The following is a 57,671-nucleotide window of genomic DNA, read 5'->3' on the forward strand; positions in this document are numbered from 1 at the left end:
TTGGGATTCCGTAACCGGAGCAACTACCTCATCCGATCACTGCTCCACGCTGGCGGAATGAGTAGGCTCCTACAGCCCTATTTATGAAGAGCCCGTAATGCGCATCCACGCGTGGATCAGTTCGCGCATCGCCCGCAGACCCACCTCGGTGATGGCGGCGGGAATGATCGCTGACGCACCTGCACAGTACTGGCGCCGGGTCGCTGGGCTCGCCATGATCACCTTCATTGCAGTCGTCGGCGGCGCTGGCACGGCGATGATGCAGGGAGATCAGGGCGAGATGAGTGCTGAGGAGAAGGCCGTCATGGGCCCGTTCCAGTACACGGCCGATGACATCTTCACGGGACTGATCCTGACGCTGGCGATCGCGTTCGTCTTCATCATCATCTCCGCGACGATCAACCAGGCTGCGGACATCCTCGACCGCACCTCGACCTACCGGGAGCTGCATTCGGCGGGCATGACGCAGTCGATGATGCACCGGGTCACCGTCAACGCTGTCATGTCACCCATCATCCTTGTCACACTCGTCTCCCTGGTGCTGGGCGGAATGCTCGCCGCGCTGATGGCCTCGGCCGGCGACCTCGGTGATCCGATGACCATCGCCGTCGTCGCATCGGTGCTGGTGGGCGGCATCGCCATGGTGTGGGTGGGGCTCCAGTTCACCCGCCCGCTGGTGCGTCGCGTCACCGTGGTGACCGCCTCGGTGTGAAATCGGGTTCTCGGGCCCAGCGCGTGGGACGCCCACGTGCTGGGCCCGATGGCATTCCTCACCATTCTCACGTCAGTGGTCCTGGGTATCGTCGTCATCAGATCGGGACCGCCGCTGGCGGGACTGCAACGGGCGCCCTTCGTGCGGGGTCCGACGTGAGCGTCTGCTCACAGTCGGATTCCCTCGCCGAGGCGGGTCCGGGTTCGACGGCATCTGCGTCGTTTCGATCCGGGTACAGTTGGAGGGCGTTCAAGGCTGGTCCTGACGCTTGACGGAGCGGGCCCGACCGGGCTCGGCGAGTCAGTCAGGGTGCGAGGAAGAGGAAGACAAGTGAGCAACAATCAGGGGTTTGACGGGCTGAGGACCCCGCCGCAGGACGTCGAGGCGGAGCAGAGCGTCCTTGGTGCGATGCTTCTGTCCAAGGATGCGATCGCCGACTGCGTCGAGTCCATGGCCGGTGACGACTTCTACAAACCTGCTCACGAGACCATCTACGAGGCTGTCCTCGATCTGTACTCGCGGGGTGAACCAGCGGACTCCGTGACCGTAGCCAACTACCTCACGAAGACCGGTGACCTGTCGCGGGTCGGCGGCGCGGCCTATCTGCACACACTGATCTCCTCTGTTCCGACGGCCGCGAATGCCGGCTACTATGCTGCGATCGTGCGCGAGCAGGCGGTCCTGCGTCGCCTCGTCGAGGCCGGCACCCGCATCGTGCAGATGGGCTATGACGCGGAGGGTGACACCGACGAGGTCGTCAACTCGGCGCAGGCGGAGATCTATCAGGTCACCGAGCGCCACACCACTGAGGATTATGTGATCCTCTCCGACATCCTCGGCGAGGTCGCCCAGGAGATCGAGCGCAACGGCGACACCGATGGCATGACTGCCGGTGTGCCGACCGGATTCACCGAATTCGACCAGCTCACCAACGGTCTCCATCCGGGCACGATGATCGTCATCGCGGCTCGTCCCGGTGTCGGCAAGTCCACCTTGGCGTTGGACTTCATGCGCTCAGCGGCGATCCACCACGGTCAGGCCGCTGTGTTCTTCTCCTTGGAGATGGGAAAGAACGAACTCGTCATGCGTCTGCTGTCGGCGGAATCCGAGATTCCTCTGCAGAACCTTCGCCGCGGCGAGCTGAGTCCCCACGACTGGACGACTCTGGCCGCCACGGAGGCCCGCATCAACGATGCGCCGCTCTACGTCGACGATTCGCCGAACATGGCTCTGACCGAGATCCGTGCGAAGTGCCGCCGTCTCAAGCAGCAGCACGATCTGAAGATGGTGTGCGTCGACTACCTGCAGCTGATGAGCTCAGGCAAACGCGTCGAATCACGCCAGCAGGAGGTCTCGGAGTTCTCCCGTTCGCTCAAGCTGTTGGCCAAAGAGCTCGAAGTCCCGGTCATCGCGCTCTCGCAGCTCAACCGTGGCAGTGAGCAGAGAACGGACAAGCGGCCGATGATCTCCGACCTGCGTGAGTCCGGTTCGATTGAGCAGGATGCCGACATGGTTCTGCTCATCCACCGTGACGATATGTACGACAAAGAGCACGAGCGCGCCGGAGAGGCCGACATCATCGTCGCCAAGCACCGTGCCGGTCCGACCGCTGACATCTCCGTGGCATTCCAGGGCGCGAAGTCCCGGTTCGTCAACATGCCGCAATAGGGGTGCACCTGTTGTAGAGATGTGATTTGCTCGTCCACAGCGCCGAATGTGGTGCTGACGTCGCCGCCTGCCTAGACCGATAGTCCATTTTGGAGGAGGCAGTACCTCGCCTTCAGTTCTCAGCCGCGCCGAGTCTGTGGAGTCGACCAGCCCCGAGCCATTGCTTCGCGTTGAACTCGGTGAACGTGGACACGTACTCGAAGCCGAGTCGCCGTGCGAGAGCGATGGACGCCGCATTCGCGGTCTGCGTGACGACGAGAACTGTCTGATCCCGAAGCTGCGTGGCCGCGGTTCGCAGGAGCAGAGATGCTGCTTCACTCGCCAGTCCCTGTCCCCATGACTGGCGTCGCAGCAGGTAGGACAGCTCCAACTCCTCGGCGTTCGGTTCGACATGACCGGGGCGATGGGCAGGACGCCGTTCGAGCATGAGTGTGCCGAGCAGTGCCCCTGTCGACTGCTCAACGATGACGAAAGCTCCAGGGTCCTCGGTGACAGATGTGATTCCGCGGGTCTCGATGTGCGCGCGCAGCTGTTCAGCCGATACCGGGCCACCGAGGTAGCGGCGAACTTCGGCGTCTGCAGACATCTCGACATAGGCGTCGAGATCCTCGGGCATCGCTTTTCGCAGGAGTATCCGCTCGGATTGGGCACGGGTGAAGGGCAGCGCGAGTGTGGCCATGTGCCTACTGTGCCCTTATCGCGTCGATGCAGTCCACATGAGCGCCTGTGCACACGATCTGTGAATAAGTGGCACAAAACGCAGTAGTGGTGCGTAATATCGCAGATATGGACACGACGCCCAACGACCTTCTGGTGCTGCTCACCGTCTCCCGGTCGGCCAAGTTCACGACGGCAGCGGCGACCCTCGGACTCAACCACACGACTATCTCGCGCCGAATCGCGGCCTTGGAGAAGGCTCTCGGCGGACGCGTTCTGTCGCGGGCGGCCGGCGGCTGGGAGCTCACCGAATTGGGTGCGGAGGCCGTGCGGGTGGCCGAACAGGTCGAAGATGCGGTGCACCGCCTCGGCGACTCTGGCCGTGCCCCGGACCCGATCACCGGAGTGGTCCGGATGACGGCCACCGACGGTTTCAGTGCCTATGTGGCCGCGCCCGCCGTGACCAAACTGCGGCGTCAGCACCCCGGGTTGAGCGTGGAGATCGTGACCGTCACGCGTCAGGCTCTGCAGCAGCGTTCGGGCTTGGATATCGAAGTCGTTGTGGGTGAACCTCAAGTCCATCGCGCGGAGGCATTCAAGCTCGGTGACTACGAACTGGGAATGTACGCCTCAGAGGACTATCTGGCCGAGCACGGAACTCCGACCACGGTCGAGGAGATCGTCGAACATCGTCTGGTGTACTTCGTGGATTCCATGCTTCAAGTCGACGACCTCGACGCTCCGCGCCGATTGGTCCCGACGATGAAGGACGGACTGTCGTCGACCAATGTGTTCATTCACGTGGAAGCCACCCGTGCTGGTGCGGGAATCGGCTTCCTGCCCTGTTTCATGGGTGACCTGCATTCCGACCTGGTTCGGCTGCTCCCGGAGTCCCTGTCCGAGAGGCTGCCCTACTGGATGGTGCTGCGGCCCGATTCGATGCGCCGCCCCGCCGTCGCTGCTGTCGTCCAGGCCCTGCGTGACCAGACGGTCGCTCATAAAAAGGCTCTGTTGGGTCAGCGTGGTACTCAACCAGTGTCGTCGCGTTCATAGACAGGACGAACGTATCGCTCACTGACGATCCGACCTCGGAGCGCACGTACGATCAGCGTGATCTCTCGGGTCAACCCCAGATGCTGTGGAGCTCGTATCTTCACAGGTCCATGGCAAAGACGACGTGGACCGGCGATGCGTGGCGCAGTGTTCGATCGAGTTTCATGCCGACCTTCTCAGCCACGCGCTGGGAGGCTCTGTTGTCCCGGTGGATGATCGAGACCAAATGGGATGCCAGTGAATGCGAACTGGCGTATTCGCGACAGGCAACGGCCGCCTCGGTGGCATAGCCGAACTTCTGAGCCGAGGACTTCACGTGGTATCCGAGCTCCAGGGTAGGCGTGTCATCGACCGTCTGCCAGGTCAGGCCGCAGTCGCCGAGGAAGTCACCATCGTGAGTCGTGATGATCCAGAGTCCATGACCGTGGTCGGCGTAGCTGCGCAGATTCCAGTCGATCCAACCAGCGGCCTCAGGCCGGTCCTTGGGACGCGGGTAGTACTCCATGACTTGGGGATCGCCGAGGAGGTTCGCCATATCGTCGAGATCATCCGGTGACATCTCACGAAATCTCAGGCGGGGTGTCGCGTTGGGAAGCATGGGAGTCAGACTACGCTTCAACTGCACCACTAGGCTGGACTCAACCGACGAAGGGAACTCGATGAAACGCACTGCGCAGGTCAGCGACAGCATGATCATCAATGTCGATGCGGACACTCTGTGGGCGCAGGTGGCCGATCCGACACAGATGCCTCGTTGGAGTCCTGAGAACATTGGCGCTCACACTCCTGCGGAGTCCCGCCCTCTGCAGGTGGGCGAAGTCTTCGAGGGCAGCAACCATCGTAGCCGGGCACAGTGGGTCACCGAGTGTGTCGTCACCGCCTCCGAGCCGGGCCGGCGATTTGCCTTCCAGGTGCGCAGGATCGGAGCGGGATCGCCTGTGATCAGCGCAGACATCGCCACCTGGGTCTACGATTTCGAGGACGTTGGCGGGCGCACTCGCATCACCGAAACCTGGAACGACGACCGCTCAGCTTGGCCCGACTGGGTCGCGGCAATCATCGACCGTGTGCTCACCGGCGGCAGCAGCTTCGCAGATTTCCAGCGACGCAACATCCACTGGACTCTGACCACGATGAAGGACGAGTTCGAACTGACGAGCTGAATAGGACTCTGGGAAGCCGCAATGGAGAGGCGTGAGGCAATCAAAGTCGTGCTCAATCGGTGAGCACGATTCCACCCGAGAGTACAGAATTGCGAGAAACACGAAAGGATGGACACTATGGAACTCAACGACCTGCTCGAAGCGCTCAACGCCGGCGAGACGATCGACGGCGGTTCGCCGCTGCACGAGGTGATGCACCGCAGCAGCCAGGAAGCGCTGCGCATCACCGCAGAACTCAACGGTCGCTACCACGAGCCCGCCGAGGTCAGGGAGCTCCTGACTCAGCTGACGGGCCGACAAGTGGCCGAGACGGTGACGATGTTCCCACCCTTCCACACTGACTTCGGGAAGAACACCAGACTGGGTGAGAGGGTCTTCATCAATTCCGGATGCAGCTTCCAAGACCAGGGCGGGATCACGATCGGCGACGACAGCCTCATCGGTCACAACACCGTCATGGCGACGCTCAATCACGACATCGCACCTGATCGTCGGGCCGATATGCACCCTGCGCCCATCACCATCGGCCGCAACGTCTGGATCGGTTCGAACGTGACCGTCCTCGCCGGGGTAACGATCGGTGATGACTCCGTGGTCGCGGCCGCTTCAGTCGTGACCAAAGACGTCCCGGCAGGATCGATCGTCGTCGGCTCGCCAGCGCGCGTGGTGCGGTCGGTCACTGACCACTGACCACTGACCACTGACCACTGACCACTGACCACTGACCGCTGACCGCTGACCGCTGATCACTGACTCTGCAGGCTCGCGGCGTATGGTGCCGGCTCCAAGAGGGGCTGAGCCCGGTGGTGTTTCTGTCGCGATGCTGGTGGATTACCTGGCCGCGACTCCTGGACCCAGCGGAAGCCCGATCAGGTACCACGCGATGAACAGAACGAGCCAGACGATCAGATTCACCAGTGCAATCGGCAGCACAAGCGACATGAGCGTGCCGACGCCGGCGTTCGGTCGATGCTGTCGGATGAAGCCCAGGGCGAGCACGAAGTAGGGGCTCATCGGTGTGAGGCTGTTGGTGGGCGCGTCCGCGATGCGGAACATGGCCTGAGTCGTCTCGGGCTGGATGTCGAGCAGCATGAGCATGGGAACCAGGACCGGTGCCACGAACGCATACATGGCCGATCCTGAGGTCAGAACCAGATTGAGACAGCTGATGAAGAGAACCGCGGCGACGAAGACGACGATCGGTGACGCACCCAAGCGATCGAGGGCTCCGGCTCCTTCGATGGCGATGACCTGACCGATGTTCGTCCACTTGAAATAGGCGAGGAACTGGGACGCGGCGAAGAACAGGACGATCACCGGTACCAATGCTGCGACTCCTGGTGCCATCAGATCTGGGATGTCGCTGAACTTCTTGATCGACCCGTGGATGACGCCGTAGACGATTCCGACGATGGCGAAGAACAGCATCATGATGACGGCGATGTTATTCATTAGCGGCGAATCGAGGACGCTGCCGTTCTCTCCACGCAGGGGCGAACCGGCAGGAAGGACAGCCAGCACGAGCAGGGCGAAGAAGACGAGGGTTGCGATGCCGGCGCCGACCATTCCGCGTCGCTCCGACTGCTGAAGCTTCATGTCCGGCAGCGGTTCGGCGTCGATCGACGGTTCGGCTGCTTCGAGCGCCGCCACTCGCTTTGCGACGACCAGTTCGACGACCATGGTGATCGACAGTGCCAGCACAATGGACGAGGAGGCGGAGAAGTAGTAGTTCGACAACGGATTGACTGAGTAGCTGGGGTCGATCGTGTGCGCAGCGGCAGTCGACAGTCCGGCGAAGACCGCATCGGACCCGGTGGGGATCAGACCGATACTGCTCGCTCCGCCCACAGACACGTAGGCGACGACTGCGCCGATGATCGGGCTGCGTCCCACAGCACGGTAGGCGATCATGGCCAGCGGGATCATCACGGCGAACGCCGCATCACCGGCGACTTGAGCGGCCATGGCTGTGATCGCGATCGTGAACGTGACATAGCGTGGATTGACCTGGGACAGCATTCCACGCATCAGCGAGGGCAGCAGGCCGGTGGCGTCGGCGATGGACACGCCCAAAGCCACGACGACGATGAGACCCAGCGGCGGGAAGTTCACGAAGTTCTCGATCGCGTCGTTGAGCATCATCTGCACGCCGTCGACGGAGAGGAGGCTCTTGACCGCAACAGTCTTACCGTCGGTGGGATTGACCGATGAGAGCCCAATACGGGAGAACACCGCACTGAGCAGTGCGACGACGACCGCGAGACCAACGAAGATCCAGAAGGGATGCGGAAGTTTGTTCCCTGCCCGGTCGACGGCCTCAAGGACCTTCAGCACTCCGGCTGAAAAACGGCCTTGCTTCTGCGGTTTCGTCGGCGTGACAGTCGACATGATGCTCTCCTGTATGAGTCTTGGTGTTGAGAAATCAAAGACGGTAGCTGCTCAGATGCGGGTGTCAGACGTGAGTGCTCAGGCCCGTGCTGCTGGCTGAGCCGTAGTACATGTCGCCGCTGTTGTATGCCGCTATGCCGGCACCCACAGCCGGGACGACGATGATTCCGCCCATTCCACCTCGTTCGGCAATCCGGTCCAATACCTGCCCGGTGGCAGTCGCGGGATCCTCACCGGCGAGATCAACGCGTGCGTGGACACTGTGCGCTGCCACCTCGGTGATAAACACCTCTCCAGTGCCGGTGCACGAGACGGCGACGGTCTGATCGTTGGCGAAGGTGCCGCCGCCCACCAGCGGTGTGTCTCCGATGCGCCCTGGCTCCTGATTGACGATTCCGCCGGTGGACGTAGCCGCAGCCACATGGCCTGAAGCATCACGGGCAACAGCGCCCACGGTGCCGTGCTGGAATACGGGATTCGGCGCCTTCTGGAAGTTCTCGAGCTCTACGCGGCGTTTGTCGGTGATGAAGTAGTCCTGCTCAGCAGTTTCGACTCCCCACGTGGCCAACTGACTATCTGTGGGTGCCCCGAACAGCACATGCTCGGACTGGTCCATGACTGCGCGGGCGCCGGTGACCGGATTTCTTACTGTGGTCACGCCGGTGACTGCGCCGGAGTTTCCTGCCCCGTCCATGATCGAAGCATCGAGTTCCGCGGTGCCCGCCGAAGTCAGCGCCGCCCCGTGGCCAGCGTTGAAATTCGGCGCGTCCTCAAGCTCACGCACGGCAGCGACCACGGCGTCGACGGCGGTGCCACCGTTCTTCAACACCGAATGTCCGGCTGTGATCACCGTGTGCAGAGCAGCGTGCGCGCTGTCGATATCTTCCTGAGTCAACGGAGTGGACCGATGGCCAGCTCCTCCGTGGACGATGAGAAGCGGCTCGGCTCCCTCGCCGAACGACTCTACGATGGTTTCAGGCATTCAGGGTCTCCCTCGGTAGTTCTGAGCGAAGTCAGCTTGTCATAACTGTCCCATTTCTGCAATATACGTCACACTTGGAATGAATATTTCATTAAATCGAGGAGTCGGAATTGTCTACGGTTGCCGAGAGCATCACGTCCAGGCTCGAAATGCTCAGCCCCGCAGAGAGGCGGATCGCGCGTGCCCTGTTGGCCGACTATCCGAGCGCGGGTTTGGAGACGACGGCTTCCCTGGCGGCTGTGGCCAATTCGAGTTCGGCGACGGTGATGCGCTTCTGCGCCCATCTGGGCTTCGACAGCTTCATCGACATGCAGAGTCAGCTGCGTTCCGAACTCACTAAACGCAACGCGAGCCCGTTGGCGCGAGCGGTAGAGGAGACGGCCCGGGACGAGGAGCCGAGTGGATTCAGGGCAGGAGGGGCAGATCGCGCTCGGCTGATCACCCAGACATTCCAACGAGCCCCGCAATCAGAGGTCGACCACCTCGTCGATCTGCTTGCCACAACCTCGAACAGGGTCGTCGTTGCCGGTGGCCACTACAGCGGCCTGGTCGGCCGGCTGACTCAGCTTCAACTGGCCAAGGTGAGATCGGGCGTCGTCTTCCTGGAAGATCCCCAGGGGCGGGATCTGCCGTATGTGGCTGACCTGCGCAGACGGGATCTCCTGTTGGTGTTCGACGTGCGTCGCTATCAGCAGCCGCTGTTCGAAGCTGCGAGCGTGGCTAAGAAGCGTTCCGCCTCGGTCGCGCTCATCACCGATCAATGGCTCTCACCGATTGCCGGCATTGCCGACATCGTTCTTCAGGCCGACGTCGATGTCACGTTCTTCGACAGTCAGGTCGGCTGTCTGGCTCTCGCCGAGGCGGTCGTTCATCAGGCAGCAACCCGGATCGATGGCGCGGTGGATCGTCTGCGCGACCTGGAAGCACTTCGGCAGGCGGGCGACAGCAGGTCCTGACGCGGCGGTCTGACGAGGCGGTCTGACGAGGCGGAGCCAGGCCTACTTTTTGCCCAGCCGCGACAGTGCCGCGACGACCTGCGCCTTGGTGGCCAGTTCGAGGGTGGGGTCGATGACCGGAGCGAAGTTCGGTGCGTGGTTGGCAGGGATGTCCGAGTTGATGGTTCCCGCCTTCTCTGCCTCCCGGTATCTGTCCGCATCAGCGCATCCCACCATCCAGTACACGTAGGGGACGCCGAAGGCATCGGGAATCTCACTGAAGTCCTCCGATGCAGTGGCCGGGCTGGCCGGCTGGACGACTCCGTCGTCGAAATAGTCAGCGAACGCTGTCGTGACCGCCTCATTCGCTTCCGCGTCGTTGTCTGTCAGCGGGAACTGATCGTAGTACTCGAACGTCGGCTCCTTCGGGGATCCCGCGGCCTCGCACTCGCCTCTGACGATCCGTTCGATCGAGGCGATGATCCGGTCACGGACACCCATGTTGTAGGTGCGCAGGTTAAGTAGGAGCTCGGCCCGATCCGGGATGATGTTCGACTTCGACCCCGAGTTCGAGGCACCGACCGTGACGACGGCGAACTCGCCGGGGTCGGTCTCACGGGAGACGATCGTCTGCAGACGCAGGACGATCGACGCGGCGAGCACCACGGGGTCGACGGACAGGTGCGGCATCGAACCGTGGGCTCCGCGCCCATGCACCGTGATCTTCACAGAGTCGCCCGCCGAGAGCACCGGTCCGGCTTTCGTGTTGACCGTTCCCGTCGGCAGCGGCATGACGTGCTGAGCGAACGCGATCTCGGGCTTGGGCACCTTCGACGTCAGACCATCGTCGATCTCGCCTTGGCACCGGCGGCGTTCTCCTCTGAGGGTTGGAACAGCGCGATGTAGGTCCCCGACCAGGAGTCCCGGTTGTCATTCATGAGCCGGACTGCGCCCAACAGGGCGACGATGTGCATGTCGTGGCCGCAAGCGTGCATGACCCCGTCGACGGTCGAGGAGTAGTCGAGACCGGTGTCCTCAGTGACAGGGAGGGCGTCGATATCCGCCCGGGCGAGAACGGTCGGACCGTCCCCGTTCTCAAGGACCGCCACGAGACCGGTCTCCGAGACGCGCGTGGCCTTGAGGCCCATCTCCTTCAGTTCCGATTCGATGCGGTCCGCGGTCTTATGCTCCGCGAGACCGAGCTCGGGCTCGCGATGGAAGTCCTTGTAGAGATCGCGCTGCCAGTCCAGCTGGGAATCGATCTCGTTCAGGAACTTGATGTCAGTCATCACATCTCCTCATCGTCGACGGCGGATCGGAACAGTCCGGTCCCTTTTGCCACGGTAGCAGGGCCCGGCCAATGCGTCCTGCGTACTCAGACGAACCTCAGTCCTCTGCGATTGAGGCTATCGTGACCGCTCTATCGTGAGGGGGGAGTGTGTCTGAGACAGTCAGGATGCGAGGAGCCCGAGCGACACCAGGTCATTGCGCAGTGCCGTGGCATCAGTGAAGACCACGCCGATGAAGCCGAGTCTCTTCGCCGCGTCGATGTTCGTCGGCAGGTCGTCGACGAAGACCGTCTGCCGGGGATCGAGGTCGAAGCGCTCGCTGAGGACACGGAATATCGCAGGGTTGGGTTTGACGAGGCCTTCCCGCCCGGACACCACGACGTCCTCGAGCTCATCGATCGCCGGTGCAACCTTTGGTGCGTGGTGGAAGGTCTCCGCCGACCAGTTCGAAAGCCCCAGAAGTCTGATGTCCGCAGCCTTGAGCTCACCGACGAGCTGGGCCATCCCCTCGATCGGACCGGTCAGCGACAGGTCGAAGCGGTCGTAGTAGGCAGCGATGATCTCGCCGTGACGGGGATCGTTCTGCGAGGCCCGAGCGATGATGTCTTTGACCGGCACCCCACGGTCGGATTCGGTGTTCAGGGAAGCGAAATCCGCCTCGGCGGCGAACTGAATCCATTCCTCCCGGCTCATCCGATCGGCGAGTGGACCTGTCTGATCCCAGCCGATGAGGACGTTTCCCAGGTCGAAGACGACCGTGGTGGGAGGCATATCGTCGTGGGTCTGGGTCATTGCGGCACCGCCTGGAGAGAAGAATCGATCCTGGCTTCCCACACTACAGACTGTTCGACTGCACCAGACCCGACGAGTGGTGTGACTCCGTCAGAGGCCGAGAAGTCCGGGAAGACAGGGAAGACCGAGAAGTCCGAGAAGCTGGCCGAGTCCCGAGAAACCGTCTGTGAATGCCGAAAAGCGTGTGGTCTCGCTCGGAGCAGGTGAGAACACAAGCTCCAAGCGTGAACACACGCTTTTGGTGTAACTAAATGCAACTTCGTTCCCGACAGGTGCTCGCTATTGACGAATCAATCGCGATCCGGCCGAGTCCGGAGAGTTACGGAAGTCTCAGAGGGGGCGAACGCTGGTGGCCTGGAGGCCCTTGGAACCCATTTCCGAGTCGAACTCTACGTTCTGACCTTCGGTGAGTTCGCGGTAGCCGGTCGATTCGATGGCAGAGAAGTGGGTGAAGACATCTGCTGAACCATCGTCAGGCTGGATGAATCCGAAACCTTTTTCTGCGTTGAACCATTTCACGGTACCTGTAGCCATAATCTTTGTATCCTTATTTTAAACTGGTGATCGGCGAAGCGATCTGGATGGTCGAACCCCATTGTGGAGTCCGGCTGTTCACACCTTCGGAGACTCGAGGCGATCGACGATGTCGACTGCTCGGTCACTTGCCAGTGTGACTTCTCGGCGGATGATCCATGCAGAGTGCACGGGTCCGACGAAAAATTTTGGTGAGACCGGTGTCCCGGAAATCGATCTGAAGTGAGGAATCCTGATCTCAGGCGAAAGCTGGGAAGTACGGTCTCGATAACGCACCCGATGGTGCTGGACGGAAGCCGAAGAACGGCTGAACTGAAAATTTATGAGAGGCACGGACGGTAGACACGCGCCAACTTGTCAACAACACGGTGATCAGCGAATCTACCTACGCTTACATCTCCATGCGTTCCGCACAGTTTCGTACGGGAACAACTCAACTCTAACAGAGGTTTCGACGCTTCGGTGCCAGGAGTTTCGCATATTTTCCCTGACCGGACCGGATGCCGGTTGGATTCCACTCACAGAACGGCAGGATCTGTTGTCCCGTGGGCGTTGTCGAATCCGCGTGACGAACCGGGATTCCGCAGCATGCCACCCCGATTTCGACCCTTGAGCGGCCCGACTGCGGCCTACACTGACATCGTGTCGATTCCCGAGCTCCTGCCGTTCCTCCTCGGCATCGCCGTCATCGTTGGTATCGCCGTGCTCGTGCTCCGGTTCGCCGAGGTGGGGCTCGGGTGGCTGCCGGTCGTCGCGATCGTGCGTGCGCTCATCCAACTCGCGCTCGTCGCCCTTCTGCTGCAGGGTGCGCTGAGTGCCTGGTGGAGCGTCGCCGTATTCGTGGCCCTCATGCTCACCACCGCTTCGGTGACCTCGTTGCGCAGGGCCCGCGAACTCTCGCGCGGCCCGATCGCAGCCGTGGCGGCCGTCATCATCGGGGCGATCGTGACGATCACCATCGTCCTGGTCTTCGGCCTCGTCGATCGGGAGTTCGAACGCGTCATCGCTGTGGCGGGCATCGTCATCGGCAACTGCATGACGATCGCCACTCTGTCGATGCGGAAGTTCGCCGCCAATCTGCGCAGCGGCACGGGCGAGGTCGAAGGATGGCTGTCATTGGGCGCCCGACCTCGACAGGCCGTGGCGCGCCTGCGGCAGGATTCGATCCGCGAAGCTCTCCTGCCCAATCTCGACCAGACGAAGAACACGGGCCTCGTGACTCTGCCCGGTGCGTTCGTCGGCGCCCTGTTCGGAGGTGCGTCCCCACTCGAGGCTGCGCAGTTCCAGATCGTCGTCCTCGCTGCACTCCTTCTGGCGGGCGCCATCACCGCCGTGGTGGGAACGCAGATCGCCGCGGGTGCCACCAGACTGCCGGTCCCCGAATAGCCGCGGCGCTCCTCCTCTGCGTCGGCGATGTATCGACACAGGCTTCCCCCGAGCTGGCGCGAGAGCCGACACGGGAGATGAATTGTGTGCCCCTGTCCAGAGAGTGTTCATGGTCAGGGCCTAGACTGCCCGGATGTCTACGATCGAAATCACCAAAGACAACTTCGAAACGACCATCAACGACAGCTCCATCCTGCTGCTCGACTTCTGGGCCGACTGGTGCGGGCCGTGCAAGCAGTTCGCCCCTGTGTATGAAGAGGCCTCCGAGCAGTACTCGGACGTGGTCTTCGGCAAGGTCGATACCGAAGCTCAGCAGGAGCTCGCGGGTCTCTTCGCGATCTCCTCGATCCCGACTCTTGTGGCCTTCCGCGAGGGGATCGTCGTCTTCGCCCAGCCCGGTGCCCTCGCCGCACCTCAGCTCGAGCAGGTCATCACCGCAGTCAAGGGCCTCGACATGGACGAAGTCCGTGCTGAACTGGCGAAGCAGGAAGCCGGCGTCGACGCAGAGGCACCTGCCGACGCAGAAGCGTCCGTTCAGTCCGAGGCGTCCGCCGAGTCTGAGATCGACTCCGCGCGGTGACCACCTCGGGTGAGGTTCCGTCTCACGACCAGGTTGCCTCCCCGGACCACGCTTCGTTTCACGACCAAGCTGCCTCTCGCGACCAGTCCGCGTCTCACGCCCAGGCCGCGGCGACAGGAGTCCCTGACTCCGTCGCGGCCTGGGAGGAGCGCTACGCCGGCAGCGACGCGATCTGGTCGGGGAACCCGAACGCAGCGCTCGTCGCCACGGTCGAAGGACTCATCCCGGGTCGCGTCCTTGACGTCGGCTGCGGTGAGGGCGCCGATGTCGTCTGTCTGGCCCAGCACGGCTGGGATGCGACGGGAATCGACCTGTCGCAGACCGCCATCGACCGTGCCCGCGCAGTCGCAGCAGAGCGGGGCGTCACCGCGATCTTCGAGACAGCAGATGTCTCGTCGTGGAATCCGTCAGCCGACGATCCTCGCCGAGGCGGCTATGACCTCGTCGTCGGATGCTTCCTCCACACCCGGTTGCCCGATACTCGCGCGGAACTCGTCAGCAGGGTCGCGACCCAGGTCGGACCCGGCGGACGACTCCTCCTCATCTCCCACGCGGCCATGCCGCCGTGGGCTGCCGGCCACGATGACGAGCTGGGCCACGGCCTGTCCCATCATCACGAACCGGTCAGCCCGGAAAGCGACTTCGCCCTGCTGCAGAAGGCAGATCTGGGGGACTGGGCGATCGAAGTCGGGGAGAACCGCACCCGTCAGGTCGAAGACTCCGACGGTCTGCCCGCCGAACTCGACGACAGCGTACTCTTGGCCGTCCGCCCGGACGGCTGAAATTTCGGCGCAGAAGCTGTCCACTGACCTGGGAATTCGCTATGATTGAGCCATGGCGCGGTTCAGTCCTCTAGAGTGGCCGGTTCTCCGGCAGTTCCGCTCGTCCGATACTTCCGGACGCGGCGAGTCAGTGGTGTCTCAGAAAACTCGAGAGACCACCGCGCGCACCACCACAGCAGACAAGGTCGTGCAGTCGGTCTGCCCATATTGTGCCGTGGGCTGCGGCCAGAAGATCTTCGTCAAGGACGACAAGGTCATTCAGATCGAAGGCGACCCGGATTCGCCGATCTCACGCGGACGCCTGTGCCCCAAGGGCGCGGCCAGCGAACAGCTCGTCAACGCCAACGGACGCATCACGGATGTCCTCTACCGTGCGCCGAAGGCCAAGGACTGGCAGAAGATCGAACTGAATACGGCGATCGACATGGTCGCCGATCGCTTCATCGAAGCCCGCCGCAACCACTGGGAGGACTTCGACGACAAGGGGCACCCCCTGCGTCGCACGATGGGGATCGCCAGCCTCGGCGGGGCGACCATCGACAACGAGGAGAACTACCTCGCGAAGAAGCTCTACACCGCGGCCGGGGCGATACAGATCGAGAACCAGGCGCGTATTTGACACTCCGCCACGGTTCCCAGTTTGGGAACCTCGTTCGGGCGAGGCGGCGCCACACAACCCGTCCAGGATATGGCGAATGCCGACTGCATCATCATCCAGGGCTCCAACATGGCCGAGTGCCATCCAGTGGGCTTCCAGTGGGTGACCGAGGCCAAGGCCCGGGGTGCACGCGTCATCCACGTCGATCCTCGCTTCACGCGCACTACCGCGATTGCCGATAAGCACGTCCCGATCAGGGCGGGCTCGGACATCGTGCTTCTGGGCGCGCTCATCAACCGTGTCCTCTCCGAAGGCCTGCACTTCGACGAGTACGTCCGTGCCTACACGAACGCGACGAACCTCATCAGTGAGAACTATGAGGACACGGAGGACCTGGACGGACTGTTCTCCGGATTCGATCCCGAGACGAACTCGTACGACAACTCGACCTGGTCCTACCAGACCGACGAATCGGGGGTTGCGTTCACCGACCCGACGCTGAGCGACCCGCGGTCGGTGTTCCAGATCCTCAAGCGCCACTACTCCCGCTACACCCCGGAGATGGTGGCCGAGAACTGCGGCATCAAGCCCGCCGACTTCGAATATCTGGTCGAATCGGTGACGCAGAACTCCGGACGCGAACGCACAACCTGCTTCGCCTACGCAGTCGGCTGGACCCAGCACTCCCTGGGCGCCCAGTTCATCCGTACCGCCTCGATCCTCCAACTGCTGCTGGGCAACATGGGTCGCCCCGGCGGCGGCATCATGGCACTGCGCGGGCACGCCACGATCCAGGGCTCGACCGACATTCCGACCCTGTTCAACCTGCTGCCCGGCTACCTGCCGATGCCCAGCGCCGGGGTTCACGAGACCTTCGAAGACTACGTTGCCGCCGTCGGCACGCCGGAGACCCACAAGGGCTTCTGGGCCAACGGCCGCAGTTATGCCACCAACCTGCTCAAGGCCTGGTGGGGCGACGCTGCGACGAAGGAGAACAACTTCGCCTACGACTATCTGCCGAAGATCAACGGTGCCCACGGCACCTATCAGACGCAGGTGCGCATGCTCAACGACGGCGTCGACGGCTACTTCCTGCTGGGCCAGAACCCGGCCGTGGGTTCGGCGAACGGCCGGATGCAGCGGATGGCGATGAGCCACCTCAAGTGGATGGTCGTCCGCGACTTCCGCCTCATCGAATCCGCCACCTGGTGGAAGGATGGCCCGGAGATCGCCACCGGAGAGCTTAAGACCGAGGACATCGAGACCGAGATGTTTTTCATGCCCGCCGCCAACCACACGGAGAAGGCAGGCACATTCACTCAGACGCAGCGCCTCGTACAGTGGCGACACAAGGCCGTCAACGCTCCAGGCGACGCGCAGAGCGAACTCGACTTCTTCTTCGAACTCGGCCGGCGTGTGCGCGAGAAGCTGAAGGACTCCGATGACCCTCGTGATCGTCCGCTGCTCGACATGACCTGGGACTACCCGGTCGATGATGAGGGCGAAGTCGACGCTGAGGCTGTGCTCGCCGAGATCAACGGCTACTACGTCGGCGGCGAGAAGGACGGCCAGCCTCTCGACAACTTCAACCAGATGACAGACGACGGCACCACCGCCGGCGGCTGCTGGATCTACGCAGGCATCTACGCCGGCGGCGAGAACATGGCCGCGAGGCGCAAGCCGCGCAGCGAGCAGGACGAGACCGCTGCCGAATGGGCGTGGGCCTGGCCGGCGAACCGTCGCATCCTATACAACCGAGCCTCGGCGGCACCGGACGGCACACCTTGGTCGGAGCGCAAGAAATTCGTCTGGTGGGACGAGGAAGCCGGCAAGTGGACGGGCAAAGACGTGCCCGACTTCCCGATCGACCGAGCACCCTCGGCTCGCTCGAATCAGGCGCACGGTGGTCCCGCGAACCTCGACGGCGATGATCCTTTCATCATGCAGGCCGACGGCAAGGGCTGGTTGTTCGCCCCCAGCGGCATGGTCGACGGACCGATGCCCACGCACTACGAGCCGCAGGAATCGACGGTGAAGAACCCGCTCTACGACCAGCAGAGCTCACCGACCCGCCTGGTCATGCGACGCGAGGACAACCTGTCCGCGCCCGGTGCCGGCAACCCCGGTTCCGAGGTCTACCCGTACGTGTTCACGACCTACCGCCTGACCGAACACCACACCGCGGGCGGCATGTCGCGCTGGCTGCCGTACCTCTCGGAGCTGCAGCCGGAGATGTTCTGCGAGATCTCGCCGGAGCTCGCCGCCGAGGTGGGCCTTGAGCCCTACGGTTGGGCGACCTTGGTCTCCCCGCGCGCTGCCATCGAGGCCCGCGTGCTCGTGACGAAGAGGATGACGCCGCTGACGATCGGCGGGAAGACCATCCACCAGATCGGTCTGCCCTATCACTGGGGCGTCGGCGGCGACGCCACGGTCGAGGGTGACTCCGCGAACGACCTGCTGGGTGTGACGATGGATCCCAACGTATTCATCCAGAACAGCAAGTACGTGGCTGGAACGATCATGCCGGGCAGGCGTCCGCGCGGGCCTGAGCTTGTCGACTTCGTCGAGAAGTACCAGCGTGAAGCCGGACTGAGTCCAGAGTCGGGCAACCAGCTCGTGACGGTCTCCGATGAGGTGGTCGCCGAGTCCCACGCCGCGGAGTCGCAGGCCAGCAAGGGTGGACATCCGCATAGGGGCGGAGATTCGGCCGTCGGTGTCACCCCCGGGCGCACCTTCGGTGACGAAGCGACCGACAGTGCCGACGATCGCTCGGGTCGTGTCGATCTTCGACCCACCGATTCCATCGATGAGAACAGTACCGAGACCGTGGGCGCGAATCGTGCGGACGACGGGGACCCGACCAATGGGGACCCGGACCGCGGCTACATCGGCAAGGATGCTGACAGTGCTCAGAAGGGCAACCTCGGCGAGGGCGCACGTGACTTCAGTGGCCGGAATGACGAGGCTGCTGACACGAATACGGTGGACAATAGAGGAAACGAGGAGGAGGACTGATGTCAGCATCGACCCTCGACAGTGACGCCGTTGCGGACGGGCACTGGCACGATTCAGGCCACAATCGCAAGGGATTCTTCACCGATACGTCCATCTGCATCGGCTGCAAAGCCTGTGAGGTCGCGTGCAAGGAGTGGAACAACAACCCGCAGGACGGGACCTTCGAACTCCTCGGCTCTTCCTACGACAACACGGGCAGCCTCGGCGCGAACACCTGGCGCCACGTTGCCTTCATCGAGCAGGACACCGAGCGGATTGAAGCCGCCCGCGAATCCGGACGGAAGCTCGTCAACCTCGGAATGCCTGCGATCCGACCGCGCCCGGACGAGAGCGCCGGAGCACAGCCGCTCGGCGGAGCTCTGGGTGCGGCGGCATCCGGTTCCACGGGGATTGCCGCCGATGGGAACGGTCTGCCCTCGACTCCTCCGATGGGAATCGACCTCCTGGCTCCGGGCACCTTGGACCCGAGCAGCCCCGAGGACATCGCCAAACTCGACACGACTCCGCCCGATACTGCGGACTTCCGCTGGCTCATGTCCTCGGACGTGTGCAAGCACTGCACCCATGCGGGCTGCCTCGACGTCTGTCCCACCGGCGCCCTGTTCCGCACCGAATTCGATACGGTCGTCGTCCAGAACGATGTCTGCAACGGCTGCGGCACCTGCGTGGCCGGCTGCCCGTTCGGGGTCATCGAACGCCGCGACGACGGCACCATCAACACCCCGACCGATCGTGACCGCAAGGCCGCGGACATGGATGTGCCGAACAAGAACACGGCCAACAAGTGCACGCTCTGCTACGACCGCCTCGTCGAAGGTCAGGAACCGGCGTGCGCGCAGACCTGCCCGACCGAATCGATCAAATTCGGCGACCGCGACGACATGGTCGACAAGGCCCACGCCCGCATCGCCCAGCTCCATTCGCAGGGACTGACCGAGGCTCGCCTCTACGGTGCCAACCCGAACGACGGAGTCGGCGGCACAGGATCGGTTTTCCTTATCCTCGATGAACCCGAGGTCTACGGCCTGCCGCCAGATCCGCGCGTTGCGACGAAGGACCTGCCGCAGATGTATGCCAAAGCCGGCATGGCCGCACTCGGAATGGTCGCTGCTGCCGGTCTCGCGTTCCTCGGGAGCAGACGTTGAGCACATCCGAATACGATTCCTACCGTCCACCGGAGCTGGAAAGCGGACGCCGCAAACGTCGCCGAGGCGGTCGTGGCGGTACCGGCGGACGTGGCGCCGGCCGCGGTGGTCCGGGTGGTCAGGGGTGGAAGAACCGTGGATCCGACGGCAACCGCGAGATGCCGATGGTCGAAGACGTTGAGTTCACCTCCTACTATGGTCGGCCCATCGTCAAGGCCCCGCCATGGGGTGATGAGATCTCGCTCTACCTGTTTCTCGGCGGGCTGGCCGGAGGCTCGAGTCTGTTGGGACTCGGCGCTCAGTTCAGTGATCGTCCCGGTCTGCGCATCGCCACTCGATTCACGGCGATCACCGCGACCGGCATTGGGGGAGCGGCACTCGTGGCCGACCTCGGCCGACCCGAGCGCTTCCTCAACATGATGCGTGTCTTCAAAGTCAGTTCGCCGATGAGCATGGGCACCTGGATTCTGTCCGGCTTCGGGGTCGGCTCGGGAATCCTGGCCGCGATCGAGGTTGACCGCCTGACCGGCGAGAAGCTGCTGCCTCTGGGCCCGCTGCGGGCAGTGCTGCACGCTTTCGAGACCCCTGCCGCGCTCGAATCAGCTCTCTTCGCGACACCGTTGGCCGCCTATACGGGAGCACTCCTGGGCGATACGGCGGTTCCCACCTGGAATGCCGCGGGTCGCAACGGCCTCTCCTACGTATTCGTGTCCTCGGCTGCAGTGGCTGCTGGGGGAGCTGCGATGGCTCTGGTCTCGGTGCGTGAGGCCGGACCGGCGCGACTGTTCGCGCTCGGCGGTGCTGCCGGTGAGATGATCGCGATGGATCAGATGAAGAAGCGCATGCATCCGGCCGAGGTGGATCCGATGGAAGAGGGCGAACCCGGCCACAAGCTCCACCGCGCGGAGAAGCTGCTCATCGCTGGTGCGATCGGCACGGCTGTCGCCGAGGTGGGGGCGCGAGTCTTCGCGAAGAAGCTTGGCGGCGGCTGGAAGACTCGAACAGCTCTGCGTGCACTTTCCGTCGTGTCAGGTGCGGCACTTGCGGCCGCTTCGGCGTATACCCGCTTCGGAGTCCTCGAAGCCGGTATCGAATCGACGAAGGACCCACGTCACGTGGTCGAACCGCAGCACGCGCGCCTCGCGGAGCGCCGCGCCCGCGGCATCGTTGACGACTCGATCACGACCGGGGTGTAAGAGGCAGCTCGGCGGGTATGGGGCAACGAGATGTTCTCGTGGTGGCAGACATTGCTCGCGGCGCCCGTCGTGGGATTCTTCTACTGGAATTTCTTGAGCGGATTCAGACGCTTCGCCAACGAGGACGTCACGCCGTCCAAGTTCCGCGAGTGACCTGACTCAGTGCGTGGTCAGGCGCGGTGACGCTCTTACCGCACGTGCACGCCCGAACCCACGACGATCTCGCCGATGATCGGCTGTCCCGGGATCTCACCGACGATGAGCAGGCCGCCGGACGTCTGAGCGTCCGCGAGGAGGAACAGATCGTCTTCGGTCACAGAATCGTCGGCGGTCAAGCTAGGGCGCACCCAGTCGAGATTGCGACGAGTTCCGCCTGAGACGTAACCGGCAGCGATCGACTCATCGACGCCGCCGAGGCGAGGCACCGCAGCCGCGTCGACGACCGCTCCGACGCCTGAAGCACGGCACATCTTGAACAGGTGCCCGAGCAGCCCGAAGCCGGTGACATCCGTGGCCGCCCGTACGCCTGCGGCCAGCGCGGCACGTGCAGCATCACGGTTGAGTTCGGTCATCGTCGCGACCGCCTCGGCGAAGTATTCACCGGTCTGCTTGTGTCGGTTGTTGAGGATTCCCACACCGATCGGCTTCGTCAACGTCAACGGCAGGCCCACCTCGGCGGCGTCATTGCGCATGAGCTCATCGGGATGGGCGATGCCGGTCACCGCCATGCCGTACTTAGGCTCGGGATCGTCGATCGAATGCCCACCAGCGACGGGACAGTTGGCCTGGGCCGCGACGTCAAGGCCACCGCGCAGCACCTCGGTCAGCAGCTCCATCGGCAGTTTCTCCCGCGGCCAACCGACGAGGTTGATCGCCGTGATCGGGGTCCCGCCCATCGCATAGATGTCGGAGAGCGCGTTCGCAGCCGCGATCCGCCCCCAGTCATAAGCGTCGTCCACGACCGGAGTGAAGAAGTCAGCGGTCGAGAGCACCGCGAGATCATCGCGGACCCGCACGGCAGAGGCATCATCCCCGTCGTCGAGACCGACGAGGACATCGGGGCCGGACTGACCGGTCAGCCCCTTGACGGCCTCCTCGAGTTCGCCCGGCGGGATCTTGCAGGCACAGCCTCCGCCGTGGGCGAATGATGTCAGACGTTCCTCAGTGGCAGTCATACCGTGAGACTAACACCGAGGTGAGACCTGAGCCATAACTGGTCATTCGACCTCAACCGCGCGCCTTCAACTCGCCGATCTGGAGCTTCGACGACGTCACGGTTGGTTCCCCGATCGGCCGGCACTGCGGGCACGGGCGAACCTCGCGATGATGAGTCCGCCGATGACCAGCAGCGCGCCGAGGCCGGCCGTCAGCAGCACCGGTCCGCCGGTCCGCGGCAGATCTCCGTCACCGTCGGACGAACCGCTCGAATCTGCCCCTGAACTGGCGCCGCCGCTCGTGGACGATCCACCATTCGGCGAGCGGTCCTTGTTGCCGGGCTCGTCGGAGCCTGCGTCGGATGACTTGGTGTCGGCCGAACCGCTGGTAGAAGCTCCAGTGTCCGCACCGTTCGCATCGTCACTGCCGTCGTCCGATGCAGCCGAGGTGCCATCATCTGAGCTTGCCGAAGCCCCGTCGTCGTTCGAACCGTCAGACGATGCATTGGTTCCGTCGTCATCGGCGCTGGCGTCCTCATCGCCCTCGTCATCGCCCGGGGCCGGAGGTGGTTCGTCTCCGGCGACCTCGACCGTGGTCTTCGCGGTCTTACCGTTGACGGTCACCTCGACGACCGCGGTGCCGGGGTTCTCGGCCGTGATCTCGCCGGTGGCCGGGTTGATGCGGACGACATCGGACGCCGCCTCGGGGGCGGACGTTCCTTCGGTCTGGGCGTGCACCTTCACGCCGGTGGCCTTCTGCATATCCACCTCGGCGCCGGTATCGACGACGACCCCGTCACCGCCCCACTGTGCCGTGGCCGGCCAGCCCACGGGAACGGTGCGCTCGCCCTGGGTGAACTCGGCAGCGATATCGGCCGACTGTCCTGCCACCATCGATGAGGGTGCGTCAACGGAGATGGAGTCCACGTGCGGCTTCGTCTCCGCGGCCATCCAACCGACACGGTCGGAGGTGCTCGGGTTCTTCCCGACCTCGCCCACGCCGGGATCGATGCCGAGCATCGTCCAGCCGGTGAATCCGCCGGTGGCTGGCGTACCTGCCGGGTTCTTCCCGGAGTTGCCGTTGATGAGGTACGAGACTCCTTCGACCGCGGACCCGTGGAAGGCACCCACATGCCCATTGATCACAGCGGCAGATTTTCCGCTGCTCTCACGGAACTCGCCGAGCTTCTTCTCCAGCTCTTTGGCCTCGCGCCGGTCAGCGAGCTGGCTCGACTTCGACGGCAGCGGATCCTGCGGGGGATGGTGGAAGAACACGGTGATGCCGGTGAGATGATCACTCTCATCCACCTCGGCGAGGGCATCCTCAAGTGCACGAAGCTGCTCGCTGTCGCTGCCGTGCAGGGACCCGGCCGAGGAATTCAACGTGAGCACCTTCGTGCGTCCGACGGTTCTCGCCGTCGTCGGTGACCCGAACAAGGATTCGAAGTTCTCGATCTCGCCGCCCATGATCTCGTGGTTTCCGGGGACGTAGACGTAGGGAATGTCCTCGGTCCACTCCTCCTTGATGATCGACTCTGCGAGTTCGAAGTCGGCAGGCGAGGCCTCGTCGACGAAATCGCCGTTGATGACGAGTAGATCCGGATCGGCCTTGCGGATCTCACGCAGGGTCCGCCGCGCGCCCTCGACCGATTCTGAGTCGGGATTCGTGGCGACGAACTGGGCATCGCTCATCACGGCCACCTGCTGGGGTCGGCCCGCGACGGAGCCGGTGCTCAGCAGGGCCGGATCGTGGATGGCCTGAGTCTTCGGGTCATCGGTCTGCGGCGTGGAGACCGCACGCAGGTCGGCGATCGAGATGTCGCCCGTGTACTTCTCCGCCGATCGGGTCTCCATCATGCGGATCCGCTCGAGGGTCAGTGGCTGTGAGAGACCGGCGGGCACGGTGAAGCGCACCTTCTGCCAGCCGTCGAAGGTGAGATGGTCCCCGTCGATGTTCGTTGTCGTCCCGTCAGCCGACTTGACCTGGAGTCGGGGCCAGGCCCCTGTTCCGTCGCCACGGATCATCATCTCGAAGGCAAGGGTGTTGCCCTCGATCGGCACCGGTTCCTTCGGGACGAGGTAGTAGCCTCTGGTCGCCGAGGAGGTGGTGAAGTCATAGGAGAGGTCGATGCTCGGCTTGCCGTCGTCGGTGGGCTCTCCCTGTGTGAACGAGCCCGTCGCGCGATCCGAGACATCGGTGAACGCGGAGAGGTCGGAGAAGTCGAGCACTTCAGTCGATTCCGTGCCGACGGTCACCGGGATCGTTGTCTTCGCCTTGCCCACGGTGAGTGTGACCGATCCTGTGGGGGATTCGCCCGCCGCATTGACGACGAGACCGCCCGTTCCGTCGTCTTCGACCTGGAGTCCATCGCTGGCCTCGACGTCGATGTCCGATGGTTCGATGAGCGCGCGCCGGCCCTCGGAGTCGAAGCCCTCGACACGTACCTTTTCGCTCGCGCCCGTCTTCTCGAGGTTGATCGCGCGGGTGCTCGGCTGCAGGCCGATCGCCTCGCCCAGCACGCGCAGATCCTGTCGCGCCGTGTGTCCGTCGACTTGGTAGGAGACTCTGCCGGTCCCGGTCGAGTCGCCGGTGACGCGGGCGGTCTCCTCATCCGAGTCCGCGACCGAGACGCCTCCGTCGGCGGAGAAGGTGCCCGAGGCGGCGATCGGTTCGAGGTTCGCTCCCAGAGCCGTGCCCTCGACGCTGCGGTGGAGTCCCTTGAACACGGACTCTTCACCCTCGATGACGGGTTCGATCTGAGCGTCGGTGATGGTCTGTGCCGGCGCATCGGAGTAGAAGACAAGGGCATTGCCGACCGAACGCTCGTCACCGTCGGAGGGCTCGTTCTGCAGTGCAGGCCCATCTGACCCGGCCTCACGTGCCAGCATCGCAGTCGATCCGCCGCCGTCGAGGTTGACGGCGTTGTAGGCGCCGATATCGGAGAAGAACTCGCCCATGTCTTCCAGGCTCATTCCGCCCGATGATTCGCTGCGACCGTCGATGGTGGTCACGAACAGTTCGGAACCGTCCTTGCTGATGCCCACGGCTGTGCGCGGATGAGCGGTGGTCGCCAGGCTGTCCTTACCCATGTCGGGGACTTCGCCGTCCTTGAGGAACTGGTGGCTTCCCGCGATGCCCAGGTCGATGTCCTCGTTGGGGCCGATTTCGATCTCCGCCTCGTCGCCGACCTCGAGTTCGGCCAGTGCCTTCGCACCGGCGTCGCGTCCGAGGAGGACCTGCCCGTTCTCGGGCACATCCGGATCCCCAGCCTCGTCGATCATTCCGGAGGATTCGGTGACGGTGCCGTCGACGACGGTGACCCGGGCGATCTCCTTCGCCATGGCATCGGGTCCACCGACGGGCCGGTTGAGCGAGTAGTCGCCCCATGCTTCGTTGTAGACGCCGATAGCATCCTTCGACAGGTTCGGGTTGTTCAGTCCGACGAGCTTCGTCTCTTCGCCGTCACTGGTCAGAGTGCCCGCGGCCGAGAGCATCTTCACGGCCGCCTTCTGATCGGTGAGAGTGAGCGCGGGCTTGGCTTCCTGTGCGCCGATGCGCATTCCGTCCCGGCTCACCGAGGTGTAGATGGGAGCGTAGGAGTGGTTGATGTCGAAGAATGTTCCGTTGACCGCGGCAACGGCCTTCGACCCATTCGGGCCGCCCTTCATGATCTCGCTCGTCGTGGCGTGTCCGGCGACTGTGCCGGTGTCGCGGACGTCGAGGGAGAGCGAGTCGGTGGTGAGGTCGGCGGTGAGCACATTCCCGTTGTTCCAGCCGCCGTCTTCGAGACGCGAGAAGTTGGTCAACTCCAGCCCGGGTGCGACCCGTTTCGTCTGTGAGGACCGGAGGGCCGATCCGTCCTTCCCCAGGTCCTCATCGCTGGGCGGTGCGGCATTCGCCGGCGCCGAGGTGGCGAAAGGTCCGCCCGCACCCATCGTTCCCGGACCCATCGTTCCCGGGGCGACGAGAGCGGCGACCACGGCGAGAACGAAAATGAAGGACCTGGTGAACGCGGTACGACTTGATGGACGCAGAGTGCTTGAAGGCATGGAGACTTTCCGGAAAGACGGGTGGGAGACCCGGCTAGCTTAGGGCGACCGTGACAACGCCTGAGTAGATCCTGAGCGAACCCTGAGTGAACTCGGCGATAAGAGTGAAGGCGGAAACAGTGCCGAGTTCTCTGTCAACCGACCTTGTCGTCTGTCACCACTGCGAGATGCCGATGCTGCCACGTCATATGAGGTGTGAACCCCGCAGCACCCTCGACATCGGCGAGCAGGAACGGATCGTCGGTCTCTTCGCCGATGCGTGTCAGCTCGGGTGGAGTCGATCGCTGCAGCAGATGAACGGAAGGTAGGATCGGACACGATTGGAGTCTCCACTGGGTGGTCGTTCAATCACTTCCGAAGATGGGGGTGACCGTGAACTCCCTCATTGACACGCTTCTTGTCTGCTGCTCGGTCATCACGGTGCATTCCGAAGATCCCGACGAACCGTCAACTCCGTAGAAATCGCTGAATCGCCATTCGCGAATTTTCGTACTTCAGTAGGGAAGAGAAATGAAAGAATTCCGACGACAACTCAAATTATCGACAACTGCCGTATCCCAGGGGCGACGCTTTGTTGGCTCCGGTCCAAGGCCGATCGTGGATGCGATCTATACGTCGGTGAATTTCGATCTTGACGACGATGACTATCGTGACATCCAAGAAACCGGCGGAGAGAGGTCTTGGTACTACAGCCGAAACCGAAACCCGACTGTCGACTCGGTCGAAGAGAAGATCGCTGCCCTCGAAGGGGCTGAGAGTGCGGTCTTGTTCTCCTCCGGCATGGCTGCAATCACCACGACATTGTTGTCATTGGTCCCGCCAGGGGGAACCCTGGTTGCTGCCAAAGAACTCTATGGAGAGACATCGGAATTCCTGCGTCAGCAGTTTTCCGACTTCGGGCGCACAGTCCGCTTTGTGGCCGTGGATGACTTGGCCGAATGGAAACGCGAGCTCGCTGACTCTCCTTCCCTCATCTTTGTCGAATCCCTGTCGAATCCGATGCTGCGCCTGGCCAACTTCACCGCGCTGGCCTCACTCGCCCACGATGTGGGAGTGAAGGCTGTCGTAGACGCCACCTTCACTCCACCGCCGATGCTCAAGCCCTTGGAGCATGGCTTCGACGTTGTCCTGCATTCGGCGACCAAATACCTCAACGGGCACTCGGATCTTACTGCGGGTGTGGCCTCCGGGGAAAAGGAAACGATCGACGTTGTTCGTCAGACTTCGGTGGTTTTGGGAAGCACTCTTCTTCCACAGGGCGCCGCTTTGCTTGACCGTGGTTTGAAGACCCTGGTCATCAGAACCGAGCGAGCATGCTTGAATGCCAGAATCATCGCCGATCATCTCGAATCCAAATCCGGAGTGGAGGCTGTTACACACCCCACGATCAGCACTTATGCCGATAGGGGCCTCGCTGATGAGCTGGGACTGAAGGGCGCAGCCATCGTCACCTTCCGTGTCAGGGGCGGCGACGAGCGTGCGGCACAGCTGGTTGCCAACCTCAGCGTCATTCACGAAGCTTCGAGCTTGGGGAGTGTCGAATCGCTTGCATGCCTGCCAAGTCGGACCTCACATTCCGCTGTGTCGGAAGGACAACGTGAGCAACTCGGAATTCTTCCCGGCACCATCCGACTGTCCGTGGGAATCGAAGACTCGTCCGACCTCCTAGAAGATCTGGACGCGGCACTTCAGATCACGTCGTGAAGCACTGACCGTGTTTCGCAGCATCGGCCATGAGTGGGCGTGGTGCGACTCCTGATCTGAAGGGTAGGATCCTCAGCTGGCGCGGTAGGATTCTTCGTGGAGGCGTCCGAGTCCTGGTGGGCTCCCCGGTCTTCAAAACCGGTGAGACCGAGTATCTCGGTCTGGCGGGTTCGATTCCCGTCCGCCTCCGCCACCAGCATCGTCGACGTCGCGGCGCCTGAGCATTCGGAGATCGCGTCCGCAGCAGGGTCCGGCGGCAGTGAAGGAGAGGGCAGCCATGGCCGATGTCGACCCACGTCGGAACATCCCCCGCACCGATCGTCTCCTCGCTCTTCCCGAGGTCATCGCCGCAGGTGAACGGCTGAGTTCATCGACGATCACCGCGATCATCTCGGAGGCTCAGACGGCTGCGCGCTCGGGTGCGATCCCCGCCGCCGAGGTGGCCCCCACCGTCATCCGCAACGTGACCAACCATTCGGCCTCCTCCCTGACCCCAGTCATCAACGCGACGGGAATCATCGTCCACACGAACCTCGGTCGCGCACCGCTGTCGGGCGCGGCTCGGCAGGCGATCGTCGACGCGGCAGGCTATGTCGACGTCGAGATGGATCTGGATACCGGCAAGCGCAGCAGGCGGGGGACCGGCGCCAAAGAGGCACTGCTGCGTGCCTGCCCCGCCGCCGAGGATGTCCTCGTCGTCAACAACGGCGCCGCCGCTCTTCTTCTTGCGGTGACCGCGCTGCGAGGCAGTCCGGCTGACAGCGGTGAAACGAGTGTAACCACCGGCAGCGGCGGCGGCAGTTCAACGGCCCCCGGCGAGATCATCGTCAGTCGCGGCGAACTCATCGAGATCGGTGCAGGATTCCGCCTGCCCGACCTCATGGCCACGACCGGGTCTCGGATACGTGAAGTCGGGATGACGAATCGCACTCACCTCGCTGACTACGCCCAGGCGATCAGCGACCAGACTGCGAGCCTGCTCAAGGTGCATACGAGCAACTTCCGTGTTGAGGGCTTCACTGCCGCCGTCGAGATCTCGCAGCTGCGTGAACTCGCCGATCAGCACGATCTTCCCCTCGTCGCCGACCTCGGCAGCGGACTCTTCGAGCCGGATCCCTACCTGCCCGACGAACCGGATATCGATGGTGCGCTCGCCGCCGGAGCCGATGTGGTCATCGTCAGCGGCGACAAACTGCTCGGCGGACCACAGGCAGGTCTCATCTTCGGCCGCCGCGAGGCCGTCGAGGCGATCGCCAAGCATCCGCTGGCACGAGCGATGCGCACCGACAAGCTCACGCTCGCCGCAATCGAAGCTACCGTGACGCACACCGGAAACCCGGTCCACGACGCCCTGCACATTGACCTCGATCGACTGAGGGAACGCACCGAACGTCTGGCCGATCTCGTCTCCGGAACCGTTGTCGCCCACGACGGAAGAGTCGGCGGGGGAGGAGCCCCGGGAGTTCCGCTTCCCGGCTGGGCCGTCGAACTGCCCGAGGGGCTCGCCCGTCCCCTGCGCCTCGGTGAGACGGCCATCGTCGGCCGCGTTCACCAGGGGCAATGCCTCATCGACCTGCGCTGCGTTCCCGAAGCCGATGACGATCGAATCGTCGAGGCGGTGAACCGGGCCCGCGAGAATTCGCAAAACCACCTCGGCGACAATCGAGTGGGCGACAATCGAGTTGGTGGCAATCGAGTGGGTGGCAATCGAGTGGGCGTCGACGATGATCCGGACATCACGAACCATGCCTGAGATGTACGTCGTCGCCACCGCCGGCCATGTCGATCACGGGAAGTCCACCCTGGTCAACGCGCTGACAGGGATGGAGCCGGACCGCTGGGCGGAGGAGAAGAAGCGGGGTCTGACGATCGACCTGGGCTTCGCCTGGACGACCCTGCCCTCCGGGCGCGAACTCGCCTTCGTCGACGTCCCCGGGCATGAGAGATTCCTGGCGAACATGCTCGCTGGCGTCGGACCGGCCCCTATCGTGTGCCTCGTCGTCGCTGCAGACAAGGGCTGGCAGGCCCAGTCGAGTGACCACCGTGACGCGATCACCGCCTTCGGCATCACCCGCGGTCTCGTGGTCATCACTCGCGCGGACATCGCCCCAGATCAGGTTTCCGCGACAGAAGCCCAGGTCAGAGCCGAACTGCAAGGCACACCCCTGGCCGATGCTCCGGTGCTCACAGTCTCGGCAGCCAGCGGGGACGGCATCGACGCGCTCATCGCAACGTTGGACCAGGTCACCGCCGAAGCTCCCACTCCCGATGGCGAGGCCCGACTGCGACTCTGGGTCGACCGCGCCTTCACGATCAAAGGTGCCGGCACCGTCGTCACCGGCACGCTCACGGCCGGAACTCTGCGCACCGGTGATCGTCTGCGCCTCATCGGGGAGACCACGGACGAGGCGACTGCCGTCCGCGGCCTGCAGAGCCGGAACTCCGCCGCCGAGGTGGTCGTCCCCAGCGCCCGTGTCGCCGTGAATCTGCGCGATGTCGCAGCCGATGACATCCACCGCGGCGACGCCCTGATCACGCCCGATGCCTGGCCCATTGTCGGATCCGTCGATGTGCGCCGGACGATGGGCGAGAGCCTCGACGAGGGTATTCACGGACTGATGCTTCACATCGGCACTGCGGCGGTCCCCGTCCACATGCGTCCCTTCGATGCTGATCACGCACGCCTCACGCTCGAGCGCCCGCTGCCATTGCAGGTCACCGACCGGATCGTCCTGCGCAGTCCCGGCAGCCGCAACGTCTTCGCCGGAGTCGTCGTCCTCGACGTCGATCCGCCAGAACTGAGCCGCCGAGGTGCCGGCACCCGTCGCGGTCGTGAGTTAGCTGGCCGTCCGGAGACGGGCGACATCCTCGCCGAGGTGGCCCGCCGTGGAGCCGTCGAACGCGCACAGCTGCTCCGGTTCGGGCTCACCGTCCCCGAAGCCCTGCCCGCTTCGCTGGCGCTCGAAGTCGAGGAGTTGGCCGGCGGCGCTGCGGATGTGACCCGCGGATGGCTCGTCCACCGGCCGACCCTCGAAACGTGGGTCGAACGGGCGCGGAAGACCGTCGAGAGGAAACTGTCAGCGGAGCCGATGGCCGCGGGAGTGTCGGAAAAGGCGCTGGCTGAAGACCTGCAGCGTTCCCAACCGCCGTTGCCGGCGGCCGCGCAGGCGAAGGCTGGCGGAAGTCGCGGAGGCGAAACACGCCTAGCGGAGTCGGCAGATGTGCGGATGCTCGTCTCTGAGATCATCACTCGCGCCGGCCTCGAAACGGTCAAGGGCATGGTCCGACCGCCTGGGCATTCCGCGGATCTGGGTCCTGCTGAGGCGGGTGTCGCCGAGGTGGAGCGACGCTTGGCGGCCAACCCCTTCGCCGCACCCGAGGCTGATGACCTGCGAGAACTCCGCTTGGGGGTGCGGGAGCTTGCTGTCGCCGAGTCTGCTGGACGGCTCCTGCGCCTCGGCGATGGTGTGGTCGTGTCACCACGTACTCCCGCACAGGCGATGCGACTGCTTGCGGGACTGGAGCAGCCGTTCACGACGAGTGCGGCCAGGCAGGCTCTGGGCACCACGCGTCGCGTCGTCATTCCGCTTCTCGAATACCTCGACGGTCGCGGGTGGACCCGCCGAATCGACAACACCTCCCGCGAAGTGGTGAGGTAGGGCAGAACATACTGCCCGACCACAGAACAGACAGCCCGACCGCAGAATCGAACGGAACCCGCGAGATCGGCGGCCTGAAAGGCGACTGGCCCGCTCCTGGGAGTGACGTGATGGGCGGACCGAGACCCGGGTCACGGGCGGGCGCGGGCGGCGCATGGTGCCGCAGAGCATTCATCGAATACTCAGCAGAAACTCACGAAATCCTTCCGGTTCGTTACGGCGAGACAGAGCTACCTATGCGGTTCTCGGCATTGAACCGTCTGCCTGTCTCCGACAGAGTTGAATGAGGCGATTGCCGGAACACCCCTGTGCCGAAAGGCGAAAGCAGGAGACAAGTGTGTGCCGAATCTGGCCAGGACAACGTCCGGGCTGCTCGCCAGATCCAACAGGAAAGTGAGAACACATGAAAAGCGTGCGCAATTTTGCGGTGACCTCACTGTCCGCTGCCGTCATCGCAGGGGGTCTCTCCCTGGCCGCGGCGACCTCGGCCCAGGCTGATCCGATCTCAGGGTCCGCCGGCCATCCGAGCGAGCACAGCTCGAACGCCGCTCAGGCGACGGGCATCAACGGTCCGGGCGACCTCAGCTCCGAGCAGATCCACAATGCTCGCACCATCATCGGCGTCGGCAAGGGCGCGGACCTGTCGAAGAAGGCCCAGAAGATCGCCGTGATGACCGCACTGCAGGAGTCGAGCCTGAAGAATCTCGACGGTGGGGACCGGGACTCAGCCGGCGCATTCCAGCAGCGTCCCTCGATGAGCTGGGGATCGCTCAAGCAGGTGGAGGATCCCGTCTTCTCCGCGAAGTCATTCTATGGAGTCAATCCCGACAGCCCCAACCCGGGACTCACTCAGATCGACAACTGGGAGAGCATTGACCCTGGTCAGGCCGCACAGAAAGTGCAGGCTTCGGCCTACCCCGACGCATACGCGAAGTGGGAATCTCTGGCAGGGGAGCTCGTCGACGACAACCAGGACGTCCACAACATCGATTGAGATCCGGATTCGGGCCACTTCCTGACTGCTTTTCCCGTCCGCTTTCCGACCACCCATCTTCGAGATAGTGGGATGTGAGTGAGAGCACAGGCTGACCTGTGGAATTGAAGACGCAGAAGCCCTCACCATGCCCATGGTCTACGACAACAGGAGAGTCCGAATTGATGAACCTCAAACGAGCACTTACAGCGACTGCGCTGTCCGCTGCGGTCATGGTCGGAAGCGTCTCGATGGCAACTGCGGCCTCAGCCGAATCGAACTCCCCAGCGGCAGAAGCCACACCATTTACCAGTAAGGCGCTCAAGGGCGGCAAGGTCCCCAGCACCCAGGACACCACGCAGCTGAACCAGACGCAGATCGGCAATGCTCGCACCATCATTGCCGTCGGCAAGGGTGCTGATCTGTCGAAGAAAGCGCAGAAGATCGCCGTCATGACCGCACTGCAGGAGTCGAGCCTGCTCAACCTCGACGGCGGCGACAGCGATTCCGCCGGCCTGTTCCAGCAGCGTCCCTCCATGGGATGGGGTTCGCTGGCGCAGGTGACAGATCCGGTCTACGCATCAAAGGCCTTCTACGGGGTCAACTCCCTGTGCCCAAATCCAGGCCTCCTCCAGATCACGGGTTGGGACACGATGGACCCGGGCGCAGCCGCTCAGGCCGTTCAGCGTTCGGCCTATCCGGACGCGTACAACAAATGGGAGACCCTGGCGGCTCAGCTCGTCGCCGATAACCAGGACGTCGACGCGATCGACTGAGCCAATCTCAGACTCTGAATCGGCTGATGCGCGCCCTGACGCAGCAGCTTCTGCGGCACTGCAGAAGCTATCCCAACGCACCGGCGGCGAGTCGGCGGACCACCTCGGTGAGGTGATGCAGACCGGAGACGAGGTCCTCGTCCTTCGTGAATTCCTGCAGGCTGTGGGAGACCCCGCCGACGCTGGGAACGAAGAGCATCACGGTGGGCACCGTGTCCTTCATGTTCGTCGAATCGTGGCCGGCCACGGTCATCACCCGCGCCGAGGTGAGCCCCAAGTCGTCCGCGACAGTGCGGGCCAGCTCGACCCCGTCCTCGGAGTACGGGTTCTGGTCCCAGCTGTGTTCGGCGACGATCTCGATGTCGACCCCGACCTCCTCGCTGACCCGGGCGACCGTGGACATGAGGGACTGATGGGCGGCGGCGATCACCTCGGCGCTGGGGGAGCGCAGGTCGAGGAGGAGCCCGACTTCGCTGGCGACGACGACGGGAGAGTTCGGGTAGACGTTGAGCTCACCGCATGCGGTGTGCAGGGCTCCGGCGTCGAATTCGTCGACGAGCTCACGCGCGGCCACAACGAGGCGGGCGGCACCCAGGAGGGCGTCGCGCCGATCGCTCATCAGCGTCGAACCGCTGTGCGCCTGCTCGCCGGTGACCCGGAACTCGAACTTATGAGCAGCCCACGTGGCGTTGACCAGGCCGATCGTGACCCCGTCCTCCTCCATGCTGCGGCCCTGCTGGACATGGATTTCGGCATAGGCGGCGATATCTGGTGCGGTGAAGTCACCGCGCTCGCCGATCGCATCGAGCGCCTCGGCGACGGTGATGCCGTGCGGATCGGTCGTATCCAGTGCCGCCTCGAGCTCGGCCTTGCCGGTGAAGACATTGCTGCCCATCATGGAGGGCTTGAAACGCGATCCCTCTTCGTTGAACCAATTGATGACGGCAAGGTTGTACTTCGCCTTCGACGGGTCTGCGCGCAGCTCATCGGCGACGGCGAAGCAGGCATGAGCCGAGGACATGACACCGTAGGCACCGTCGAAGCGTCCGGCCGTCGGCTGCGAATCCATGTGCGAACCGGTCAGCACATATGGTGCGCCGGGGACGAGTTCGAGCAGACCGAACTGATTGCCGATCGCATCGCGGTGAACGCTGAACCCGTGCTTCTCGAGGAGCTCTGCGAACCATTTGCGCTGCTCGCCGTCGGCCGCGCTCGCCGCCTGCCGATCCACGCCGTTGGTGCCGTCGACGGCACCGAAGCGGGAGTGAACCGACCAATCGGCGAGGAACTCATCGTCCCGGTCTGCCTGCGTTGTCGCTGGTGAGGATGCTGGAGTCTGCGTCATTAGTCGTCCTTCGTCAAAGTTCGGGGAATCGTCAGGCCGAGATCTCATCGGCGGCCGGGGGCATGACCTCGGAGTCGATGAGGATGTGGATGAGCGTCGGGCCGTCTGCGGCCAGGGCACGGTCGAGGGCGGGCTCGAAATCCTCGGTCTTCTCGACCCGTTCCCCGTGCCCACCGAACGAGGACATCCATACTGCGAAGTCGGGATTGACCATTCGCGTGCCCGAGGGTCTGCCCGGGTAGTGACTGACCTGGTGCTGGACGATCGTGCCGTACACGCCGTTGTCGACGACGATGACCAGCGGGCTGGCTCCGTGTGCGAAGGCCGTCGCCAGTTCCTGTCCGTTCATGAGGAAATCGCCGTCCCCGCACACCGCGACCGCGCGACGCTCGGGGAACGCCAGCGATGCAGCAACTGCCCCGGGAACCGCGAGTCCCATCGCGCCGTTGCGCGCACCGACGAGGCTCGCGGGCTCACAGTGCCGGATGAAACGGTGACCCCAGATCGTGGCGTTGCCTGCCCCGTACGTGAGGATCGCATCCCCGCCGAGGCGGTCGTCGAGGATCCCGAACGCCACCCCGAGATCGACTCCGGTGCGGGGAATCGCTCCGGCCACCTCGGCGTCGGGACGATGTGCGGAGAACTGGGACTGCGCATCCGCACGGGAGCTCATCCAGGCGTCATCACGGCTGCCGCGAAGCGTGGCGTCGGTGAACGCGTTCAGTGCAGTGACGAAGCTGCGTGGGGAGGCTAGAATGTGCTGGTCGATGTGACCGGCATGCTGGGTGGCTTCGGGGTCGAGGCCGACGACGATGGTCTCGGCGTCGAAGCCGCGCGTATAGCCGTCACTGGCCACATCGGATCGGGTGGCGCCGACGAAGATCAGGAGGTCCGCCTCGGCGAATCCGGCGGCGATCACATCCGCCCGGCCATACCCCAACCATCCGGCCCAGGCGGGGCTCGAGTGGGGGAGCGCATCGTAGGCACGCCAGTCGGCGAAGATCGCAATCCCCGCCGAGGCGGCCAGCTCGGCCAGGGTTTCCCCGTGCCCTTCGTGCCATCCGTCACCGCCGAGGACGAACGCCGGTTTCTGCGCCGTCGAGATCCGCGCGGTCAGCGACTCGAGATCGATGGCCGAAGGCTGAGGTTCGGCGATCGGAGCGGGTGTCGGTGCTGGTGAGTCGGTCACCCGGACGAGAACATCCTCGGGCAGGCCGACGACGACGGGACCCGGGCGACCGGACGCGGCGATCCGCAGCGCCTCGGCCGTCAGGTCGCCGGCGCGATGTTCGTCATCGATGATGATGACCTTCTTCGCGGTCGAGGAGAACCACTCGGGGAGGCTGAACTCCTGGAAAGATTCCCGCGCCCGATCGGCGATCGGAACGAGGCCGACGAAGAGGACCAGAGCAGTGGCATCCTGGTAGGCCGTGTGGACCGAGATCATTGCGTTCGCGGCACCCGGTCCACGCGTGACCATGGCGATTCCGGGGCGCCCTGTCAGCCGTGATTCGGACAGGGCCATGAATCCGGCACCGCCCTCCTGACGGCACACAATCGTCTCGATGGGAGAGTCATAGAGCCCGTCGAGGACGTCGAGATAGCTCTCGCCGGGAACGGCGTAGACACGCTCGATTCCGGCGTTCTCTAGGGTGTTGACGATGAGGTGACCGGCCGAGCGGGACATGTGCGTGGTCCTTTCGAAGGTGGAGCAGTGCTCAGTGCTTGAAGCCGGGCAGGTCGACGCTCAGGCGCGGTGCGATGGCTCCGGCGACGGCCGTGAACAGGGACAGGAAGACCAGCATCGCCGCGGCCGGCCACCAATGATTGGCCGCCGAGGCGACGAGCCCGGTGGCGAGCAACGGAATGAATCCGGAGAGCATGCCGGCGACGTTCTGTGCCAGGGCGACACCGGTGTAGCGGGTGCTGGCCGGGAACAGGCCCGTCATCACGGTGCCCGAGGCGGCATAGGGCAGCGACAGTGTGCCGACCGCCAGAGTCATGGCGAGGACGACGAGGACCGGGTTCCCGGACGCGAACATGAAGAAGGCAGGAACAGCGACCACCGCCGAGGCGATTCCACCCCACAGGATGACCTTGCTGGCCCCGTATTTCGTTCCAAGCGCTCCGCCCCAGATGAGGCAGAAGATCTCGACGGCGGCGGCGACCATGCTGCCCAGCAGCAGAAGCGAATCGTCGTAGCCGAGGACGTTGACGCCGTACCAGACGCAGAACGCGGTGACGAGGTAGAAGCCGCCGACGCCGAGGAGGGCTGCGGCCATGCCGACGATGATCTGCTTCCAGCTGTCGCGGAAGGTGGTGCGCACGGGGCTCTTCTCGAGCTCGCCGGATTCCTCGAGCTGGCGGAAGACCGGAGACTCTTCAAGGCGACTGCGGATGTAGACGGCGACGAGGAGGAGCGGGATGGCGGCGAGGAACGGGATGCGCCAGCCCCAGGCGCTGAAGCTGTCCGCGGACAGGACCAGGGTCATGATGAAGAAGCCGCCGGAGGAGAGGATCGTGCCGATGGGCGAGCCGATCTGCGGGATCGCGGCGTAGCGTGCGCGCAGGTGCAGAGGGGCGTTCTCGACGACGAGCGTCATGGCGCCTGACCATTCGCCACCGACGAACAGGCCCTGCAGGATGCGCAGGAGCACGAGCAGTACCGGTGCTGCGAAGCCGATCGCGGCGTAGGTCGGGAGCATGCCGATGAGGCCTGTGACGATGCCGATACCGACGATGGTGACCATGAGGACCCTGCGCCGCCCGACCTTGTCGCCGATGCGGCCGAAGATGAGTCCGCCGATGGGGCGGGCAGCGAGTCCGACGCCGAAGGTCGCAAAGGACGCCAATGCCGCGGCAGTGGCGTTTTCGCTGGTGAAGTACTGAACGTTGAAGACCAGTGCCGCAGCCGCGCTGAAGAGGAAGAAGTCGTACCACTCGAGCGCGGTGCCCAGGAGGGCTCCGAGCGCGACTTTGTTGGCATCCTTGATGCTGAGTTCGTGCGTTGCGGAATATTCCGCCGCAGCTGTGGGGTCGTTCTGGCTCATGTATCTCTCCATCGAGTGCAAGACTGGGTCGTGAGTGTATTCTGCCGACGATCGGTCATCAGCTGTTGGCCGGGCAAACAGCCGGTAGCTTAGAACACTACAGAGTGAGATCGCACGATTTCGAGTAATTTTTGCCCCGGATTCGCGGTCTTTTATTGTGCATCTGCACAGTGCTCTGCGCCTAGTCTAGAACCATGGCGCCAACACACGAGAGACAGCTCAGGGATCAGCCGCTGCCGGAGGACCGCCGGCGTTGGAACGCACTCCTCGACGCCCTCGATCTCGGGAAGCTCACTGAGCGATTCTTGGCCCGAGTCGTTACAGTCCCCGGTTACGATCCCGCTCCGATTCCTGTCTCGGAAATAAAGCGGACCGGACTCATCTCCTTCCGGTCACTCGTCGAAGGGCTGCGCGCCGGTGGTTTCGATGGTCCAGTCGCAGTGTCCACGGAGGTAGGGGTCTCCCGCGCCCGCGCCGGGATTCCGCTGGAGGCGCTGATGACAGCGATCCGGCACGACTTCAATGTTCTGTGGGAGGCGCTGACCAGGGTCGCGACGCAGGAGGACGCGGAACTCGTCATCCGGCACACCGGAATCGTTCTCTCCACGGTCGACGAATACGTCTCCCAGGTTCAGCAGGCCTATACAGCGGAGCTGCAGCGGATGCGGGAGGAGGAGTACTCCCTCCGGCAGGGCCTCATCGCGGGACTGTTCGACGATCACAACCCGACGGACGAACGCCTGGCCACGATCGCCTCGACGTTGGGACTCGATCCGGAGGGTCCGCTGCTCGTCGTGGCGGCCCGTGGTCAGGACACTTCGGCCCTGCGGGTTCTCGTCTCGGATTACGAACGGGCAGGCGGGACCATGTTCACGCACCACCTCGGCGACGTTCTCATTGCCTTTGCTCGCTCGTCTGAGCTCTCGGGTTCGCGCTTGGAGGCGATCGAACGTCGCCTCGCCGAGGCACGAGTGGGCTTGGTCAATGCGCCCGGGATCGGGTTCCTGCGCAGGTCAGCGCTGACCGCACGGGATCTGGCGCAGCTGCTTACGCCCGCTGAAACGGGGGCGATGACCTGGGAACGCGGGTGGGCCCGCTTGGCAGCTCAGGCACTCAACGCCGCCGGAAATTCCATCGTCACCGACGTCGAACGGGCGCTCGCCGTCTGTGGCGCGGCCGAACGTGAGCGCCTCGTCGAGGCAGTGCACACCTACCTGCGCTCGGGCAGCATCGCGACGAGTGCTGCCGAGCTGTTCTGCCACCGCAATACCGTAGCCAACCGCCTGCGCCGATTCGCTGACCTGACCGGGGTGGACCCGATGATCCCCGCCGAGGCGGCCCGGCTCGTTGTCGGGTGGGCGTGAACTCCGGTGTGCGTGAACGTGGTCGACTCAGACCCGAGGTTGCACGATCGGTGTCAGCACCACCTCGGTGAGGGCAGTACCTCAGTCCCGGTATTCGGAACTTTGGGTGCAAATGCAAGAAATCCTAGGAAGACGGCGCGATGCTGACGTAATGTGATCGACGTAGCGCGCTGAGAGCCAATGTGGGAGCCATCATCCTGGCCCGGCCTGATCGAAGGAGATCGTATGTCATCCGAGGTGAACCCGTCTGTGGGCGGACAGTCGTCCGCCGATTCCGCGATGGAGAAACGGACTTTGAAGAAGGTCACCGTCCGGTTGATCCCGTTCATCATCGCGATGTACTTCATCAACTATCTCGACCGCACGAACCTCGGCATCGCCGGGCCCGGCGGGATGAACGAGGACCTCGCGATGAGCGCGACCCAGTTCGGGTTCGCCGCCGGCATCTTCTTCTTCGGCTACCTCCTCCTCGAGGTGCCCTCGAACCTTGCGCTGCACAAGTTCGGCGCCCGGATCTGGCTCGCTCGAATTCTCATCAGTTGGGGAATCATCGCCGCCGCGATGGCCTTCGTCCCCAGCCACGGGTGGCTCTACGTGCTGCGGTTCCTCCTCGGAGTCGCCGAGGCGGGATTCTTCCCCGGCATCATCCTCTACCTCACGTACTGGTTCCCGGAATCCATGCGCGCCCGCGCGACGGCACTGTTCATGCTCGCCATTCCGCTGTCGAGCGTCATCGGTTCGCCGCTGTCCTCGTGGCTGATCTCGAGCGGCAACTCGGTGTTCGAGAACTTCGCCGGCTGGCGCTTCATGTTCATCATCGAAGGCGTGCCCGCCGTCCTGCTCGGCATCATGTGCCTCGTCTACCTCACCGACCGCCCGCGTGACGCCAAATGGCTGACCCCTGAGGAGCGGAACTGGCTGCAGTCGCGAATGGACGCCGAGGACCAAGGAAAGGCCGAAACCTTCCACTACCCCGTGCGCCGGTCCCTGCTGCAGCCGCGCGTCTGGGCGCTGTCGTTCGTCTACTTCGGCATGGTCTACGGGCTCTACGCGATGAGCTTCTTCCTGCCGACGATCATCGCGGGCTTCCAGGAGACGTTCGGAGTCGAATACTCCATCCTCGAGATCGGCTTCATCACTGCCATCCCCTACGTCTTCGGGGCGCTGGCCATGTACTTCTGGTCGCGACACGGCGACAAGACCAACGAACGCGTGTGGCACGTCGCAATCCCGCTCTTCATCGGCGGTGTGACCATCCCGATCGCCCTGTACCTGAGCTCGCCGTTCACCACGATGATCGCTGTGACCATCACCTGCATGGCCATCTGCGCAGCCCTGCCGACGTTCTGGCCCCTGCCGCAGACCTTCCTTGCCGGTGCCGGAGCTGCCGCTGGCCTCGCGCTCATCAATTCGCTGGGCAACTCTGCGGGCTTCTTCGCCCCCTACATCACGGGCTGGCTCGCCGAGCTGACCGGCACCCAAAACGCCGGCATGTGGGTCGTCGGCGCCGCCATGGTCGCCGCCGGAATCGTCACCCTCATCCTCAAGGCGGCACCCGCCCCCGATAGGGTGGATCCGAATCTGACGAAATAGTCGGAAGCATCCGGGATAGCCCGGAAGCCTCCAGATGAGTCAGAGAGAAGAGTCGCCGAGGCGGTCGTGACCGTCCCGACATTTCCGTTCGGAAGGATGTCATGACAGAACACAACCAAGTCACAGTGGGTGCGGCGGAACTCGGGGACCTCGCGACGAGGCTGAGCCCGGGTGCCCTGACGACGGATCCCGACGTCATTGCCGCCCATGCCACGGATGAGGCCCTGTTCTGCCCTCACGAAGGATCGATCGCCTTGGTCAGGGCCACCTCGGCGGGGGACGTCCAAGAGGTCATGAGGTTTGCCAGCGCACATCGGATCCCTGTGGTTCCGCAGGGTGCCAGGTCGGGGATCTCGGGTGGTGCGAACGGCTCACCTGGGGCGATCCTGCTCAATGTGTCTCGGATGACAGATGTCCTCTCGATCAACGAGGCGGAGCGTCTCGTCACGGTCCAACCCGGCATCATCAACCAGGACCTCAAGGATCATCTGGCGCCCTTCGGCCTGTCCTATCCGCCCGACCCCGGATCGGTCGCGCTGTCGTCGATCGGCGGCAACATCGCGACCAACGCGGGCGGACTGTGCTGCGTGAAATACGGTGTGACCAGGGACTATGTTCGCAGTCTTCAGGTTGTTCTGGCCGATGGCACGTTGACGACGTTGGGCCCGCAGACAGCGAAAGGTGTCGCCGGCCTCGACATGCGCCACCTATTCATCGGTTCCGAGGGCACGCTGGGCATCGTCGTCGAGGCGACCCTGCGGCTCATCCCGGCGCTGCCCGATCCGTTCACCGCTGTGGCGACCTTCCCCGACGAGCGCACCGGCCTCCAGACCGTCGCGGACTTCATGGCCGCAGGCGGCGTGCCGAGCATCCTCGAATTTCTCGACTCGTCGAGCCTGAAGATGCTCAATGAGTTCGGCGACTTCGGCCTCGACGCTGATGCGGGCTCGATGCTCATCATGCAGGTCGACCAGAATCCTGCGGATTCCGAAGCGGTCATGGCCAAATTCGCCGAGGTTGCCGAGAGCTGCGGTGCCCTCGACGTCGCGTACTCCGATGATCCGGCGGATTCGGCCGCGCTGATCGCTGCCCGGCGGATGATTCAGCCGGCGTATGAGAAGTTCGCGAATGCGCATGGGGGAGGGCAGCTGCTCGACGACGTGTGCCTGCCGCGAACTGCTGTGCCGGAGTTCTGCGATCGGCTGGGGGAGCTTCGTGAGTCATCGGGTCTCGTGATCTCCCTTGTTGCGCACGCCGGTGACGGCAACACTCATCCGTCGGTGTTCTTCGACGCCAGCGACGCCGATCAGACCGCGAAGGCCGAGGGCGTCTTCGCTGAAATCATGCGCATCGGCCTGGAGCTGGGCGGCACGATCACCGGCGAACATGGAGTCGGCTACCTCAAGCGCGATTGGCTGCAACATGAACTGGACGAGGGGTCGCGGCGCATCCAGCTCGCGGTGAAGAACGCGCTCGACCCGCTGGGAATCCTCAACCCGGGAAAGATGCTCAGCGCGATCTGAGGTTTTGCTGTCCTAGGGGTCGGTGTCTGGGATGGTGGGAGTCTTTGGGGCAGTCGACGATTGGCTTTGAGAGCCGCGATCTTGTGAGCGCACAAGGTCGCGGCTCGTTTGGGTTCCGTGCACTGACCTGGGACGTTGATGATGGACGTCGATTCTAGGTCACCTATTGGCGCAGGAACGAAAGAATAACCGAACAAAATTAGAAACAAAGGGTGCAGTTGGTTGATATGAATGTATAATTGAGGGAAGAGCAACAACGATGTTGGCGAATGGACTTCAGGACCATGACTCTCACCCCCGACCGCATACCCGAGAACCCGGAAGAGCGTAAACCACGCCCCGGTCCTCGTGGTGCGAAGAAGCGCGGCGGGGAAGAACGGGCCGACTCTTCTGCTGGCCCTTCGCTATTCGATCAGCTCCAAGAGGCCGGTGCTGATATGACCGGCCATCCTCTGGCGGGGAAGCTTCAATCTCTCCCAGCTGCGCCGCAGGAGCCGTCCAAGCCGCAAGCGCCACAAGCACCGTCGACCCTGCCGACCCTGCCGGCCCCGCCGGCCCTGTCAGCCCCGCCGGTTGCGCAGGGCGAGCCGGCAAATGCTGAAGCCTCTGCTGTCGACGCAGGCACAGATGCTGACGCTGGCACAGATGCTGACGCAGTCACGTCCGACGCAACTGCCGATTCTGGCGCTGGAACCTCTGGAGTCACTGGAACCCCTGTGACCGCTGGAGCCTCTGGGGTCACTGGAGCCCCTGGAGTCACTGCGGGGACCGGTGGCTCTGCCAGTCCTCACCCGCTGCTCTCGGGAGAAGAGTGGAATGATCTGACTCGGTTCGCCCCGGAAGTCACGGACAGCCTCACTGCCCTGGGTGCGCTCAGAGATGGGTTGCGCACATTTGACCGACCTATGGGACCTGATGACGCGATCATGCTCATCGACGGCCTGGAAGCGTTGGGTCGGGTGAATGAAGCACTTTCAACCCTGGCCCTTTCGGTCTGTGAGCGCGTTGGCACGCCTACTGACTATGGGGCAAAGACAACGAAAGCCCTCATCCAGGACCGACTCAATCTCACTAGCCGTGAGGCGAATCGGCGTACAGATATGGCGAAGAACCTCGGCGGTCGAGTCGACTTCACAGGTCAGGCTCAGCCTCCGCTCTGTCCAGTCGTCGCGGATGCTCTCAATGAGGGCAGACTCTCCGCCGATCAGGCCAGAGTCATCAAGGACTGCTTGAAAAAGCTGCCGACTTGGGTCAGCCAGGATGTCCGTGACCATGCAGAGTCGACGCTGGTGAAGGATGCGCCGACTGTGCGCGTCTCCGATCTGCGCGTCATCTTCCAGCGCATCTTGGACCACGTCGATCCTGATGGAAGGCCTCCGAAGGACCCCGCGGACCGCCGCGAATATAAAGTCAATATGTTCGCTCGCGAAAACGGTGACTGGGAGATTTCCGGACTTCTCGATCCGATCACGGGAGGACTGCTCAACGGCCTTCTGACATTGAGAACGAAGATCGGCAAGGGTGGCAGCAATACAGGATCTGGATCTGGATCTGGCGATGACTGTGGCACTTCACTCGGTGGCGAAACGGCTGCTGGTGGAGATAGTCAGAATGATTGCGGTGTCCTTGAAGACGGAACGCTTGTTGATATGACGGGAACCAAGCTCAGCGCGCAGGAGTGGATCTACGAACGGTTCGCCACCTTGGTTGGACGGATCGACATGGCGCGAACTGCGCGCGGTTCGCAATATGCATTAGTGGTCACGGCGAAAGCTGAAGATCTTGCATCGGGCACGGGATACGGGACAACCGGGAACGAGAGTCCGGTTCCGATCAGTGAACTCGTCAGAAACGGGCTGAACGGCGCGGTGTTCTTCAATCTCATCTCCGATAAGGCAATCACAATGCAGGTCGCGACGGAGAATCGTTACGCGAATGCGAAACAGATTGCGGTTCTGACCGCGCGAGATCAAGGATGTACGTTCCCCGGATGTGATGCTCCGCCGGGATGGTGCGATGCCCACCATATTGTCGAGTGGGCGCAAAAAGGAAAGACCGATGTCAACAACATGACTTTGACCTGCTCGGCGCACCACCATCTGTTGGATCGATCCGAATGGTCAACGGTGATGCTCAAAGATGGTCGGCCGGCATGGGTGCCGCCGCCGTCGATCGATCCGGCGAGAAGACCGATACTCCACGCCAGGTTCGTTGCCCAAGACGCCATTGAAAAACTCTTCGATGATTGATCGCACACCTCTGTTTACAGGGGGATGGTGTGTTTGCACCAGGGAACGGTATGACTGCTACGGGGAACAATGCGTCTGTCGCACGGAACCGATGAATCAGCTTCAGAGCGGCGACGGGTCGACAGGTCGACGGGTCGACAGGTCGCCGGCGATCGGAGGAGGGCTCTGCCTCTTCGGTGCGGGATTCGCCATCGTTGCGCAGATGCTCCGTTCTGCGGGTAAATCGTGACAGAGTTCTGTGGTCAGCCTTCGGCCTTGCCCTGACGCCAGTACCCCATGAACGCGATCTGGTGGCGGTCGACGCCGACCTCCTGCACGAGATAGCGGCGCAGGCACTTGACCGGTCCGGCCTCGCCGGCGATCCAGGCGTAGAAGGGACGAGCTTCCTGCTCGGTCGCGCTGGAACTTCCTTGGGCCGCCTGAGACAGTGCGGCGGGCACATCCCAGAGGATGACTTCGTCGATATCGACGTCCTCGAGTTCAACCGCGCCCGAGCCCGCTCCACTCATACCCTCCAAACCCGCCCCAGGGTCCGCGGCACCTGAACCTGCAGCACCAAACGATGCCCCCACCTCGGCGAGGATCTTCGACTCGGCTCGAACGACCTCACGCACCGCCGGCTCGAGCAACTCCCCATGATCGGCATCGCCGCGCGGCAGCCACTGGATCTCGAATCCCTCGGGAGCAGTGATATCGAGGACATCCTCTGCCGATGGGACCTCGAGGATTGCCTTGCCTCGCACATCGTCGTCCTTGATGGAGTCGAGGATCGAGGCAATCGCGGGGACTGCGGTCTCGTCGCCGGCGAGCAGAATCTGATGAGCGCCCCCGGGAGCGAACTCGATCCCCCCGTAGATGCCCTCGGCGTGACGCGACGGGCCGATCACGTGGAGTGAATTGCCGACCTCGGCGGAGATCGCCCACTGAGCTGCCGGTCCCGAGTGTCCAGCCGCATCGGTGTGGAGGACCATATCGACGACGAGCTCACTTTCAGCCTCTCGCCACTCGCGCACGGTGTAAGTGCGCATGGCTCCGCGCACCTCGGGGTCGACCTGCAGCCATGCCTGATACCAGGAGATGCCTGCTTCTTCCTGCTCGGCAAGGAACTTCAGCAGATCGAACTGAGGCTCGGCAGCGCCTGCAGGCGGAATGATGAGTTTGAAGCGCAGGTCACGGGGATGCCCCTTGAGGCCGAAGCCTTCCAGCCCGGGTCCGCCCAAGGTGACTCTGCGGAATGCAGGGCTGATGTCCTCGACGGCGATGACGGTGGCTTCGAAGGCCGTGATGGGTGCTCGTGACACGTGATCTCCTCTGCTCTTCGCCGCAACGAAGAGCTCGATCGAACGACCGGCAGGGTGACGTGACTGCGGTCGTCGGGGCAGAACTTTCACAGACCAGTCTACGACAGGTTGGTAAGGCTAGCCTGACTAAATGAAATGTGATCAGCCGCTGACCGAACTGCGAAGTCATCGGCAGCGCTTCGACGGTGCGGCCAAGACTGCATGAAACAGTGCGGCCAAGACTGCATAGAACGGCCAAGGCTGCATAAAACGGTGCGGCCAAGACTGCATGGAGGAGAATAAACCCATGACCTCGCAGCCAAAGTCCACAGTTGAGATCGACCACGATGACCCGATCATCCGATCGCTGGCCGACCGGGCGCCGACCACGTGGCTTCGCCCCAACCTGCCCGACACCGAGGCGGCCTTCCGCACCATGGCCGTCGATCCCGCACTCATGGACCGGGCTGCACAGCGTTTCGATCGCTTCGCCCCGTGGTTCGCTGCGGCATTTCCTCAAGAGTTCCCCAAAGAGTTCCCCGAAACAGCGCAAGCGCCCGGGGTCCAACAGTCCCGTGGGATCGTCGAGTCTCCACTGGTCCCGGCCGATGCTGCACAGATCGAACTCAACGACCGCCTTGGCGCCGAACTGCCCGGCCGGCTGTGGCTCAAACGCGATGACCAGCTCCCGGTCAGCGGTTCGATCAAAGCTCGCGGCGGCTTCCACGAAGTTCTCGAATACGCCGAGGCGGTCGCCGCCGAGCACGGGCTCGACCACAACGACCCCGCCACCTACTCAAGCGACGAGTTCAGAGCCCTGGCCCGCACCTACCGAATCGTCGTCGGCTCGACCGGCAACCTCGGACTGTCGATCGGAATCCTCAGCGCGACTCTCGGCTTCGCCGCCTCAGTTCACATGTCCGCCGACGCCCGCGAATGGAAGAAGGCGAAGCTGCGCGACCATGGTGTCGACGTCGTCGAACACGAAGGCGACTTCGTCGAAGCTGTCACCGCCGGACGCGCCGCGGCCGAGGGAGCAGAACGCACGCACTTCGTCGACGACGAAGACTCCACCAGCTTGTTCGCCGGCTATTCGGTTGCGGCTCTGCGTCTCAAGGAACAGTTCGCTGCCGGTGGGGAGGAGGTCGATGCCGACCATCAGCTCGTCGTCTACCTGCCCTGCGGCATCGGCGGCGGCCCCGGCGGAGTGACCTACGGACTCAAATGGATCTTCGGCGACAACGTCCACTGCGTGTTCGTCGAACCGAGCGAAGCCCCCGCCATGTTCCTCGGCGTGCGCACCGGACTGCACAGTGGGATCGCCGTCCAGGACATCGGACTCAGCGGCGCAACGGCCGCCGATGGACTCGCGGTGGCCCGACCCTCCCGTTTCATCGGCCCGGTCATCAGCCCGCTGATCTCGGGTTTCGCCTCGGTGCCGGACGATGTCATCAAAGCCGGAGTCGGCGTTCTACACCAGACTGAGGGCATCGACGTCGAACCCTCGGCGACCGCAGGACTGACCATCCCATGGCGGGCACTTGAACCAGCGAATGACTCATCCGAAAAGCCATCCGTAGAGGCGATTCCGTGGCCGCTCGACGCGTCCACGAAGCATCTCGTCTGGCTCACCGGAGGTGCGATGGTCCCGACCGACGAACGCGACCGCTATGTGACCGAGGGCCTGAACCTGCGATCTGCGCTCGGCGCGGAGAGTGAGGCGCCGAGGCTGTTCTGCGGCCCGTAAGTCAGTATCCGTAGCCGTTGTCGGTGATATTGATGACCACCTTTCCGTCGACGATCTCAGCAGTTCCGTTGACCGAGAAGGTCACAGTGTCGTCGAATGTCTCCGAGTCGTCGAAGAAGTCATCGTATTTTCCGGTGACGAAGGCTTCGCCGGTCGTGTCCGTGGTGATGGGCCAAGCCGGACCGCCGTTCGGGCCCGTCGAGTCCTCAGGCTCGTAGTAGCCGTCGGCGGTGGAGTCGCTGCCCACGCTGACGGTCGGGTACGAGGAGATCGACCATTTGATGTTTGTCGCTTTGTAGCTCTTGGCCAACGAGGAGCCGAACGGGCACCCATCTGGCTCTGCTACGGTCTTCTTCGCGCAGCTGTCGATGAGTGTCTTGACCTGCTTGTTGACCTCGGTGCGGAACGCATCGGTCGGTGCCGCTGCGAGCAGCGCGGGTTCGTGATCCTCTCCTTGAGAGTCATCAGCGAAAAACGCTCGGGTCTCGATGGAATCGGCCGACACGAGGTCGTTCTTCTCTGCCAGTCCGACCTCGTAGAGCCCGGGGAACGCCGGCAGCGCAAGAGCCGACTCCTGCGTATCGACGTCGATCCCGTTGACTTTGACCTTGCTCAGCCCCGGCGTCTGCACGGAGAGGTAGAACAGCTCCGGCGCTTGCAGCGACCAGTCGTCGAAGAAGAGTGCCTTCTTGCCGGATTTGTGCAGCGTAAAGGTCGACGTGCTCTTACTTCCGCCGATGTCGTAAGTGGCCGACACTGTTGCGGCGCTGCCGTCCACCTCGGCATCCTCGACGGAGATGTCCTTCGGCAGGGCCTTCGCCGCACCGAGGATGTCATTCGTCAGCAGCTGGCGCTGCTCTGCGGGAACATCCACATCGGCGATCTTCAGTGCGCCTTCCGCATCGCCCTTGGACAACTTGGAGAAGTACTTCTCGACCGTGGCCTCGGGACCGAACACATGCCCGTTGACCTGGGTGACGACGACGAGAGCGCCGACAAGTACGAGGATTGCCGCACCGCTGATGACACTGACCAGCGTGGCCTTCTTCTTGTCGAAGGGTTTCGCCGGAGCTGCTCCGGGAACCTGTGCCGAATAGCCGCCGGACGCTGCATACCCTGCGGAAGGCGGGAAAGCGTTTGGAGGGGCACCGTTGGAACTGAAGCTGTTGGAGCCAACGCCGTTGGAACTGAAGGTGTTGGAGGCGACGCCGTTCGGCGCTGCCGGGCCCGAATATGCAGGGCCGCCGTCTGGTCCATAGTGGTTGGGTGTTGATCCGGCGGGGTTGGGTGTTGATCCGGCGGGGCTGGGCATGTTCGGGTTGTTGGGGTAGCCGGTTCCTGCAGGTGTTCCGGCACCGGCAGCAGTGCCGGCCCTGGCCGCGGCCCCAACGATGGCATCGGGATGGATGAGTGGGAAGCGCGGCTCATTCATCCTCAGCGCCTGTCCCCAATGCGGGTGGACCGCACGACCGGCGGCGAACTTGGCCAGCGACGGAACGGTGAGGACCAAGCGGGGGCCCAGGGTTCGAGACAGCACTTCGATGATGCCGCCCCAGACCGCAAAGATGAGGAACGACCAAGCCAGGGGACCGACGCCCGCACGAGCCGTTCCGGGGGCATCGAACAGCGAAGCTGCCTCGGCGGATCCTTCCAGATGCATGCGGAAGGGAACGGCAAGGACGGAAAGCAGCCCCCAGATGATGCAGAACGTGAGCGGGAGCTTCCAAGCGGATGCCCACTGGTGTTTGTCCTCCCCGGCGACCGTCCAATACGGGCGTCGAGTGACGGTGGCGGCCAGCGTCGCAGCGAGCACGGCGACGATCACGACGATGAGACCCAGCCACAACTGACCAGGCGCATCGCGGCTGAAGATCGTCAGCGATTCGGAGAATCCGTCAGCACCGAAATCGAAGTCCCCCTGCCCCGAGGCGGTGACTCCGCCGAGGTGGACGAGCAACGTGAGAATCAGACCCACGTTGATGAAGATCGCGGGAACCGTCTGCCATGGCAGATCCAACGACTGCGGGATCACGAAGATCGCGACGATCGACAGGATCACGACGGTCACGATGAGGTGCACCCACGCCACAAGCGCTGAAGGGATGACCCATCTGAGGAAGGAAGCGCCGATGGCCTCGGTGCCTTTGAAATGACCCGCAATGCGACCACAGATGCTCGTGACGAGGACGGCGAGAAGCGGAAGGAAGAACGAACGGACGGTCACAGCGGAGAATTCCAACTCGAGAAGTTCGCCGCTCTCCGTCATTGAGAACCGCGCCGCGAAGATCAGCTGGAGAAGGAAGAACACGATGGTCATCGACAACGTGGTGATGGCGATCCGCAGCCAGGTGGTGCCGCGGTTGGGTGACGGCGACTTCATCTCGCTGCGTCGAGTGAACCACCACAACATTCCGAGGACGACCACTGTGACGAGCAGCGGTGCGCCGTAGACGAAGATGCCCCCGGACGCACCTCCCATGTCGCTCATCTGCACGTTGAACCGGAATGCTGCCGAACCGAACAGCGAGAGCGCCAACAAGACGAAGGGCAGGGCATAGCTGATGCCATCGGTGCTGATCCCTATGTCTTCGGCCAGTGAGGAGATGCCTTCCATCGAGGTGAGCATCACCGAGAGAACGATCGCAAGAATGATTCCGGCCAGCAGGGCCAGCCCGGGTGGGATCAGGGCTGCACGCCAGGTGACACCTCTGCGGAGTTCGGACAGATACGTTGATGCTGGCGAATGGACCTGTGGCTGACCCGGGAACGGGCCTGGGTGCTGACCCGGGTGCTGACCTGGGTACTGGCCCGCGTACTGGTCAGAGTGCTGGGGATAGGGAATACCGTGCGGCTGGCTGCCAGCCTGAGCGAAATTAGGGTCGTAGCCGTGATTCTGTGCAGGAGATGGACTGCCCTGGGGCGGGAATGGCGAACCCTGCGACTGGTAGGGAGGTCCCTGTGGCGGGTGATGCGCACCCGGCTCCGGATATCCGGACCCTGTCCCGGGGTAGGGAGAACCCTGTTGCGGGTGATGAGGGCTCTGTGGGGGATGGGGCGAATTCTGCCCGGTCGGTACGGGACCCGGATTCCATCCGGGGGCGAACCGCGCCGTCTGATCGGCGTCGACGGACCGTGATTCGCTACCTGAATCTGAAGCGTCGCGTGGCTTGGCTACTGGGGGATTTTTGGCATCGTTGGGATGCCTGGCTTCTTCTGAAGCAGAAATAGCTTCGGCGGGATCCCTCGAATCGTCGAGCTCCGGGCTCGTCTCAGCGTTGTCGGGGTCGTCCGGCGCATGAGCTGCGTCGCGAGATGAATCGCTCATGATGGGTCCTTCATCCTTGATTCCTGCTGCGATGCAAGCGGGGAACACAATGGTGATCTGCCGCGACTAAGCGGCCTGTTATTCATGTGTAGTGACAATCTTATATTAGGCTTATAAGACCATTGAAGTTGTCTATATAGACTTTTTTCGCAACGAATGATCGGGAGTTGTCGATGAGCGCGAATCCTCCTCCGCCCGGAAACGGTCGCGAAGGCGATCGGAACAGCGGCAACCGTCAGCCCGATCCCGGCATGAACCAACAATCGAGCAGCGGTTGGGATCAGCAGCCGAACACAGGGTGGAACCAGCAGTCGGACAACGGCTGGGGCTCGCCCGCGAACACTGGGTGGGGAGCGCCTCGGCAAACACCTGTCCCGGGGACCGCCGGTCCGAACGGGGAGGCGTGGAATGGCGATGCGTCGAACGGTCAGGGGCCATACCAGCAGGCTCAGTACTCACAAGCGCACTCTGCCCACGGAGCTTACGCGACGGCCCCACCGGCACAGCAGCGTAGCCGAAAAGGACTCATCGCTCTGCTGACGGTCGTCATCATCGTCGCAGCGCTTGGCATCGGCTGGGGAGCGGCGACACTGTTCGGCAACAAGTCCTCCGACGACTCGGTCGCGGCACCCGCAGCATCCGAACCGACGAACTCCGGCGACGAATCCGCCGCCGGACAGTCGCCCAGTGACGGGGCATCGCCGTCGGAATCCGCCGAGTCGCTGCCCGACGACCCGGGGAAGGCCCTCGAACAGCTGGCCAAGACCGACGGTGCCACCGTCAAATCAGACCTCGACGGAAAATGGGTCCCGCAGCTGAGCTCGAAGAAGGAGGGTCTGAAAGCCGACGGAAAAACGTGGAAGAACAAAGATATCCTCGCCGAGCATCAGGAGATGCGCGAAGAGTTCCCGCGGGTTCAGCTCGTGTGGTCTGGTGACTTCAAGAGTTTCAAGGAAGACAATTTCTGGGTCACAATCGTCGGCATCGGCTATGACTCCCCTGAACAGGCGTTGTCCTGGTGCTCAGCGCACGGGCTCGGCCCTGACTACTGCTACGCCAAGCAGCTCAATACGTCCGGTGGATACGAAGGAACGACCAAGCTCCAGGACTGAGCGCCCGACGTCACACCGTGCCCGACGCTGAAGCGCGCCGGAGGCTGTGGCGCGCGGCGCCCCATCGTCAACTCGTCACCCGTCGTCGATTCTGCACCAGGTAGACCACGATGCCGATGACCAGCCAGATCGCACCGATGAGCAGAGCCACGGGGTTCGCGCTGATGAGAACGATGATGAGCAGGGCGCCGCCGACGATGGGCACAAGCCCGTGGTTGAACCAGCTGGGATTCTCGCTGCCCTGTCGCTTGATGAGGAAATAGCCGACCACAGATGCCTGGACGAAGACGAATGCTGTCAGCGCCCCGACATTGACGATCGACGTGAGCTGATCGAGGCCATCGGCACGGGTCGTCGCCCACCCAGCGACGAGGACGTTGCCTGCCGCAGCCACGAGGATTCCCTTCCAGGGAACACCGGTACGGGGAGACACCTCGGCGAGGAATTTGGGAACCTGACGCTGCCTGCCCATGTCCATGAGGATCCGCGACCCGGCTGCCTGGCCGATCATCGCAGAGAACGCGGCGCCGACGGCCTTGGCCAGCGCGAGGACCCAATGCACCCACGGCCCCAGGGTGGAATCGACCGCACTGTAGTAGGCAGCCCCCTCCAACTCCGGATGAGCCTGCAGCTCAGCCGGCGTCAGTGGGGACAGCAAGCTGCCCACCCAGGTCTGAGCGACGAAGAATACGCCGGCGATGATCAGGCAGATCAGCGTGGCCCGGCCGATGATCCGCGGCCCGCCCTTGGCCTCCTCGGAGAACGTCGCCAGCGAATCGAACCCCAGATAGGACAGGACTGCGATCGAGACTGCCGCGAAGACTGCGGTGATCGAGAATGCCCCAACCCCGGTCAGAGGGGACATCCAATCGCGGGTCGGCCCATGCGCCGCAAGATAGGCGACGCCAAGGACGAGCACCAGGCCTAGCGCGAGCACCTCGATGATCACGACGATCGTGATGACCCGGGATGCGATCTTCACTCCCGCCAGGTTGAGTCCAGTGGTGAGGACGACCGCAACACCCGTGAACAGCCACACCGGAACTGCCGGGAAGATCGAATTCAGCGCGATCCCCGTGAACAGGTAAGCCACCGAAGGAATGAAGAGATAGTCGAGGAGGATCATCCATCCAGCAACGAAACCCGCCCTGGGGCCGATGCCCGCTGACGCATATGCGAAGACCGTTCCCGCGCGCGGGATCTCCCGTGACATGCGCATATAGCTGATCGCCGTGAACGACATGACGATCGTCGCGATCACATAGACAAGTGCGACCGCCCCACCGGACCGGGCGTCGAGGGTGCCGAAGACCGCAACCGCTGCGGCCGGCCCGATGAACACCAGGCCGATGAAAACGAGCTCGCTCAGGCCGATGCTGCGACGCAGTTCGCCGGTTCCCTGATTGCTGCTCATGACCGGGACTTCTTCTCGACGAGTTCCGCAGCAACAGCCAAGTCCTCCCAGGACATGCCGGAGCCTTTGAAGATGACGGTCTGATCGTCGTTGGGTGCCACGGCGCCGGTGGTGAACTGCTTCATCGTGACGAGCGAATCCGCATCGAGGGCGCCGTCGGCGATCGCGAGGATGACGTCGCCGGCCTCGCGCAAGACAGTGCTGAGATCTTCGACGACGACCATCGCCGAGGTGAATAGCGCAGCCGGCAGCTCCCGCGAGTTCGGGTCGTGCGATCCGCAAGCCATCACGACGGCGCCCTGCTTGACGAGATCCGCAGAGAACAGCGGTTCGCTCGCGCTGGTAGCGGTGACGATGATGTCGGCGGCACGGACGGCGGCGTCCACCTCGGCGGTCTGGGCCTCGAGCACCCGACCGCGCTCTCGGACGTCCTCGGACACCTGATTCGGAGAGCGGACGACGAAGGTGACGTCCGCGAGATCGACGTCGAGCACCTCGGCGATGGTGTCGACATGCCCCGTGCCCTGCGGCCCCGCACCGAAGACGAGGACCTTCACCGGCTCAGTGAACCGGCTGAGCGCAGGTTCGACCGCAGCCACTGAAACTGCCGGAGTGCGCAGAGTCGTCAGCGCAGCACCGTCGATGACCGTGGTGAGTTCGAGGGTGGCGCTGTCGTACATGAGGTACTGCGCCATGATCCGCGGCAGGCCACGATCGGGATTGCCGACCGAGACACCGGCGAGTTTGACCCCGACCCAACGGCCGATCTCGGCGGGCATGAAGATCATATTCCCCGCTGTGACGTCGGTGATCGTGCGGGGAATGTCGTCGGCCGGATCGAAATCGGTCGCCAGTGCCGTGCGGAGGGCGGCGACCGCCTCGGCGGGGGAGAGGGTGGCGAAAACGGTTTCGGCGTCGAGGTTCTTCACTGCGTCCATCGTGGTGCCCATCCTTCTGATTCGTCCTGGACTTGACCTTATGCCAACCGCGCAGGGGTTGTGAATGTTCCCGAAGCTCAGTGTCCGCAGATACGATGGTGGCAATCGGACACGGCTGACGAAGGGCACGGGCGTCAATGGTTCAGTACTACCCCGCAATGTCGTCAGGTCCAGGACAGCCCGGTCCTATGTATCAGGCGCCCACCGGTCTGAAGCGCCCGTCGGTGGTTCCCGGCATCCTGCTCATGGTTGCGGGAGTCCTCGGATTGCTGCTGGCGGTCGGAATCATCATGATTCCCGGTGCGCTATTCCTGCTCGCCGGTGGTGGAAACGTCGACGCGTTCGATGACTTCGCCAGAGGTTTCGTCGTCACCGCCAGCATTGTGGGCATCGTGTCGCTGGCGATGCTCATCACCGGAATCGTACTCACAGTGAAAGTCGGCAGGAAGCGGCGCAGGATCAATGTCGCAGCGATGGGGCGGCCCTTTCCCAGGTGAGTTCTGGTCACATCTCGCGCTGAAGTTCGGTCACACCCACCGCTGAAGTTCGGTCACACCCGCGCTGAAGTCCGGTCACACCCCGCGCTGAGCCACTGAGGACGCGACCTCGTGCAGCACCTCGAGTGCCGCCGCGATGATCGGCTGACCAGAGGTTCCGCTGCGGACGCTGGTGAGGATCTTCCGCGACGGAACTGGATCACCGCGCAACGGCACTCGAGCGACATCGTAGCCCTCGGGCAGACGTGCCAGACGAGGCACAAGCGCCACTCCGAGACCCGCGGAGACCAAAGCGGCGCCGGTCTCCCACTCTCGTGACTGATGTGCGGTCTCAGGAAAGAACCCTGCGGCAGCGCAGGCTGTACGCACGAGTTGGTGATACGGAGAGCCCGGACGATCGAGGATCCAACTCTCCTCCGCGGCTTCGCTCAATGACACCGAGGCTCGTCCGGCCAGACGATGATTGCCCGGAACTAGAAGGTCGAGTTGGTCGCTGACAAGTGAGCTCTGTTCGAACCTGATGTCACTGCGCGGTGGCAGAGGATCGGTGGCCACGACGACGGCGATGTCGGCCTGGTCGGCGAGAAGGAGTTCGAAGCACTCCTCCGGCTCGGCCTCGATGATGGTCACACGTGACTCGGGAAAGCGCTGCTTCACCTGCTCCGCAGTTCTCGGCAGCAGGGTGGCAGCGGCGGTCGAAAAGCCGCACATACGCAGCTGTCTCTGAGCCACCCGGGTACCCGTATCCGCTTCGGCCAGTTCGCCTCGGATCTCCTCCCACCGGGTGAGGAGCTCCTGCGTCCGTTCGAGCAGCAGCTGTCCCGTCCGGGTGAGCACGATCCCGCGCCCGCGCTGTTCGAGGATGGTCAGTCCGAGGTCCTTTGACAAGGTCCGCAGCTGGTGCGAAACCGCTGACGGAGTGTAGCCGAGGCGGTGCGCTGCCTCGGTTACGGTGCCCACCTCGGCCAGAACGCGAAGCACGTGAAGACGCTGATCAATCATGCAATATTGTTGCATGGTTGAGTGGAAAAAGATTCGCTTTTCTTTGTGATAGTTCCGGCGGACACTGGCAGTGAGCAACGGCAATCGCAGCGAGGCGGTGACACTGATGAGCTTGGCTCACGAAGTCAATTCCCGGCATGGCAAACCGACTGGGTCCGGCAGTCCGGGCAACAGCGGCGAATCCCACGTCGATGGCGATCAACCCCGTCCCGTCGCGGCTAGCCCGAGGTCCGACGTCGATCACCACCGGTCCCACATTGATCGGCTCATCGACGAACGGCGCCCCGGCTATTGCCTTGATGCACCGTTCTACCTCTCCGACGAGTTCTACGCCGAAGACATCGAAGCAGTGTTCGCGTCGACCTGGATCTTTGCGGCAACTGCCGCCGAGATGCCCGAACCAGGCGACTTCGTCACCCTCGACATCGGGTCGTACTCGGTCATCATCATCCGCGACGACGACGAGAACATCCGCGCCCACCACAACGTCTGCCGGCACCGAGGCGCTCGCCTCCTGACCGAGGCCGCGGGCTCCCTGGGCAACATCGTCTGCAGCTACCACCAATGGACGTACTCGCCCGAAGGCGACCTCATGTCCGCGGGCGTCCAAGCCCCGGACTTCGACCGATCCTGCTTCTCCCTACGCTCCGTCAACGTCGAGGTCGTCGCCGGCCTCGTCTTCATCTGCCTGGGTACGCCTCCGGAGGACTTCGCCGAGGTGGCCGCGCGGATCGCGCCCTACATCGAACCACATGCGCTGGAGCAGACCAAGGTCGCTGCCCAAGTCGACCTCATCGAGCACGCCAACTGGAAGCTCGTGATGGAGAACAACCGCGAGTGCTATCACTGCGAGGCCGGACACCCGGAGCTCACCTGCACCTTCTTCCCGACCTACGGCTACGCGCCCGAGGACATCCCGAAGCGTCTCAAGCCTGCCTATCAACGATTCCTCGCCGCCGAAGAGCGCTTGGCCGAGAACAGTCGACGCAACAATCTGCCCACCGCTCTCATCGAGGAACTCAGCGGTCGGCCGACCGGATTCCGGATCGAACGGGCCGCCCTCGACGGGAAGGGGGAGTCGTACACGATGGACGGATCAGCCGCCTCGGCGAAGCTTCTCGGCGATTTGGACACCCCGGAGCTGGGGCGACTGTCGATGCACACCCAGCCCAACGCCTGGTTCCACTTCATGGGCGACCATGCCGTGACCTTCTCACTCGTCCCGCTGGGGCCTGACAAGACACTGGTGCGTTCGACCTGGCTCGTGCACGAAGACGCAGTGGAAGGCGTCGACTACGACCTCGAGAACCTCACCGCAGTGTGGACGAAAACCAACGAGCAGGACGCCGCACTGTGTGCGAGAGCCCACCAGGGGATCTCCTCGCCGGCCTATCTGCCGGGGCCCTACGCACCGACGGAGAACGATCTCGAAGAGTTCTGCACCTGGTACATCGAACGGCTCAAGGCCCACCGGACGCAGACTGAGAAACAGACAGCCGAACGACAGACAGCTGAGCCACAGACAGCCCAACGACAGAGCGCTGAACCACAGACCACAGAGCCACAGACCACTGACCAGGGAGGACGGAGCCGATGAGCATCGATCAGACCGCAGCCGACACGTACCTCGGCGCTGCATCCACCGGGGACGAGACCTCCGCAACCGGCTACGGCGCAGGCACCGCGGACCTCGGCACCGAGCTGACCGGCATGGTCGAATGTGTGGCCATCACCGAGGTCACTCACAATGTCACGAGCTTCGAGCTCTTCGCCCCCTGGATGGCGCGGATCGACTTCGAGCCCGGACAGTACATCACGGTGCGCATCCCCGAGCTCGAACTCGAGCGCTGCTATTCGATCGCCTCGGCGCCGTTCGGTGCGAACACGTTCACGATCACGGTCAAGCGAGTCGATGGAGGAGCGGTCTCGTCCTACCTCCACGATGTGCTCAGGGTCGGTGATCACCTCCACGTCGACGGACCGTACGGCCTGTTCAGCACCGGCTTCCACCCTGCCGCCAAGCACTTGTTCGTCTCCGGCG

At 63.5% G+C, this 57,671-nt stretch carries 43 protein-coding genes, 1 tRNA gene and 1 pseudogene (1 of these 45 running past the window's edge); 27 read left to right on the plus strand and 18 right to left on the minus strand.

Annotation, left to right across the window (positions count from 1 at the left end):
• Window positions 1–97 precede the first annotated feature (97 nt).
• Both MPN20_RS08600 and dnaB read left to right on the plus strand, forming a co-directional pair.
• On the plus strand, window positions 98–712 hold the full coding sequence (locus MPN20_RS08600; RefSeq protein WP_242781188.1) for a hypothetical protein: 615 nt from the start codon (window positions 98–100) through the stop codon (window positions 710–712).
• Window positions 713–1,042: 330 nt separating this feature from the next.
• Entirely contained in the window at window positions 1,043–2,380 is a 1,338-nt protein-coding gene (gene dnaB, locus MPN20_RS08605) for a replicative DNA helicase (RefSeq protein ID WP_242781190.1), read from the plus strand.
• 112 nt (window positions 2,381–2,492) lie between these two features.
• Here the strand turns inward: dnaB and MPN20_RS08610 are convergent, their stop codons facing one another.
• Entirely contained in the window at window positions 2,493–3,059 is a 567-nt protein-coding gene (locus MPN20_RS08610; protein ID WP_242781192.1) for a GNAT family N-acetyltransferase, read from the minus strand.
• 107 nt (window positions 3,060–3,166) lie between these two features.
• On the opposite strand from MPN20_RS08610, the gene MPN20_RS08615 reads away from it, so the two are divergent.
• On the plus strand, window positions 3,167–4,090 hold the full coding sequence (locus MPN20_RS08615; RefSeq protein ID WP_242781194.1) for a LysR family transcriptional regulator: 924 nt from the start codon (window positions 3,167–3,169) through the stop codon (window positions 4,088–4,090).
• A gap of 100 nt (window positions 4,091–4,190) precedes the next feature.
• On the opposite strand, the gene MPN20_RS08620 is transcribed toward MPN20_RS08615, so the two are convergent.
• The gene (locus tag MPN20_RS08620; protein WP_278189775.1) at window positions 4,191–4,688 is read right to left on the minus strand and encodes a GNAT family N-acetyltransferase; all 498 of its coding nucleotides are present in this window, start codon (window positions 4,686–4,688) and stop codon (window positions 4,191–4,193) included.
• A 61-nt stretch (window positions 4,689–4,749) separates the two neighbouring features.
• Here MPN20_RS08620 and MPN20_RS08625 point away from each other — a divergent pair, with 61 nt between their 5' ends.
• Window positions 4,750–5,253, plus strand: coding sequence for an SRPBCC family protein (locus MPN20_RS08625; protein ID WP_242781198.1), 504 nt, complete (start codon window positions 4,750–4,752; stop codon window positions 5,251–5,253).
• A 117-nt stretch (window positions 5,254–5,370) separates the two neighbouring features.
• Complete coding sequence (locus tag MPN20_RS08630) at window positions 5,371–5,943, plus strand: sugar O-acetyltransferase (RefSeq protein ID WP_242781200.1); 573 nt, start codon at window positions 5,371–5,373, stop codon at window positions 5,941–5,943.
• Window positions 5,944–6,084: 141 nt separating this feature from the next.
• Here MPN20_RS08630 and MPN20_RS08635 read toward each other — a convergent pair whose 3' ends face one another.
• On the minus strand, window positions 6,085–7,641 hold the full coding sequence (locus MPN20_RS08635) for an AbgT family transporter (protein ID WP_242781202.1): 1,557 nt from the start codon (window positions 7,639–7,641) through the stop codon (window positions 6,085–6,087).
• Window positions 7,642–7,705: 64 nt separating this feature from the next.
• Window positions 7,706–8,623 carry an isoaspartyl peptidase/L-asparaginase gene (locus MPN20_RS08640; RefSeq protein ID WP_242781210.1) on the minus strand — a complete coding sequence of 306 codons (918 nt, stop codon included), beginning with the start codon at window positions 8,621–8,623 and terminating at the stop codon, window positions 7,706–7,708.
• A 110-nt stretch (window positions 8,624–8,733) separates the two neighbouring features.
• Between MPN20_RS08640 and MPN20_RS08645 the strand changes: the two genes are divergently transcribed.
• Entirely contained in the window at window positions 8,734–9,579 is an 846-nt protein-coding gene (locus MPN20_RS08645; protein WP_242781212.1) for a MurR/RpiR family transcriptional regulator, read from the plus strand.
• Between the two features lie 42 nt (window positions 9,580–9,621).
• Here MPN20_RS08645 and MPN20_RS17505 read toward each other — a convergent pair whose 3' ends face one another.
• From MPN20_RS17505 to MPN20_RS08660, 4 genes are all read right to left on the minus strand, one after another.
• Complete coding sequence (locus MPN20_RS17505; RefSeq protein WP_347566811.1) at window positions 9,622–10,386, minus strand: peptidase dimerization domain-containing protein; 765 nt, start codon at window positions 10,384–10,386, stop codon at window positions 9,622–9,624.
• Between the two features lie 8 nt (window positions 10,387–10,394).
• Window positions 10,395–10,847, minus strand: coding sequence for a M20/M25/M40 family metallo-hydrolase (locus MPN20_RS17510; protein WP_347566812.1), 453 nt, complete (start codon window positions 10,845–10,847; stop codon window positions 10,395–10,397).
• 162 nt (window positions 10,848–11,009) lie between these two features.
• Window positions 11,010–11,639 carry an HAD family phosphatase gene (locus MPN20_RS08655; protein ID WP_242781214.1) on the minus strand — a complete coding sequence of 210 codons (630 nt, stop codon included), beginning with the start codon at window positions 11,637–11,639 and terminating at the stop codon, window positions 11,010–11,012.
• 330 nt (window positions 11,640–11,969) lie between these two features.
• Window positions 11,970–12,173 (minus strand): cold-shock protein, encoded by a 204-nt coding sequence (locus MPN20_RS08660; protein ID WP_242781216.1) that lies wholly within the window; start codon window positions 12,171–12,173, stop codon window positions 11,970–11,972.
• Window positions 12,174–12,815: 642 nt separating this feature from the next.
• On the opposite strand from MPN20_RS08660, the gene MPN20_RS08665 reads away from it, so the two are divergent.
• The 6 genes and pseudogenes from MPN20_RS08665 to nrfD all read left to right on the plus strand — a co-directional run bounded on the left by MPN20_RS08665 (window position 12,816) and on the right by nrfD (window position 20,875).
• Entirely contained in the window at window positions 12,816–13,559 is a 744-nt protein-coding gene (locus MPN20_RS08665; protein ID WP_242781218.1) for an ABC transporter permease, read from the plus strand.
• A gap of 133 nt (window positions 13,560–13,692) precedes the next feature.
• A complete protein-coding gene (locus tag MPN20_RS08670) occupies window positions 13,693–14,139 on the plus strand; it encodes a thioredoxin family protein (protein ID WP_242781220.1) in 447 nt (148 codons plus the stop codon).
• Window positions 14,136–14,921 carry a class I SAM-dependent methyltransferase gene (locus tag MPN20_RS08675; RefSeq protein WP_242781222.1) on the plus strand — a complete coding sequence of 262 codons (786 nt, stop codon included), beginning with the start codon at window positions 14,136–14,138 and terminating at the stop codon, window positions 14,919–14,921. Before MPN20_RS08670 ends, MPN20_RS08675 begins: the two co-directional genes overlap by 4 nt.
• Before the next feature lie 52 nt (window positions 14,922–14,973).
• Window positions 14,974–18,141 (plus strand): annotated as a pseudogene (fdnG, locus tag MPN20_RS08680) (formate dehydrogenase-N subunit alpha); the annotation flags it as partial.
• A 392-nt stretch (window positions 18,142–18,533) separates the two neighbouring features.
• Window positions 18,534–19,679 (plus strand): 4Fe-4S dicluster domain-containing protein, encoded by a 1,146-nt coding sequence (locus MPN20_RS08685; RefSeq protein WP_242781224.1) that lies wholly within the window; start codon window positions 18,534–18,536, stop codon window positions 19,677–19,679.
• Window positions 19,676–20,875, plus strand: coding sequence for an NrfD/PsrC family molybdoenzyme membrane anchor subunit (gene nrfD / locus MPN20_RS08690; protein ID WP_242781228.1), 1,200 nt, complete (start codon window positions 19,676–19,678; stop codon window positions 20,873–20,875). The genes MPN20_RS08685 and nrfD overlap by 4 nt, the downstream gene beginning before the upstream one ends.
• A 188-nt stretch (window positions 20,876–21,063) precedes the next feature.
• Here nrfD and selD read toward each other — a convergent pair whose 3' ends face one another.
• Together selD and MPN20_RS08700 are read right to left on the minus strand one after the other, a co-directional pair.
• Window positions 21,064–22,050, minus strand: coding sequence for a selenide, water dikinase SelD (gene selD / locus MPN20_RS08695; protein WP_242781229.1), 987 nt, complete (start codon window positions 22,048–22,050; stop codon window positions 21,064–21,066).
• 96 nt (window positions 22,051–22,146) lie between these two features.
• Window positions 22,147–26,079: a phosphodiester glycosidase family protein gene (locus tag MPN20_RS08700; RefSeq protein WP_242781230.1), complete on the minus strand. Its 3,933-nt coding sequence runs from the start codon at window positions 26,077–26,079 to the stop codon at window positions 22,147–22,149.
• Window positions 26,080–26,589: 510 nt separating this feature from the next.
• On the opposite strand from MPN20_RS08700, the gene MPN20_RS08705 reads away from it, so the two are divergent.
• From MPN20_RS08705 to MPN20_RS08730, 6 genes are all read left to right on the plus strand, one after another.
• Complete coding sequence (locus MPN20_RS08705; RefSeq protein ID WP_242781232.1) at window positions 26,590–27,783, plus strand: PLP-dependent transferase; 1,194 nt, start codon at window positions 26,590–26,592, stop codon at window positions 27,781–27,783.
• A gap of 98 nt (window positions 27,784–27,881) precedes the next feature.
• Window positions 27,882–27,976: transfer RNA gene (locus tag MPN20_RS08710), tRNA-Sec, on the plus strand.
• Window positions 27,977–28,060: 84 nt separating this feature from the next.
• Window positions 28,061–29,536 carry an L-seryl-tRNA(Sec) selenium transferase gene (gene selA / locus MPN20_RS08715; RefSeq protein ID WP_242781234.1) on the plus strand — a complete coding sequence of 492 codons (1,476 nt, stop codon included), beginning with the start codon at window positions 28,061–28,063 and terminating at the stop codon, window positions 29,534–29,536.
• A 1-nt stretch (window position 29,537) separates the two neighbouring features.
• Complete coding sequence (gene selB / locus MPN20_RS08720; RefSeq protein ID WP_242781263.1) at window positions 29,538–31,442, plus strand: selenocysteine-specific translation elongation factor; 1,905 nt, start codon at window positions 29,538–29,540, stop codon at window positions 31,440–31,442.
• Between the two features lie 403 nt (window positions 31,443–31,845).
• Window positions 31,846–32,436, plus strand: a complete 591-nt coding sequence (locus MPN20_RS08725; RefSeq protein WP_242781235.1) for a hypothetical protein — start codon at window positions 31,846–31,848, stop codon at window positions 32,434–32,436.
• A 164-nt stretch (window positions 32,437–32,600) separates the two neighbouring features.
• Window positions 32,601–33,191: a hypothetical protein gene (locus MPN20_RS08730; RefSeq protein WP_242781236.1), complete on the plus strand. Its 591-nt coding sequence runs from the start codon at window positions 32,601–32,603 to the stop codon at window positions 33,189–33,191.
• Between the two features lie 67 nt (window positions 33,192–33,258).
• Here MPN20_RS08730 and MPN20_RS08735 read toward each other — a convergent pair whose 3' ends face one another.
• The 3 genes from MPN20_RS08735 to MPN20_RS08745 are packed head-to-tail and all read right to left on the minus strand — an operon-like array spanning window position 33,259 to window position 37,586.
• Complete coding sequence (locus MPN20_RS08735; RefSeq protein ID WP_242781237.1) at window positions 33,259–34,536, minus strand: M20 family metallo-hydrolase; 1,278 nt, start codon at window positions 34,534–34,536, stop codon at window positions 33,259–33,261.
• Between the two features lie 31 nt (window positions 34,537–34,567).
• The gene (locus MPN20_RS08740) at window positions 34,568–36,223 is read right to left on the minus strand and encodes a thiamine pyrophosphate-dependent enzyme (RefSeq protein WP_242781238.1); all 1,656 of its coding nucleotides are present in this window, start codon (window positions 36,221–36,223) and stop codon (window positions 34,568–34,570) included.
• Between the two features lie 31 nt (window positions 36,224–36,254).
• Window positions 36,255–37,586 carry an MFS transporter gene (locus tag MPN20_RS08745; protein WP_242781239.1) on the minus strand — a complete coding sequence of 444 codons (1,332 nt, stop codon included), beginning with the start codon at window positions 37,584–37,586 and terminating at the stop codon, window positions 36,255–36,257.
• A 194-nt stretch (window positions 37,587–37,780) separates the two neighbouring features.
• Here MPN20_RS08745 and MPN20_RS08750 point away from each other — a divergent pair, with 194 nt between their 5' ends.
• The 4 genes from MPN20_RS08750 (at window position 37,781) to MPN20_RS08765 (ending at window position 44,315) form a co-directional block, all read left to right on the plus strand.
• Window positions 37,781–38,950 (plus strand): helix-turn-helix domain-containing protein, encoded by a 1,170-nt coding sequence (locus MPN20_RS08750; protein ID WP_242781240.1) that lies wholly within the window; start codon window positions 37,781–37,783, stop codon window positions 38,948–38,950.
• A 225-nt stretch (window positions 38,951–39,175) separates the two neighbouring features.
• Window positions 39,176–40,543: an MFS transporter gene (locus tag MPN20_RS08755; protein WP_242781242.1), complete on the plus strand. Its 1,368-nt coding sequence runs from the start codon at window positions 39,176–39,178 to the stop codon at window positions 40,541–40,543.
• Window positions 40,544–40,644: 101 nt separating this feature from the next.
• A complete protein-coding gene (locus tag MPN20_RS08760) occupies window positions 40,645–42,066 on the plus strand; it encodes an FAD-linked oxidase C-terminal domain-containing protein (RefSeq protein WP_242781244.1) in 1,422 nt (473 codons plus the stop codon).
• A 926-nt stretch (window positions 42,067–42,992) separates the two neighbouring features.
• A complete protein-coding gene (locus MPN20_RS08765; RefSeq protein ID WP_242781246.1) occupies window positions 42,993–44,315 on the plus strand; it encodes an HNH endonuclease signature motif containing protein in 1,323 nt (440 codons plus the stop codon).
• A gap of 242 nt (window positions 44,316–44,557) precedes the next feature.
• Here MPN20_RS08765 and MPN20_RS08770 read toward each other — a convergent pair whose 3' ends face one another.
• A complete protein-coding gene (locus MPN20_RS08770) occupies window positions 44,558–45,616 on the minus strand; it encodes a siderophore-interacting protein (RefSeq protein WP_242781247.1) in 1,059 nt (352 codons plus the stop codon).
• Window positions 45,617–45,902: 286 nt separating this feature from the next.
• Here MPN20_RS08770 and MPN20_RS08775 point away from each other — a divergent pair, with 286 nt between their 5' ends.
• The gene (locus MPN20_RS08775; protein WP_242781248.1) at window positions 45,903–47,342 is read left to right on the plus strand and encodes a D-serine ammonia-lyase; all 1,440 of its coding nucleotides are present in this window, start codon (window positions 45,903–45,905) and stop codon (window positions 47,340–47,342) included.
• 1 nt (window position 47,343) lies between these two features.
• Here MPN20_RS08775 and MPN20_RS08780 read toward each other — a convergent pair whose 3' ends face one another.
• The gene (locus MPN20_RS08780) at window positions 47,344–50,667 is read right to left on the minus strand and encodes a hypothetical protein (RefSeq protein WP_242781249.1); all 3,324 of its coding nucleotides are present in this window, start codon (window positions 50,665–50,667) and stop codon (window positions 47,344–47,346) included.
• A 173-nt stretch (window positions 50,668–50,840) separates the two neighbouring features.
• On the opposite strand from MPN20_RS08780, the gene MPN20_RS08785 reads away from it, so the two are divergent.
• Window positions 50,841–51,779, plus strand: a complete 939-nt coding sequence (locus MPN20_RS08785; RefSeq protein WP_242781250.1) for a hypothetical protein — start codon at window positions 50,841–50,843, stop codon at window positions 51,777–51,779.
• Between the two features lie 67 nt (window positions 51,780–51,846).
• Here MPN20_RS08785 and MPN20_RS08790 read toward each other — a convergent pair whose 3' ends face one another.
• Both MPN20_RS08790 and MPN20_RS08795 read right to left on the minus strand, forming a co-directional pair.
• Window positions 51,847–53,193, minus strand: a complete 1,347-nt coding sequence (locus MPN20_RS08790; protein ID WP_242781251.1) for an APC family permease — start codon at window positions 53,191–53,193, stop codon at window positions 51,847–51,849.
• Window positions 53,190–54,131 (minus strand): ornithine cyclodeaminase family protein, encoded by a 942-nt coding sequence (locus MPN20_RS08795; RefSeq protein ID WP_242781252.1) that lies wholly within the window; start codon window positions 54,129–54,131, stop codon window positions 53,190–53,192. The genes MPN20_RS08790 and MPN20_RS08795 overlap by 4 nt, the downstream gene beginning before the upstream one ends.
• Window positions 54,132–54,319: 188 nt before the next feature.
• On the opposite strand from MPN20_RS08795, the gene MPN20_RS08800 reads away from it, so the two are divergent.
• Window positions 54,320–54,628, plus strand: coding sequence for a hypothetical protein (locus MPN20_RS08800; RefSeq protein WP_242781253.1), 309 nt, complete (start codon window positions 54,320–54,322; stop codon window positions 54,626–54,628).
• A gap of 75 nt (window positions 54,629–54,703) precedes the next feature.
• On the opposite strand, the gene MPN20_RS08805 is transcribed toward MPN20_RS08800, so the two are convergent.
• Entirely contained in the window at window positions 54,704–55,630 is a 927-nt protein-coding gene (locus tag MPN20_RS08805) for a LysR family transcriptional regulator (RefSeq protein ID WP_242781254.1), read from the minus strand.
• Window positions 55,631–55,700: 70 nt separating this feature from the next.
• Between MPN20_RS08805 and MPN20_RS08810 the strand changes: the two genes are divergently transcribed.
• Complete coding sequence (locus tag MPN20_RS08810; RefSeq protein WP_242781256.1) at window positions 55,701–57,227, plus strand: aromatic ring-hydroxylating dioxygenase subunit alpha; 1,527 nt, start codon at window positions 55,701–55,703, stop codon at window positions 57,225–57,227.
• Window positions 57,224–57,671, plus strand: partial view of a hybrid-cluster NAD(P)-dependent oxidoreductase gene (locus tag MPN20_RS08815; RefSeq protein ID WP_242781257.1) — the 5' portion only. The gene runs 725 nt beyond the window's last position; 448 of the gene's 1,173 nt are visible here — the first part of the coding sequence; it begins with the start codon at window positions 57,224–57,226; its stop codon lies off the right edge, out of view. The genes MPN20_RS08810 and MPN20_RS08815 overlap by 4 nt, the downstream gene beginning before the upstream one ends.

The sequence above is a fragment of the Brevibacterium sp. ZH18 genome, from assembly GCF_022748595.1.
In the GTDB taxonomy this organism is placed as follows: domain Bacteria; phylum Actinomycetota; class Actinomycetes; order Actinomycetales; family Brevibacteriaceae; genus Brevibacterium.

Coding starts and splice junctions, on each gene's coding strand:
- MPN20_RS08600 (WP_242781188.1), top strand. CDS start 98: ATGCGCATCCACGCGTGGATCAGTTCGCGCATCGCCCGCAGACCCACC.
- MPN20_RS08630 (WP_242781200.1), top strand. CDS start 5,371: ATGGAACTCAACGACCTGCTCGAAGCGCTCAACGCCGGCGAGACGATC.
- selA (WP_242781234.1), top strand. CDS start 28,061: ATGGCCGATGTCGACCCACGTCGGAACATCCCCCGCACCGATCGTCTC.
- MPN20_RS08805 (WP_242781254.1), bottom strand. CDS start 55,630: ATGATTGATCAGCGTCTTCACGTGCTTCGCGTTCTGGCCGAGGTGGGC.
- MPN20_RS08725 (WP_242781235.1), top strand. CDS start 31,846: ATGAAAAGCGTGCGCAATTTTGCGGTGACCTCACTGTCCGCTGCCGTC.
- selD (WP_242781229.1), bottom strand. CDS start 22,050: ATGACTGCCACTGAGGAACGTCTGACATCATTCGCCCACGGCGGAGGC.
- MPN20_RS08740 (WP_242781238.1), bottom strand. CDS start 36,223: ATGTCCCGCTCGGCCGGTCACCTCATCGTCAACACCCTAGAGAACGCC.
- MPN20_RS08750 (WP_242781240.1), top strand. CDS start 37,781: ATGGCGCCAACACACGAGAGACAGCTCAGGGATCAGCCGCTGCCGGAG.
- MPN20_RS17510 (WP_347566812.1), bottom strand. CDS start 10,847: ATGACTGACATCAAGTTCCTGAACGAGATCGATTCCCAGCTGGACTGG.
- MPN20_RS08635 (WP_242781202.1), bottom strand. CDS start 7,641: ATGTCGACTGTCACGCCGACGAAACCGCAGAAGCAAGGCCGTTTTTCA.
- MPN20_RS08745 (WP_242781239.1), bottom strand. CDS start 37,586: ATGAGCCAGAACGACCCCACAGCTGCGGCGGAATATTCCGCAACGCAC.
- MPN20_RS08765 (WP_242781246.1), top strand. CDS start 42,993: ATGCTCATCGACGGCCTGGAAGCGTTGGGTCGGGTGAATGAAGCACTT.
- MPN20_RS08730 (WP_242781236.1), top strand. CDS start 32,601: ATGAACCTCAAACGAGCACTTACAGCGACTGCGCTGTCCGCTGCGGTC.
- MPN20_RS08655 (WP_242781214.1), bottom strand. CDS start 11,639: ATGACCCAGACCCACGACGATATGCCTCCCACCACGGTCGTCTTCGAC.
- MPN20_RS08640 (WP_242781210.1), bottom strand. CDS start 8,623: ATGCCTGAAACCATCGTAGAGTCGTTCGGCGAGGGAGCCGAGCCGCTT.
- MPN20_RS08755 (WP_242781242.1), top strand. CDS start 39,176: ATGTCATCCGAGGTGAACCCGTCTGTGGGCGGACAGTCGTCCGCCGAT.
- MPN20_RS08685 (WP_242781224.1), top strand. CDS start 18,534: ATGTCAGCATCGACCCTCGACAGTGACGCCGTTGCGGACGGGCACTGG.
- MPN20_RS08800 (WP_242781253.1), top strand. CDS start 54,320: ATGTATCAGGCGCCCACCGGTCTGAAGCGCCCGTCGGTGGTTCCCGGC.
- MPN20_RS08670 (WP_242781220.1), top strand. CDS start 13,693: ATGTCTACGATCGAAATCACCAAAGACAACTTCGAAACGACCATCAAC.
- MPN20_RS08775 (WP_242781248.1), top strand. CDS start 45,903: ATGACCTCGCAGCCAAAGTCCACAGTTGAGATCGACCACGATGACCCG.
- MPN20_RS08615 (WP_242781194.1), top strand. CDS start 3,167: ATGGACACGACGCCCAACGACCTTCTGGTGCTGCTCACCGTCTCCCGG.
- MPN20_RS08700 (WP_242781230.1), bottom strand. CDS start 26,079: ATGCCTTCAAGCACTCTGCGTCCATCAAGTCGTACCGCGTTCACCAGG.
- MPN20_RS08620 (WP_278189775.1), bottom strand. CDS start 4,688: ATGCTTCCCAACGCGACACCCCGCCTGAGATTTCGTGAGATGTCACCG.
- MPN20_RS08780 (WP_242781249.1), bottom strand. CDS start 50,667: ATGAGCGATTCATCTCGCGACGCAGCTCATGCGCCGGACGACCCCGAC.
- MPN20_RS08760 (WP_242781244.1), top strand. CDS start 40,645: ATGACAGAACACAACCAAGTCACAGTGGGTGCGGCGGAACTCGGGGAC.
- MPN20_RS08790 (WP_242781251.1), bottom strand. CDS start 53,193: ATGAGCAGCAATCAGGGAACCGGCGAACTGCGTCGCAGCATCGGCCTG.
- MPN20_RS08795 (WP_242781252.1), bottom strand. CDS start 54,131: ATGGACGCAGTGAAGAACCTCGACGCCGAAACCGTTTTCGCCACCCTC.
- selB (WP_242781263.1), top strand. CDS start 29,538: ATGTACGTCGTCGCCACCGCCGGCCATGTCGATCACGGGAAGTCCACC.
- MPN20_RS08705 (WP_242781232.1), top strand. CDS start 26,590: ATGAAAGAATTCCGACGACAACTCAAATTATCGACAACTGCCGTATCC.
- MPN20_RS08735 (WP_242781237.1), bottom strand. CDS start 34,536: ATGACGCAGACTCCAGCATCCTCACCAGCGACAACGCAGGCAGACCGG.
- MPN20_RS08610 (WP_242781192.1), bottom strand. CDS start 3,059: ATGGCCACACTCGCGCTGCCCTTCACCCGTGCCCAATCCGAGCGGATA.
- MPN20_RS08660 (WP_242781216.1), bottom strand. CDS start 12,173: ATGGCTACAGGTACCGTGAAATGGTTCAACGCAGAAAAAGGTTTCGGA.
- MPN20_RS08785 (WP_242781250.1), top strand. CDS start 50,841: ATGAGCGCGAATCCTCCTCCGCCCGGAAACGGTCGCGAAGGCGATCGG.
- MPN20_RS08625 (WP_242781198.1), top strand. CDS start 4,750: ATGAAACGCACTGCGCAGGTCAGCGACAGCATGATCATCAATGTCGAT.